This is a genomic window from Sorangium sp. So ce426 (genome assembly GCF_051475585.1).
Classification (GTDB): Bacteria; Myxococcota_A; Polyangia; order Polyangiales; family Polyangiaceae; genus Sorangium; species Sorangium cellulosum_B.
The window spans coordinates 1,900,922-1,958,592 of the sequence record NZ_CP150341.1 but is presented as its reverse complement, the minus strand read 5'-3'; the positions used below and the strand labels follow the sequence as shown (position 1 = coordinate 1,958,592).

Genomic DNA, 57,671 nt, shown 5'->3' with positions numbered 1-57,671 from the left:
GAGCCCTGGAGCGGCAGGTGCATCGCGCTCGGGAGGGTGTCGGTGCCGGCGCCCGCGGCCTTGCCGCGCGCATACGCCCACTCCGCGACCGCCCGCTCCTGCTCACCCGCGACCAGATCCTCGGCCGTGCCCGCCCGGACGGCGAGGCGGCCGTCGGCGCCGGGCAGGAGGACGACGGCGTCGGCCTCGAAGACCTCGCGCACATGGCGCGCGGCAGCCAGGCTGAGCTTGTCGATCCCGCGCAGGACGGCCAGCTCCCGGCTCATCGCGTAGAGCGCCGCGGTGCGCTGCTCGCGCTCGCTGGCGCTCTCGGCCTGGCCGCGGATGCGCGCGGTGAGGCTGGCGATGACGAGGCCCACACCCAGCATGATGGCGAACGTGAGGAGGTAGCGGAGGTCCCCGACCGCGAAGGTCAGGTACGGCCTTACGAAGAAGAAATCGAAGGCCGCGACGCCGAGCACCGACGCGAGCACCGAGGGCCCGGTGCCGAAGCGGCTCGCGACGAAGACGACCCCGAGCAGGTACACCATGATCAGGTTCGCCAGGTCGGAGAACGGGTGCATCAGCCACGAGACCAGCGTGCAGATCACCGCCGCGCACGCGCCCCAGACGTAGGCCAGCGGCCGGAGCCCACGCCGCTCCGGCGGCCCGGGCTCCGGCTTCGCCGCCTCCGCCACCCCCTGGATGACGTGGACGTCAATGTCGCCGCTCTGCCGCACGAGATCGTCGAGCAGCGAGCCGTAGATGAAATCCTTCCAGCGGGGGTGGGTCGGCTTGCCGACGACGATCTTGCTGACGTTGTGCTGCCTGGCGTACCGCAGGACCTCCCCGGCGACCTCCGCGCCGTGGAGCTGGACCGTGGTGGCGCCGAGGCGCTCGGCGAGCGCGAGGTTCCGGTCGACCCGCTCGCGATCGGCCTCGGACAGCCGCGCCTGGGCCGGCGTCTGCACGTAGACCGCGTGCCACTCCGCCTTCAGGCCGCCGGCCATCCGCCGCGTCGCCCGGATGAGCCGCGCCGACATGGGGCTCGGCCCCACGCAGACGACGATCCGCTCGGCGACGGCCCACGTCTTCTGGATCCCGTGGGCGCGCATGTAGCCGCGCATCTGATCGTCGACGCGCTCGGCGGTGCGCCGCAGGGCGAGCTCGCGCAGGGCGATCAGGTTGCCCTTGCGGAAAAAGTTGCTCGCCGCGCGCTCGATCTGCTCCGAGAGGTAGACCTTGCCCTCGCGCAGCCGCTCGAGGAGGTCGTCCGGCGGGAGATCGATGAGCTCGATCTCGTCGGCGCGCTCGATCATCGAGTCGGGCACCGTCTCCCGGACCACGACGCCGGTCACCTGGGCCACCACGTCGTTCAGGCTCTCGATGTGCTGGACGTTGACGGTGGTGTGGACGTCGCTCCCCGCGTCGAGCAGGTCCATGACGTCCTGCCAGCGCTTCGCGTGCCTGAGCCCCGGCGCGTTCGTGTGCGCGAGCTCGTCGACGACGAGGAGCTTCGGCCGGCGCTTCAGCGCGGCCTCGAGGTCGAAATCGCGCAGCGTCCTGCCGCGGTGCTCGACCTCGATCGCCGGCAGGCGCGGCAGCGGCGGGGGCTCGTCGAGGAGCGCCTCCGTCTCGGCGCGGCCGTGCGTCTCGACCCAGCCGACGACGACGTCGACCGCTTCCTCGCGGAGCGATCGCGCCGCCTCCAGCATCGCGTACGTCTTGCCGACGCCGGGCGCGGCGCCGAAGAAGATCTTGAGCTTGCCCTTCTTCCCGCGCTCCTCCTCCTCGCGAGCCGCGGCGAGCAGCGCCTCGGGATCCGGCCGATCGTCGCTTGCGTCCACCACCTCGCGCTCTCCTCAGCGGGCGCCGTCGAGGGCGAGGTTCAGGAGGAGCACGTTCACGTGGGGCTCGCCGAGGAGGCCGAGCAGGCGCCCCTCGGTGTGCCGCGCGACGAGCCGGCGCACCTCGGCCTCGGAGAGGCCGCGCGCTCGCGCCACGCGCCGCACCTGGTACTCCGCCGCCGCGGGGCTGATGTGGGGATCGAGGCCGCTGCCGGAGGCCGTCACGAGGTCGACCGGCACCGGCGCGGCGCCCTCGGGATCCGCGGCGCGGAGCGCGTCGACCCGGGCCTTGACCGCCTCGACCAGGGCGGGGTTCGTGGGCCCGAGGTTGCTCCCGGCAGAGGCCTGCCCCGCGTAGGGGACAGGGCTCGTCGCCGAGGGGCGGCCCCAGAAGTAGCGCGGATCGTGCGAGCGGTGGAACGGCTGGCCGAGCAGGGTCGATCCGACCACGCGGCCGCCCCGGAGCACGAGGCTGCCGTTCGCCTGGTGGGGGAACGCGGCCTGCGCGATGGCGGTCGAGAGCAGCGGGTACGCGAACCCCGTGAGGCCGGTGAGGACGAGGAGGAGGACGAGGGCGGGTCGCAGGTGCGCGAGCATGGTGTTCTTTCCTTGGGACCTCAGGCGAAGCCGAGGGCGGAGAGGAGGAGATCGATCCCTTTGATCCCCACGAACGGCACGATGAGCCCGCCGAGGCCGTAGACGAGCAGGTTCCTGCGAAGCATCCGCTCCGCGCCGACGGACCGGTAGCGGATGCCCCGGAGCGCGAGCGGGATGAGCGCGACGATGACGAGCGCGTTGAAGATCACCGCGGAGAGCACGGCGCTCCGCGGCGTGGCGAGCCCCATCACGTTGAGCCGCCCGAGCGCAGGGTACGTCGAGACGAAGGCGGCCGGGATGATGGCGAAGTACTTCGCGACGTCGTTCGCCAGGCTGAAGGTCGTCAGCGCGCCCCGCGTCATCAGGAGCTGCTTGCCGATCTCGACGATCTCGATGAGCTTGGTGGGGTTCGAGTCGAGGTCCACCATGTTCCCGGCCTCCTTTGCGGCCTGGGTGCCCGTGTTCATGGCGACCGCGACGTCCGCCTGCGCCAGCGCGGGGGCGTCGTTCGTCCCGTCGCCGGTCATGGCGACGAGCCGCCCGCCCGCCTGGTAGTCGCGGATCATCTTCAGCCTCGCCTCGGGCGTGGCCTGCGCGAGGAAGTCGTCGACGCCGGCCTCGGCAGCGATGGCCGCGGCGGTGAGCGGGTTGTCGCCCGTGATCATCACCGTCTTGATCCCCATGCGCCGGAGATCGCCGAAGCGCTCGTGGATGCCGCCCTTCACGATGTCCTTGAGGTGGATGACGCCCAGCACCTCGCCGCCCTCGGCGACCACGAGCGGCGTGCCACCCTTCCGGGCGATGGCCTCCGTCACCGCGCGCACCGCGGCCGGGACCGCTCCGCCCTTCTCCTTGACGTAAGCCTCGATCGCGTCGAAGGCGCCCTTCCGGATCTCGCGCGCGCCGCTGTCGACGCCGCTCATCCGGGTCTGCGCGGTGAAGGGGACGAAGCGGGCGCCGAGGGTCGAGAGATCGCGCTCGCGCAGGCCGTACCTCTCCTTCGCGAGCACGACGACGCTGCGCCCTTCGGGGGTCTCGTCGGCGAGCGACGCGAGCTGCGCGGCGTCGGCGAGCGCCCTGGCCTCGACCCCGTCCGTCGGGATGAGCTCCGTCGCCTGCCGGTTGCCGAGCGTGATCGTGCCGGTCTTGTCGAGCAGCAGCACGTCCACGTCGCCGGCGGCCTCGACGGCGCGGCCCGACATGGCGATGACGTTCGCCTGGATCATGCGGTCCATGCCGGCGATGCCGATCGCCGAGAGGAGCCCGCCGATCGTCGTCGGGATCAGGCACACGAGCAGCGCCGTGAGCACGGTGATGCTGATCGGGGTCCCCTGCCCTGCCGCCCGGACGCCGAAGACGGAGTACGGCAGCAGCGTCACGGTCGCGAGGAGGAAGACGATGGTGAGCGCGGCGAGCAGGATGTCGAGCGCGATCTCGTTCGGCGTCTTCTTCCGCTTCGCGCCCTCCACCATCGAGATCATCCGGTCGAGGAACGCCTCGCCGGGGTTGGCGGAGATGCGGATGATGAGCCAGTCGGACAGGACGCGCGTCCCGCCCGTGACGGCGCTCCGGTCGCCGCCGCTCTCCCGCACCACCGGGGCGCTCTCGCCCGTGACGGCGCTCTCGTCGACCGACGCGACGCCGACGACGATATCGCCGTCACCGGGGATGATCGCGCCCGCCTCGACGAGCACGAGGTCTCCCTTCCGGAGGCTGGACGCGGGCACGGCGACCCGCTCCGCGTCGCGCTCCGGGCGCGCGAGCTTCACGGCCTCGACGTCGCGCCGCGCCTTGCGGAGCGTGTCGGCCTGCGCCTTGCCGCGCCCCTCGGCCACGGCCTCCGCGAAGTTCGCGAAGAGCACGGTGAACCAGAGCCACAGGGAGATGGCGAGGATGAACCCGGCCGGCTCCTCGCCCTCGCGCTCGCTCAAGAGCGCGTGCACGAACAGGGCCGTGGTGAGCGCGCTCCCGGCGAGGACCACGAACATCACCGGATTGCGCACCTGGTGGCGCGGGTCGAGCTTGCGGAACGCCGCGACGATCGCCGGCTTGACGATCGCCGGGTCGAAGAGCGGCCTCGCCGCGGTCTTCTTCCCCTCCACGTCGCGGGATGGGTGGCGCGGCCTCGGCGGCGGCGACAGCTCGGGGGGCGGGGGCGCGGGGGCGCCGGGCTTGGCCCTGGCGATCGCCTGGCCAGCGGCGTGGAGGTTCATGGTCATCGCGTCATCTCCAGGTGCTCGACGACCGGGCCCAGCGCGAGCGCTGGGACGAACGTGAGCGCTCCGACGAGCAGCACGGTGCCCGTCAGGAGCCCGACGAACAGCGGCGTGTGCGTGGGCAGCGTGCCCGGGCCGGCCGGCACGAGCTTCTTCCTCGCGAGCGAGCCCGCGAGCGCGAGCACGGGGACGATCACGGCGTAGCGGCCGACGAGCATCGCGACGCCGATGGCGGTGTTGTAAAAGGGGCTGTTCGCGCCGAGGCCGCCGAAGGCGCTGCCGTTGTTGTTCGCGCCGGACGAGAACGCATAGAGCACCTCGCTGAACCCGTGCGGCCCCGGGTTGAAGACGCCCATCTGCCCTCCCTCGGTCATCACGGCGATCGCGGTGCCGACGAGGACCGTGATCGCCGGAAAGAGCACGACCAGGGACGCCATCTTCATCTCGAACGCCTCGATCTTCTTGCCCAGGTACTCCGGCGTGCGCCCCACCATCAGGCCGGCCACGAAGACGGCGATGACGACGAACATCAGCATGCCGTAGAGGCCGGAGCCGACGCCGCCGAAGACGACCTCGCCGAGCTGCATCAGCCAGAGGGGCACGAGCCCGCCGAGGGGCGTGAAGGAGTCGTGCATCGCGTTGACGGAGCCGTTCGAGGCCGCCGTGGTGGCGGTCGCCCAGAGGGCGGAGCTGGTGATGCCGAAGCGCGCCTCCTTCCCTTCCATGTTGCCGCCGGCCTGGAGCGCGCTCGCCGCCTGATCGACGCCCAGGGCGGAGAGCGCAGGGTTGCCCGCCTGCTCCGAGGCGACGCATACGACGAGGAGGACAGCGAACATGGCCGTCATCACGGCGAGGACGGCCCAGCCCTGGCGCCTGTCGCCGACCACCCGGCCGAACGTGTGGCACAGCGCGGCGGGGATGAGCAGGATCGCGAGCATCTCGAGGAAGTTCGAGACGGCCGTGGGGTTCTCGAACGGGTGCGCCGAGTTCACGTTGAAGACCCCGCCGCCGTTGGTCCCGAGCTGCTTGATCGCGATCTGCGACGCTGCAGGCCCCATCGGGATCACCTGATGAACGACCGCGCTGCCGCCCTGGTCCTTGACGGCCTGGAGCAGCGACGCGCTCTGGTACCCGCCGAAGCCCTGCACGACCCCCTGGGACACGAGGAGGACGGCGAGCAGGAGCGAGAGCGGCAGGAGGATGTAAAGGGTGCTCCGGACGAGATCGACCCAGAAGCTCCCGACGGTATCCGCCGTCTTCCGCGTGATCCCGCGGATCAGCGCGACGAGCACGGCCATTCCGGTCGCGGCGGACACGAAGTTCTGCACGGTGAGCCCGGCCATCTGCGTCAGGTAGCTGAGCGTCGACTCGCCGCCGCCGCGGCGCCCGCGCCGACCGAGCGGGACAGAACGTAGTCCCGCGCGGGTCAAGGGACCGTCAAACTGAGGGGGCCCCTCGTCAAGAAAGTATCAAGACGGCGGGATCGCGCCGCAGGGTGCTCGGCGAGCTCATGGCGGTGCTCCGTCGGTCGCTGTCTCCGTCGACCATGGCGACAAGGTAGAGCTCTCGCCCCGTCAAGATCTCCTCATGCGCGCCCTGCCGGCGTAAAAAACGCGTTGATGAGGTTCTCGGCCGTCGCCAGGGCACAGGCGTCACGCCCGCCCTGGCGCCCGGCGCGAGGCCCACGCGCTCCCTCCGCTCCTGTCTTGACGATCTCTTGACGGTGCCCGACCGCCTCTTGACGGCTTCTTGACGCTGGCGGGCCTAGCTTTGCGCGCGTCATGCAGAACAGGCCACCACTCTTCGGCATCCCCACGTACCGCGATGGCGCTTGCGTGGCGCAATGAGGCTCGGGTGGCGTCGTCGAGCGTGTTACACCATATTTGATAATGTCGTCGTAGCCCACCGCCCGGCACGAGCGGTCGCAGGTGAGAGATGCTTGCGTGGCCACCGCGGCGCACAGCGTGCGGCTGGAGCAACGACACAATCTTCGCGCATCGGCCATTCTGGCAAGTATCGACAGCCTAGAGCCCGTGCACGAACGCAAAAAGAAGGCAGGGGCATGCGACTCGTCACGTTGGCCAATCTCACGAGCACAATTCCTGCAATATGTGCCATGTTTGCCTGCGCGGATGGCGCCGAGCGCGAAGCCAATGGCCTGCGTTCCGAAGGCCAGAGTCCATCGCCCGGCGTGGCGGCGCAGCGGTTGGACGGCAACAGGTGGAAGGCCATCTACCCGGCCGATTTCAACCGCGACGGTATGGCGGACGCGCTCTGGAACAATGCCGGACAGAACCTGATGGCCGTGTGGCTGATGAACGACAGCCAGCTCCTGGCGCCGGGTCCGAACATCCCCGGACCGATCGGCGACGGGTGGGAGGCGATTTCGGCTGGTGATTTCGACTACGACGGCATGGCGGACGTGTTCTGGTACAACAGCCCACAGAACCTGTTGGCTATATGGCTGATGAAAGGCAGCCAGCTCCTTGCACCGGGGCCGATCATCCCCGGACCGCTCGGCGACAGGTGGGTGGCCGTGACGAGCGCTGCCGACTTCAACTTTGACGGGATGAATGACGTGGTTTTGAACAATCCCCGACAGAATCTGGCGACCGTGTGGCTGATGAATGGCACCCAGCTGCTCGCGCCGGGTCCGAACATCCCCGGACCGATCGGAGACGGGTGGATCGCCTCGACAACGGCCGACTTCAACTCCGACGGTATGGCGGACATACTCTGGAACAATGCCGCACAGAACCTGATGGCTGTGTGGCTGATGAACGGCACCGAGCCGCTCGCGCTGGGTCCGAACATCCCCGGACCGATCGGAGACGGATGGGTCACCATCACGGCGCTCGACTTCAACTTCGACGGCATGGCGGACGTGCTGTGGCATAACGCCGCACAGAACCTGATGGCCGTGTGGCTGATGAACGACAGCCAGCTCCTTGCGCCGGGTCGGAACATCCCAGGACCGATCGGCGATGGGTGGGTGCCCGCGTCGGGCGTGGCCGATTTCAACTTCGATGGCATGGCGGACGTGCTATGGGGCAACGCCGAACAGGACCTGATGGCCGTGTGGCAGATGAACGGCAGCCAGCTCCTCGCGCCGGGTCGGAACATCCCCGGACCGCTCGAAGGCGACTAGCGCTGCTGCGGGAAGTCGGGCCAGGAAGCGACCGCCATGACGCCAAGGGCGCCAAGGAACCAGGGGAATAGGAGGGAAATGCAGGAACAGCCCTTCCCCTCGCCTCTTGGCGCCATGGCGTTTTTTCTGCTGATCCGGGGCAACTTCCCACAGTAGCGCTAGGTGCTCTGCGAGGTCACACAAGCAACCGATCATGTTCCGGTAGGGTTCTCAGGGTCAGGCAGTCCGGGCGGTGAACGCATCCACCGTGCTTTGCGCCGGACCTGGGCGCGGCGCCACCTGCGCGCCCACACGGCCAATCCCCGCTTCTTGCATCCATGGTCGTCGGAGATGCATGCGATGCACAACGAGCCGGTCGCGCCCCTGGATCCAGGGTGCTCGCCGCGTTTGCGCGATGGTTCCGGGAGGCCGAGGGAGCGCATCGGCTCCCCGGCGCTCTCCACGCCTGAACGGCTCCGTCTCTTCGCTGCTCTGATCGCAACCCAGGGGAGTGAACATGTTCGTTCCTGACGTGAAGCGCGTGCTCGCCACGGCGATGCTGCTCGTTCCATCCATCACTTGCGTGAGCCCGCGCGAGGCGTCCGAGGTGCCCGAGCGCGCGGACAGCCGCGCGCGAGCCGGGGTCGGCGAGGCCCGGCAGGCCCTGTGTTTTGGTCAGACGATCACGAACGTCCTCCTTCTACCGGAGACGTTCCACTGGGAGGATGCCGCCCACCTGCTCCGCGTGGCGGAGGGGTTCGGCCCGCGGACCCTCAGCGTCTCCGTGTCGGCGAGCGTCTCGCCGGCGGTGCGCGTGCTGAGCACCACCGCGCCCAGGGTGCCCCCGCCCCGGCCTGTGGAGCGCGCGCGGGACAGTCGCGCACCCAACGACCTCTGGCCCTTGCCGGCGCTGTCGGAGGACGCGCCGTTCGGGTTCTTCCAGCCCATCCCGGGCCTGCCGGGCGGCCTGCCGGGCGGCGACGACACCTGGGGCCTTCAGCCATCGACGGGAATGCCGGGCAGCGGCGGCGGCTGGAGCTATCAGCCCGCGCCGGGCATGCCGGGCGGCGGCACCTGGGGTCCTCAGCCTTCCTCGGCCACGTGGGGCGGCGACACGTCCCCGGGCGCCCAGCCCACACCGGGCCCGCTGGACGATTGCGTGCCGTCGGACGACCAGATCACCAGGGCGGTCGGCTTCGACGTGAGCGCGACCGTCGCGCTCGACGCGACCTCGGTCCTGTTCGTGCCCACGGCCGCGCTCGCGCGGGTCTCGGCCTATCCGGTGTACCAGCAATACACCTGGGATATCGTCAGCACCGCCGGCTGGAACCGGGAGACTCATGCAGCAGAGACCGTCGTCGTGGGATCTGGCATCGCCTACAGGCCGATCGGGGTCTATTTCGATACCGACCTCATCTATGATCTGGCCGCGATCGGCGGCGGTCTGATCGACCCGGGCCCGTACGTGGACCCCGGCGGCACCGGCGGCGCGGGCAACGGCTCGACCCCCGGTGAAGACGAGGCCAGCGGCGTCGGGACCACCGGCGTCGCGGCCACCGCCGCGGCCACCGGCACGGGCACGGGAGCCGGCGCTGGCGGCCCCGGCGATGCGGGAGCCGGCACCGGTGGCCGCGACGGCGCGGGCGGCGCTGGCGCCAACGACGGCGCGGGCGGCGCTGGCGCCAACGGCGGCGCGGGCGGCGCGGGTGGTCCTTGGATCATCGATCCGTAGACCGCCGGCAGCGCCGGCGCTTCAGGTGGGGCGGCCGGCACCGGCGGCGGGGGCTCGCAAAGCGGCCGAGCTCGGCGATCCGGCGCGCCGCCCAGCGCGCCGTCCCTACCGCGCCGCCCGCGCGATCTCGTCGGCCGCGCGCGCCCTCTCCTCCGCCGACTTCGACAGCGGCCCCGTGAGGAGCGCCTGCGCCTCGCGGAAGCGCGCCGCCACGTCGGACCAGTAGCTCGCCTCCGCGCCCTGCGGGGCGGCGATCTGCTTGATGAGCGCCGCGTCGTACGCCGCGATGCCCGCGTACGCCGAGGCGGGCTTCGCGCGGGCCACCCAGTCGAGCGCCGCGAGGTCGCCCAGGCCGAGGCCCGCGAGCGGCGCCCGCCGCATCATGAGCGCCGCGTCCTCGGGGCCGTTGCGCAGGCCGAGCGCGACAGCGAGCAGCGCCGTCGCCTCGGCGGGGCGCGGGGTGTCCTTGGGCCACGCCGCGAGCAGCGCGGTCGCCTGATCGAAGTCCACGGCCCGCCAGTACAGCCGGCCGAGCTCGAGCCGCGCCCTCGCATAGAGGAGCCTCGACTCGGGCGAGAGCTGCGCTGTGCGCAGCGCCGCGCGGTGCTGGAGCGGGACGCCCCGGCCGAGCAGGACGCGCAGGAGCTCGGGCCGCGCCGCCGCCTCGGGCGCGATCAGGCGGCCCGCGTAGTACGTCGGCAGCCGGGCAGCGAGCCGCTCGACGGCCGACGAGGGAGGGGCGCCCGCCGCGAGCGGCGGCAGCTCGAGCGCGTCCAGCGCGTCGACGCGCCGGCCGCCGTAGAGGCGGGAGAGCATCTTGCGCGCGCCGTCGACGCGGGCGTCGCGGAGGACGCCGACCGCAGAGAGCTCGCGCAGGCCGACGAGCGCGGCGTCGCGGCCGCGGGCCTTCCAGGGATCGAGCAGCTGATCGAGCTCGCCGTAATAGACGTTCGCGAGCTCGGCGTCCTTCCGCATGGCGTCCGGCAGCGGCGCGGACCGGACCGCCTCGACGAGCCGCATGTCGGCCCGCCCGGACTCCACGGCGACGATGCCCTTCGCGTAGAACGGAAGCTCGACGCCGCGCCGCCCGAGATCCTCGATCGCCCGGGCCTGCTCCGTCACCCACGCGAAGAGCGGCCCCTTGGTGAACGCGAGGACGCGCTGGACATCGTAGGGCGGCCGCAGCGTGGGCGGCTCGGTCGCGGTGCGCGCGAGCCGGGCGGAGAGCGTCAGGCCGAGCAGCACCTGGTAGAGGTCGCCCCGGAGCGCGGCGGGCGGCGCTTCGAGGAGCGGCACGGCGATGGCGTCGCCGCAGGTGATGGGCGCGAGCTCGGCCCGGAGCGCGCGCGCGAGACCCGCCTCGAGGCCCGCGCACGCCTCGACGCCCGCGAGCCGCGCGTCGCGCTTCGCGGCGTCGTCCTCGGCGAGCGCGGCGTCGAGCGCGTCGAGCGCGCCCTGCGCGTCGCCGCAGGGCTGCGCCGGCGCGACGGCGGCGCGCCGCACGAACGCCTCGCAGGCGCGCGGCGCGGCGGGCACGCCGGCAGGCGCCGGCGGGACCAGCGCGGTCTTCGGATCGAAGGGCGCCGGCTTCAGGATCGGGAGCCACTCGTCCTTGAGCGTGCCGTGGACGGCGAAGGCCTCTTCCTCCGGGAGCGGCGCCGGCGGCAGGGTCGCCGGGCGGCCGTCGCCCGGCGAGACCGGCGCGTTCGGCGCGGGCGGAGGCGCCCCGGCGCAGGCCGCGAGGGAGAGCCCGAGCGCGGCGGCGAGGGCGTTGAAGGCGAAATGCGAGCGAAGGTGGGAGGGCATCACGTCTCCTTGGACACGGGCGGTCCGCAAAGGTTTCGCGGAGGAGCGGCGGGCGTCCATCACAATCCGAGCGGGGGCGCAACCCGGGCGCCGCCCACGGAACGACGCCGCGGCCGGCGCCCCACCCGGGGCCCCTCTCTCTCGGTCACGCGCTCACCACGGCCCGACAGCCGCGTTCGACGAACATCGATCGCACAACGCAAACAGCGAACCTTGTGGTGTGCATCGCACCCACGGCCCTTGACAGCTCCGTCCTCAATGCGATGTCATCGTCTCGAAGGACAACCATGTACACTGGGATGCCTACCGTTCGGGACTGCCTCCATCGAGCCGGCGCGTGGCTGGGTGCTCGCGGGCGACGCACGCGCTGTATGGAGACCGGGCTGATTGTGGGACTCGCGTCCCTGCTCTCGGCGTCCTGCTCGTCGACGGCGCCCGATGAGCCCGATGAGCCCGAGAACGCCATCAGAATCGGGGCCCTCCTCCCCTTCTCCGGGAGCGAGTCGGCCATCGGCCGCAACCTCGAGCAAGCCATGTTGCTCGCGGTCGAAGACGTGACCGCGGCGGGGGGGCTCGAAGGGAGGCCGTTCGACATCGTGAGCCGAGACAGCCATTCGAGCCAGGACCGCGGGCTCGACCAGCTGCTCTCGCTGATCTACACGGATGATGTCCGTTACCTGGTAGGACCCGAAGAGAACGAGCTCGCCCGCGACATCGCGATCGAGGTGAAGAAGGAGGACCTCCTCCACATGCTGCCGAGCTATGCCGCGCCCTCCATCGCGCGCCGCGAGGACGACGGCGGCAGGGTGAGGCTCGCCCCTTCCCCGCTCGGCATCGGCTGCGCGCTCGCGAAGACCATCGTCAGCGAGGGTGTCCGCACTGCCAATAGCCTCTCCGCGCGGGACGACTACAACACCGCCGTCAGCACCGAGTTCACGACGCATTTCGCGGCGCTCCAGGGCAGGATCCTCCCCTCGGTGACGTTCAAGCCGGGCGCACAGACGTACAAGGACAAGATCAACGCCGCCTTCAACCCAGAACGGACGGCCGGCCGCACGCTGCTGGCCGCCTATCCGTCCGCCGCCTCGACCATCGTGACCGAATGGACCGTCCACGGGCGCCCGGGCAGGTGGCTCCTCGGCCCTGCGTTGCACACCGAGGTGTTCCTCGCCAACATCCCTCAAGGCACCCTCGACGACAACTCCTATGGGATCTCGCCCTCGCTCAGCCTGCGGAGCGAGTGCAGCCCCAACCCCGACGACCCAGCCGGGGAGGCGCTCAGCTGCACGCGCTGGAACGCCGAAGCCTTCACCTATCACTTCTCCCGCCGGTGGAACCACGAGGTGCCGTTCCCCGCGGCGCACTTCTATTACGACGGCGTCGTCCTCATCGCGATGGGCCTCGTGTACGGGTACGCCACCACCGGGCAGATCATCACGTCCGGGAACGAGCTGCGGCAGAAGATCCTCGAGCTCAACGACCCCAAGAACGAGGTGGCCGTGTGGTGGGATCTGAAGGCCGCGATGGCCAAGCTCCGCGCGGGGACCCCGCTCCGCTACATCGGGGCGGCCGCCGAATACGAGTTCGACACCTACGGGGCGAGCCGGAATCACATCATGCAAAAGTGGACCATCCAAGGCGATAAGTTCGTCGATGGCGACCCCTTTGACGCCAAGTGCATCGTCCAGCAGTGAGCTGGAGCGACAAACGGGTTGAAACCCCAAGAAAGAGCAGGAATTTCACAGGGAGGCGGGGAGGCGGGGAGCGAGAGACGGCAAGAGGGAGAAGTTCATTTTCTTCTTCCTCCCCGCCTCCTCGCCTCCCTGTGAAAATTCTCCGGGCTTCAACGTGATCGGTACTCTAGCGGCTGAGCCCGTATCCCACGAATCTGCTCCCCGCTATAGAGCGGCAGCTCAGTAGCGGTGTCGTAGCTCGAAGAAGATCTCGCGCGGCGCGAGCGGGTACTCGAAGCCCGAGAAGCCCGGATCCGGGCCGAAGGTGCCGAGGATGTTCTTGGCGCGCACGGCCAGGGTCGTCTCGTGCCCCGGGATGATCCACAGGTTGCGCGCGACCAGGCTGGCGTTCCACCTGAGGTACGTGGGCAGCTCGAACGCGCCGCCCTTCTCCAGGGTGCTCGCCTCCGCGGACCGCCGGGGCCCGACGAGGATCCCTTGCGTCGAGAGCTCCAGCGGCACGGAGCTCGGCGACGGCAGCTTCACATAGGCGCCGGCGCGGGCGATCCAGCTCGGGTAGGCGACCATCGACGAGCCGACCAGATCCGCCTGGTACCCCACCTGGCCGGAGTCCCGGGTGGAGTGCACGGTCTCGAACGACCCGTAGCCCCCGAAGGCGTCGCCGCGCCGCAGCTCGGCGCGGGTCGCCCAGATCAAGGACTTCTGGCTGGCGACGTTCAGGGCCGTCTGGTTGATGCCCCGCGGGACGAACTCCGCCTTGTCGTTCAAGAGGCTGTACGACACCCCCGTGCTCGCCGTGGCCCAGACAGCAGGCCTCCACGTCAGCTCCGCGTCCACGGTGTGGATGAGCTGAGGCGACAGCCGCTCGTTCCCGATCACGTCGCCCGGCACGAGGGGCTCGGCGAAGAGCAGATACGGGGAAGGCGCCTTGAAGGCGCTGCCGTACAGCAGCTTGGCCACGACCGTCTTTCCCAGGTGCGAGGTCGCCCCGAACCGACCGGTCAGCTGATTGCCATACTTGCTGTGGTGATCGTAGCGGAGCCCGCCCGTGACCTTCAGCCACGGATCGAGCACCTTGAGGTTGGCGCTAAGGAGCGCACCGACGTCGAAGAGCTCGGCCGATTGCTGCTCCCGCTCCGGCGAGCCGAAGGACTGCCCCGACTCCTTGGTGACCCGGCGGAAGGACGGCAGGTCCTCCTTGTCGTAGACGGACTCCAGATTCAATATCAGGTTGAATCGGTCCCACGGCATCCACCGGGCCTCGACGCTCGCGTCCACGCCGCGATACGCCATGCGCCGCTCGATGTAGTACCAGCCGCCGGCGACGTCGATGCGATCGTCCGGCAGGACGCCCCCCTGGAAGTACATCCCCTGCACCGCGAACGCGAGCTCCCGGTTCAGCTGGTAAAGCCCGTCGACCGCCACGCGACGCTGCTGGAGGCTGATCACCGTGCCGGCACGGTTCCCCTCGTCGTCCGTACCGCCGGTGAGCTGTGCCCATTGCGCAAAATCCCCGCCGCGCCGGAGGCCTGACCAGTACGCGCTGAGCCTGAGGTGGTGCCCACGCTCGGGATGGCGAAACCCGATGCGCGCCCCGACGACCCCCGACATCCGCTCGAGGTTCTGGGCGTCCAGGCGCCCCGCGTTGTAGGGCGGGATGAGGGGAGCCGGGGACTGGGTAGGCATCTCCAGGCCGCTTCGATCATCGAGCTCCCCCGCGGCCGTCAGCATCATCTCGAAGCGATCGGTGAACATGCCGCCCACGACGTCGAAACGGCCGCGCGGGTGGTCCCTCGTCACGCCGACCTGCACCGTGCCGTCGACGAAGGGGATGTCCTCCGGATCGAGGGTGATGATGTTGACGACCCCGAGGAACGCATCGGCGCCATAGAGCGCCGACGCCGGACCACGGACGATCTCGATCTGCTTGATGGCCGACAGCGGGATCAGCTCCGTGCCCAGCCAGTTGCCGCTGGTGGTCCGGAACGCCGCCGATCGGCCGTTGATCATCACCTTGATCCCGCCGCTCTCGGCCCCCAGCCCGCCCGTCATCCCCTGCACGCCGGCGTTCGGCAGGATGTGGTCGTCGATGAGATAGAACCCGACGACGTGCTGCAGCACCTCGCCGACGCTCGTGTATCCCCAGCGCTGGATCTCTTCCGCGGTGATCGCCGTCATGATGGCGGGCGCGTCGTCGAGGGTCTCCAGCGTCTTGGTGGCCGTGGACACCTCGACGTCGAGCAGCCTCAGGAGGTCGACGTCCTCGAGCGCGTCGTTCCGGCGCTCACCCCCCACCGCCTTCGGCGCTCCCGGCGCCGTCGCGGTCGTCGGCTGGGCCCATGCGAGACCGGGGATCGAAGCGATCACCAGCGCGACCATCCACCTGGTTTCGAGTGAGGCAAGCATCATGCGGGTTCAGTGGGCTCCAGACATTCGTCCATCATCGGTTCGGCGCGATCGTCACGTCGCCTTGGCGGTCGCGGCGAGCTCCTCCCTCAGCGCAGCGCTCACGGAGTCGAACTCGTCACGTAGCCGCGCGAGGTCGCCCGCCTGCGGCAGCTCGCCTTGACCCGCGGCGAGCTGCATCTTCTCCGCCAGCTCCGCGACGCGCGTCGCGCCGATCGAGAGCATGCTGCCCTTCAGCTTGTGAGCGTTCGCCTTGATCTCTGCAGCCACGGCGCTCCGGATGACCCCCTCCAGGCCGTCGAGCTGCGCCGGCACGTTCTTGAGGACGAGCTCGATGAGCTTCCGCGAGCGCGGGACCTCCGGGTCGAGCACCGGCGCGCGCGCCGCCTCCAGCTCGGGGGCGGAGGGAGACGGCGACGACCCGGGCTCGTCCCGGCTCAGGACCACGTGCCGCCACAAGGTCTTCTGCAGAGATTGAGGGCGCACCGGCTTGGCAAGATAATCGTCCATCCCCGCCGCGAGCACCCGATCCCGCTCGCCGACGAGCGCGTGCGCCGTCAGCGCGATGATCACCGTGTGGCGGTTCCTCGAGCGCTCCCAGGCGCGGATCTCCTGGGTGGCGGTGTACCCGTCCATCACGGGCATCTGGCAATCCATGAGCACGGCGACATACCGCTTTCGCTTGACGCACTCGAGCGCCTCCTGGCCGTTGCACGCGGTCTCCACGCGCAGGCCCAGCTGCTCGACCTGCTCCATCGCCACGTAGCGGTTGATCTCGTTGTCATCGACGACCAGCACGGGGAGCTTGCTCGCGATCTTACCCGGCTCCGCGCCGGGCTTGCTAGGCGGCGGGGTCGAGGCGCCCGTGAGCGCGCTCTGCAGCGTGTTGTACAGCTCGGAGACGCGGAGCGGCTTGGGGAGCTGCGTGACCATGCTGGAGTCCATCCCGCTGAGCGTCACGCTCGATCCCATGTGATAGAGCGCCACCACGGGCAACGTCTGCAGCGCCGGGACCGACTGGATCGTCCTGAGGAACTCCTCGAGGCCGAGATCGTCCATCTGGACGCCGACGACGGCGGCGCTGAACGGCCGCTTCTCCAGCACCGCGAGCTCGAGCCGGTTGATCGCGTCCCTCCCGGAGGCCGCGGACTCGGCGTCGAAGCCCCAGGCCACCAGGTGCTCCACCACGACGTCGCGCCAGCTCCTGCTGTTCTCCACCACGAGCGCGCGGCGCCCGCTCGCCCACTCGGCGGAGCGGATCTGCTCGCCTCCGGCCGTGACGCCGACCCTGATCGTGAACCAGAACCGGCTGCCCTGCCCCGGCGTGCTGTCGAGGCCGACCTCGCCGCCCATGACCTCGACGAGGCGCTTGCTGATCGCGAGCCCGAGGCCCGTGCCGCCGTGCTTGCGGACCAGCGAGCCGTCCACCTGCGAGAAGGCCGCGAAGAGCTTCTTCTGGTCGTCGGGCGCGATGCCGGGGCCGGTGTCCACCACGGAGAGCTTGATGAGCGCCGTGGCCTTGTCCTGCTGCGAGGTCGAGGCGTCGATCAGCACCTCTCCGCGATCGGTGAACTTGATCGCGTTGCCGACCAGGTTGGTGAGCACCTGGCGGAACCGGTCGGGATCGCCCACGACGCCCGTCGGGACGCGGCGCTCGACGCGGTACACGAGCTCGAGGCCCTTCTCGTGCGCCTGGCTCGCCATCAGCTCCGCGACCTCCTGGATGACGAGGCGCAGATCGTAGGAGACGTGCTGCGCCACGTACTTGCCGGCCTCGAGCTTCGAGAAGTCGAGCACGTCGTTGATGATCGACATCAACGTGTTGGCGGAGGCGTCGACGGTCTCCACGTAACGCCGCATCTTGCCGTCGAGCGACTGGTTCTGCATGAGCCGGATGACCCCGAGGATGCCGTTCATCGGCGTCCGGATCTCGTGGCTCATGTTGGCGAGGAACTCGCTCTTCATCCGGGACGCCTCGAGCGCCTGCTCGGTCTTCACGCGCAGCTCCTCGAACGCCTGCTCGTTCGCCTCGACCATGCTGTTGAAGGCCGCTCCGAGCAGCTCGAGCTCGTCGCCGCTCGTGATCTGCACGCGCTCCCACTTCTTCCGATCCACGATCGGCGATTCGGTCGGCGGCGCGCTCGATCGGAGCCCGGTCGCGATGGCCCCCGCCGCCGTGCGCAGCGCGAGCAGCGGCTCGGTGATGTGGACAGCGACCCGCTTGACGAGGAAATAGCTGGCCGCCCCGCTGCCGAGGATCAGCGCCACGATCAGGCCGAGCGTGGTCACGAGCCGGTTCGCGGCGAGGTCCCGGGCCTGGACCATCCGCTCGACGACGCTCCTCGTGCTGATGCCGTAGATCACGGTCCCGGCGTGGGTCCCCTCCGAGAGGACCGGGGCCGCGACCTCGAGGACGTCATCCCCGCCCAGGGGGTTCTGCCGCCGCCGCAGCACGAGCCGGGACGGGTGCGTGGTGCTGATCCCGAGGGACTCCATGTCCGCCGCGGTGAAGCTCGGCGCCGCCGGGCTGGGCGCGTCCTTCGAGGCGGGCACCCGGGCCAGGCCGCTCGCCGCCCAGACCCGGTTCTCCGCGTCGAAGAACAACCCGTAGGCGATGTCGTTGTTCTCCGAGACGGTCTGGTGAATGAGCGCCTTGACATCCCCGAAGAGGTTGTCCGCCACCAGGCTGCGCAGGGCCAGCGCCTGATTGAAGCCGAGCAGGCGCGCCTTCTCTTCCAGACCGCTCAGGAGCTCCTGCTCACGCTTGGCCTGGACCGCGCGATCCGTCGAATAGATGAGCGCGCCGCTCGCGAGCAGCGTGGTGCCCCCGAGCAGCAGCAGCGCGCCCAGGATCAGGCGCAGCAGCTTGATGCGGAGCGAGCCGTGGGTGTTCGGGGTTGCCATGCACTCTACTTTGGACGCCTCATCGACGGCGGCGGGTTAGAGGAGGACGACGCCGCGGAAGACCCCGCAGACGAAGGCGGCGGCGGGCTGGTCTTCCCGACGCGCGACGCCACCGCGCGCTCGACCGCCGGCGCCAGCGCGACGTGCAGCTTCGCCTTCGAGACGATGCCGTCGGCGCCGACCTTCTCGCCGATCGCGCTCAGCTTGTCGATATCACAGCTGGAGACGAGGACGATACCCAGGTTCGAGAGCTGCGCGTTGTCGCGGAGCAGCTTCGCCAGCTTGTCGCCGTTGATGGTCGGCATGTTGATGTCGAGCGCGACCACGGAGATCTTGTCTCGCTTGATGACCGCCGTCGCGCCGATGGGCGTGGCGAGCTCGACCACATCGAAGCCGGCCTTGACCAGGACGGCGCGCATCGCCTCGCGAGCGATCTCGTCGTCATCGATCACGAGCACCCGGATCATGACGACGCGCTCCAGGGACGGCAGCTACGCGCGCGACGCTCTCCACGCGACGAGCAGATGGCAGGCGAGCCCGGGAGCTCGATGGTTCGAGCTGGCCCGTCGCATCGTGACCATGTGCCCGGTTGGAAAGGTAATCGCACGGCGCCTCCATTCCCCCCGATACGCGCTCACCTACCGATGAGAAAGTCAACCTGGCCGAACTGACTGGAATTCAGGCCGAAGCGCCGCGCGAGCCTCACGTCGACCAGGCGTTTCACGGAGATGGGCAGGCGGACGCCCGACGACCGGAGCCTCCAGTCGGCGTCCGCGAGCTCGTAGAGGACATCCGCCGCTTGCACCGCGAGCGCCTGGGTGTCGGGGATGGCAGCGAACGTCCCGAACTCCGCGTGCTCGTTCACGAGCGAACGCACGGCCACGACCACCGGCGCGCCGAGCCGGTCCACGTAGGGCAGCCAGACGTTGGTCAAGAACCTCGGGCTCAGGAGGCCATTGTCGTTCGGCAGCCAGATCGCGTCGACCTTCGCCCGCTGGAGGTTCACGAGCGCGGCGCGGAGGTCCTGCACGCGTGGCTTGTTCGAGAGCTCCTCCTTGACGAAGGCCAGCTTCTCGACGTGCATGAGCGCCTCCTGTCGCGCGATGTGATCCGCGAAGCCCCGGCGGTAGACGACGCCGACCCGATGAGCGTCGAGGCCCAGCGTCCGCAGGCCCACCATGGCCGTGACCGCCGGCACCTCGTAGGAGATGGCGACCGAGTTGGGGACGGTGCGCTGGAGCTCCTCGGCGAAGGACGCCATCAGGATCAGCGCGACCGGCGGGGTCGGGACGGTGCGCGCCCACTCGCGATACAGGAGCACGGTCGAGTTGTTGACCAGCACCACAGCCTGCGGGCGATCGCGGGCGACGATCTGCGCCACGAGGTCGGGGCTCGACTCCTCGCCGCGCAGCAGCGAGATGATGACACGATGTTCCCCGGACAGCTCGACGCGGAGCGATCTCAGCATGTCGTCGAGCTGCGGATCCGAGGGGGCGATGACGGAGATGACGGGCCTCGCGTCCGGAGGCGGCGGCTTGAGCGTCGGCGCCGGGTCGCTGGCGACGGGCGTCGCCGGGCCGGACGAGCAGCTCAGGGACAGCACGAGCCCCGCGAGGGCGGAGGCCCGCAGCAGCGAGCGCCGAGAGAGGGGACGCGTCGACCTTACTTCCATTCGTCAACCCCCAGATCGGCCAGCACGTGTTTCGGAAGCCTCCGGATCGCGCCCTCCACCGGCTGGCGCTCGCTCAGGAACGTGACCGCCACCAGCCCGACCTTCGCCGTCGAGAGGCTGAGGATCGTGAACGTCATCTTGCTTCTCGACTCGAAGTCAGAGCGAAATCGCTCGGGGAGGAGGACCGCATCAGCCGTCTGGAACTGGAGCAGCTGCAGGAGATCTTCGATCTTCGTGACGCGCTGGACCTCGGGCGCGGCGCTCACACCCAAGAGCCCGGCTACGAACTTAGGGAGCGATTTCCGTTCGACCAGATCGACGATCCCGTATCTGAGACCGGAGAGCATCTCCTTGGTCAGCGCCCTCGTCGAGACCAGGAGGTACTGCTCCGCGTCGCTCCCCGCCATCATGCCCTGGATGTCGGCGGTCCGATTGAGCGAAGCCAGGACCGGCTTTGGCGAGAGGGCCGCGTCGGGCGGGCTCGACTCGAGCGCGGCTTTGAAATCGCTCAATTTTCCGAACACGGTGACATCGACGCCGGGCATCGACTCCTCGATCTTCTGCTCGAGGGCGCGAGCGCGGAGCGGTGTCACCGCATACACATAGAGCGTGGCCACGGGCCCAGCCGTGATAGGCGGGCTGAGCAGCAGAAGACAGCACCCGATGAGCAGAGCCGCCGCCAGCAGGGCCGCCGGCGCGCGCGTCGATCGGAGCCCCCGGCGAAGCGGAACTCCGGTCCTGTCGGGCCAAGCGCGCTCGGCGAGAGTCCTGAGGAGTGAGCGAAATCCCCCGTGCCGAACCGGAGGAGCCGCGCGGTTATTTCGTGGGACCCACGATGATGCCCAGCGGGTTGCGATTCGCGCCCGACACGCGAGGTGCCCCACGGCCCGCTCGACCGCCGATCGCCGTGCCCCCGTGGAGCGCCTGCAGCTCGTTTCCACCAGGCTCATTTCCTCCCGGTCATCATGGGTAGGGAGCGTAGCCGATGGTTAACCCTCTTTGTCAAGCGCCCCCTGGGAGGCGCCCCCGCGGCCCCACCGAGCTTGGCGAAAGGGGGACGCCGGGGAGGGTGGCGACACCCGACGGCCGCTCGCCCGCCAGCAGCCGGCCAGCAGGACCACGCCGGAGCTGCCGAGCAGGACAGATACCGGGGCGAGCGCTTGACACGCTCCTCACGCACCTCGGTCTCAGGGCTCGATCTCGAGTCCCAGGATCGGCATATCCCCCGCGCCGCGCAAGCAAGAGATGGCGCCTCCGAGAAACCAGCAGACGACGCCCCGGATTCGCGCGACACATCATGCCTCGTCGACCTACATGGTGAGCGATGGTGCATCGTGATACCCGGTAATTTTGCCTTGTCACGCACAAACCGCGGAATCCATGGGTGCGCCTTCGCTCCCTGCCACCGAGCTCGAAAGCTCGCGCGTCGCGCTCGATCTACTTACCGCTTGCGTACTGCTGGCGCTCTGCCGCTGGCGCTCTGCTGGTGGCGCTCTGCTGGTGGCGCTCGCCGCTGGCGCAGGACGATCGTGGCGTCCAGCTCTCCGGTGCGGCGTCCCGCCAACAATCGCTCCGACAAACTGATTGTAGTCCATCGGGTCGCCACACAGCAACCCTCGCGAGCCGCGGCCGCAGGGCCGGGGTGTCGCGGATCACAGCGGGTGGCGCGCCCGAGAGGCGCGGGCGCCGAGCGCCGCGCAGACGTGAGGCAGGGCCCCTGCGGCCCGGCGTATTTGCAAGGAACTCTCGTGACCTGGGGAACGAAGGTTCCACTCGTAGGGCGCTCGGCCAGCGGACGGGCAAACCGCTGCCCGCCGCTGCCCGGAGCGCCGGGCGCGCGGAGCGGCTCGCTCGGGGCGAGGCGGCGCGCCGCGCTGCGGCGCGCCGTTCGTCTCAGTACCACTCGCTGCCGAGGCCCAGCGTGAAGGTGAATGTCGGCCCCTCTGGCAGGAACACCGGGTGGAGATCCGCGCTGATGGCGAAGCCGCTCCGCCGCGCGCCGCTCCCGGCCAGGCCGCCGAGGATCAGGGCGCCCCGCGCGTGAGCGCCGAAGTACCAGGCCGCCGTGCTCTCACAGCCGGCGCTCGGGAGCGGGATGCCGCCCTCCGGGACCTCCGCGCCGCAGGTCGCGACGGCCACGTAATCCATGGAGGGTCCCGCGCCGAGATCGAGGAAGTGGAACAGCGTGAAGCCCGCGAGCACCGAGTTGTAGTCGATGAACCCCGCCTCGAATCCAGCGCTGTTCTCGGTGCTCTCGGGGGTGAGCGTCACCATCGGTGTGTTCTGGTAGTATATCCCGAAATAATGGTTGACCTGGACACCGAGCCGGCCCGAGAGCGCAAAGACGGCCCCCGTGCCCGTGGGTGACTCGATGATCCCGCCGCCGAGCGTCGTACCGAAACGAAAGCGCATCCCGTCCTTCTCGTCGTCCTCGGGCTCCTTCGGTTTCTCCTCGGGAGCGGGCGGAACCGGCGCGGGCGGCTCCGGAGCGGGCGTGCGCGCGGCCGGCGCGGCCCGCGGCGCGGGCGGCGGTGCAGGCGCAGGTGTCGACCGCGGCGCGGGTGGCGGCGCAGGCGCAGGTGTCGACCGCGGCGCGGGCGGCGGCGCAGGCGCAGGTGTCGACCGCGGCGCGGGCGCAGGCCGCGGCGCAGGCGGCACCGGCGTGGGAGATGGCGGCGGGAACGGCATGGGAGCGGGCGCAGGCGCAGGCGCCGGCTGCACCGGAATCGGCGCAGGCGCGGGAGCAGGCGCAGGTGCGGGCTGCACGGGTATCGGCGCAGGTGCGGGCTGCACGGGTGTCGGCGCAGGCGCCGGCTGCACCGGTGTCGGCGCAGGTGCCGGCTGCACCGGTGTCGGCGCGGGCGCCGGCTGCACCGGTGTCGGCGCAGGCGCCGGCTGCACCGGTGTCGGCGCGGGCGCTGGCGCGGGGGCCGGCGCTGGCTGCACCGGTGTCGGCGCAGAAGAAGGCGGCGGTGCTGGCTGCGCGGAGGCAGACGGGAGCGGCTCTGGAGGAGGAGGCGGCGGGAGGGGAGCGTCGCCCTGGGTCAAGGCCGTCGCCGAGACCGCCAATGGAACGGTGAGCGCCGCGAGCGCGGCAAGCCAGCGAGGGGGTGTCATCCGGTCTTCCTCGATGCGCTCCTCGCGGCCGTCAAGCGCGCGGAGGTGCGCGCTGTCGGTCGCGGTGCGCCGCAGCGGATGATCCGCCCGCGAGCCGTGGAGCGCCAGCCCATCGACGACCGCCCGATGAACGTCGCCCCCCGTCCCTCCACTTTCCTTCACGGAACGCGGCGGCTCCGGTCACCAGCCCCTCGATCCATGCGCCGAGCTCGCCAAGCCCTCCGCTGCGGTATCCGCCCCCTGCCCGGGATCCTCTTCTCCGCGGCTTGCGTGGAGGAAACGCTCCCCCCGGAGGCGACCGCGGGCGGCGGCACTGGAAATATCCATGGGGCGAGCGGCGCGGGTGAGGGCGCCGCCGGCCCCGTGGACCCCGGCGGCACCGGCGGCGAAGCGGGGCACACCCCCGGTACAGGGGGCGGCGGCGCTGGCGACGGCGGCAGCGCTGACTGGTACGCTTGCGGCCGGCCGGCGCTCGAGGGGTACCTCGGCGAGCTCGAACGCGACGAGCGCCCGATCTGGCCGACCGAGCTCTCGTGCGGCGACGGCGCGGAGCGGTCGCTCGAAGCGCAGGCGGCGACCATGCGAGAAGCGGTGCCACTCCTCGAATCGGACCCCGACGTCTTCCGGTACGCCTGGTTCTCCGGGCGGACCGACGCGATCTCCAACGTCGACCTGCTCGGCGCGAGCGCCGAGCTCACCGCGCTCGGCGAGCTCCACGTCTCGCGGCCCTACGAGGAGGAGCGCAGCCCGTGACGGCCCGCGCGGCGGTCGCTCCGTCGACGCCTCCGCCCGCCGGCGCGGTGGCCGCCGTCCCCGCGGCCGGCGTGCAGGCCGCGCCGCTCGACTTCGCCGAGGTGTACGAGGAGATGTTCCCCTTCGTCTGGCGGACCGTGCGCCGGCTCGGCGTGGACGCCTCGGCGCACGAGGACGTGTGCCAGGAGGTGTTCGTCGTCGTGCACCGGCGGCTCCCGGAGTTCCTGGGCCGCTCGTCGCTGAAGACGTGGGTCTTCGGGATCGTCGTGAACGTCGTGCAGACGCACCGGAGATCGCTGCGCCGCAAGAGCCCCGCCCACCGCGGGACAGGAGAGACCGTGGATCCCGAGCTGCTCGCCGGGCCGAGCAACCTCAGCCCCTACGAGGCCATGACGAGGGCGGAGGCCGCGCGCGTCGCGCACGAGCTGCTCTCGTCGCTCGACGAGGAGAAGCGCGTGGTGCTCCTCCTCGCCGAGCTGGAAGAGATGCCGGCGGCGGAGATCGCGCGGGGCATCGGGGTGAACGTCAACACCGTGTATGCGCGGCTGAGGGCCGCTCGACAGGCGTTTTCCGACGCGGTGCACCGCCACCACGCCAGGATCCGAGGAGGCCGCAATGGATGAGCTGGGGGCCGGGGAGCGAGCGCTCCTGAACGCCCTTCGTGACGAGGACGAGCCGACCGACGACGACAGACGCCGGACGCGCGCGGCCGTGTGGGCGAGGCTCGGCCTCGCAGGGACGGCGGCCACGGCCACGGCCGTGGCCGTGAGCGCCGAGAGCGCCGGAGCCGCCGGCTCCGCGAGCGCCGGCGCGGCCGCGCACGCGGTCGGCCCCGCCGCCGCGAGCATGGCCGCGAGCGCGAGCACCGCGGTCGCACAAGGCGCGGCCATCACGCTGCTCGGCGCCCCGATGAAGATCGGGCTGGCGGCGCTGATCGTGGGCCTCGCGACGGGGGCCGCGCTCTACTTCCCGACGCCGGGCGAGGCGCCCGATGCGCGACGCGCGCAGGAGGAGGCGGCGGGCGCGGCCGAGGCGCCCCGAGCGGCGCGCGCCGCCGCGCCCTCCAGCGCCCCGGTCGACGGGACGCCTGCGCCCGCCGAGGCGAGCGCCTCCAGCGAGGCCGGCGCTCCCGAGGCGTCCAGCGCGCCCGCCGAGCCGAGCGCCGCGCCCCCGGCAACCGCCGCGGCGCGCACGACGGCGTCGCGCGCGCCCCGGGCGGCGGCCGCCGCGAAGCAGGGCTCCGAGGGGCTCGACGCGGAGATCGCGCTGCTCCGCGACGCGCAGCAGGCGCTGCAGGCGGGCCAGTTCGCGCAGGCGCTCTCGAAGCTCGACGAGCACGCCAGCCGGTACCCGAGGGGCGTGCTCTCGACCGAGCGCGAGGCGTCGCGCGCGATCGCGCTCTGCCGCTCCGGCCGCGCGCCGTCCGGCAGGGCGATCGCGGCGAGGCTGCTCGCGAAGAGCCCGGGCTCGCCGCTCGCGACGCGCGTGCGCGCCGCGTGCGGACAGGAGGAACAGGAGGAACAGGAGGAGTAGAGTGCGCGGGTGCACGTCTCGAGGTGGGCGCATGCGCCGTCGATCCTTCCGGCGCTGATCGTCGCGGCAGGGCTCCTGCCCGCGCGCGCGCTCGCGGCGCCCGCCGAGCCGCGCACCATCGATCTCCGCTGGGAAGCGCCGGCGGGGTGCCCGCCGGTCGACGAGGTCCGGAGCGAGATCGCCCGGCTGCTGGGAGCGTCGGAGCAGCGCCAGCCGATCGAGGTCGAGATCGCGATCGCTCGCCAGCGCAACGAGCGCTACCGGCTCGATCTGCGCATCCGCGCGCCGGCGCCGGGCGAGCGGGTGATCCGTGGCGACGACTGCGCGTCCATGTCGCGGGCAGCGGCGCTGATCGTCGCGATGTCGATCGATCCCGACGCGGTCGCGCGGAGCGCCGCCGCGCAGCCCGCGCCGCCCCAGGCGGTCGCCGCCCCTGCCGTCAGCGCGCCGCGCCCGCCGCCTCCCGCGCCGCGCCGCCGACCGCCCGCGGCAGCGCGGCCGTCCACTGCGACCGAGCGCGACGTGGAGGGAGCGCTCTGGGTGAGCGCGCAGATCGAGCAGGCGCTCGTGCCGACGATCGGCGTCGGGCTCGCCGCGGGCGGCGGGATCCGCAGCGGCTGGTTCCGCGCGGACGGCGCGGCCGGCGTGGTGCCGTCGAGCTCGAGCCACATCGCGGGGCTGGCTGCAGGCGCCGAGTTCCGGCTCTGGTTCCTCGAGGTCGACGCGTGCGCGCTCCCGCTCGATCGCCCCATCCGCGTCTACGTCTGCGCGCTCGGCCGCCAGCACTGGCTCCGCTCCAGGGGGCGGGACGTCGATGAGCCCTTCACCCTCACGACGCCGATCTTCGCGGCCGGGCTCGGGACGCTGCTCGAGTGGCGCATCGCCGCTCCCGTGAGCGTCGAGGGCGCGCTGCACGCCGTCGTCCCGCTGAGGCGGCCCCGCTTCGTCGTCGAGAACCTCGACGGCGTCGTCTACCGCCCGCCGGCCGCGGGCCTCAGCGCGCGCCTCGGCCTCGCGCTGGCCTTCTGAGCCTCAGGGCGACTCCGGGCCGGCGCGCCACGCGGCCTCGATCGCGCAGCCGGCCAGCGCCCCGCGGTAGAGGCGCAGCTCGTCGTAACGCCCTCCGAAATACGGATCCTGATCGAACTGGGACCGCCCGAGCCAGTTGTTCGCGTCCTGGATCGCCGAGAGCGGAAAGCCGACCGGCGTGCTGCCGAGGAGCGCACCGTCGAGGTAAAGCGAAAGGGTCCCCGCCCCGCCGTCGAAGACGGCGGCGAGCTGATGGATCTCGGCATTCTCGAGCGTGGGCGCGGTGGTCACCTGCACCTGACCCGCGGCGCCGCTGTCGCTCGCGAGCGCGGCGATACCCGGCGGGTCGAAGCCCGTCGAGGGGGTGATGACGAGGTAGGACCGCCCCACGCTCGAGTCGCCTTCGACGGGATCCTCACCCGTGCTGCCGATGCCGAAGTCGACGACGCGCAGGTACGCCCCTCCGCCGTTGCGGGCGACCCAGACCATGACGGTGACGTCGCGGAGCCCCGCGAGGAGCCCCGCGGGCAGCTCGACGTAGTCGTCCTCTCCGTCGAGGGTGAGCACCCCTCCGCCGTCGAGGCTCGCGCCGCCGAAGATCTCGCCGTCGGCGCCGCCGACCGTATCGGCGACGACCGCCCCCACCCCGTCGAACGAGTACCGATGAGCCAGCGACGGCAGCGCATCGCAGGGGGCCGCGCCGCCGCCCCCTTCCCCGCCGCTTCCCGCCTCACCGCCGCCGCCCGCCTCGCCGCCGCTTCCCGCCTCACCGCCGCTCGGCGCCCCACCACCACGCCCCCCTTCCCCGCTGCCACGACCACCTTCCCCGCCGCCGCCCACAACCGACGTCGGAGTCATACGACCCACCGCAATATCCATATCTGCCCCACATCCGGACAGGCCGAGGAGCAGCACCATCATCGTAGTCTTCCGCGCGCACGACACAGGCTGATCCTAGCGCGGGTGTGCGGTCGATTCGATCACGAAAGGCGCGCGCCCCGGCGACGAGGGGGAGAGTGCTGATTCCACACGCGGGAGCCGACCATGATGTGCCGACTTGACCGAGTGTTCGCAGGTCCCTGGCTCGCCGCCGGGGGATGTCTCTTGAGCATCTCGTGCACTGGCATCCTCGGAGGTGATGACGCTCCGGGACAGGACCCTGGAGACGACGCCGTCGTCGCGCCAGGCGGGATGCCTTTGCACCACATGACAGCATCGGAGTACAATAGCACGGTCGCCCACCTCCTGGGCACGCGCCTGCGGCCGGCGGACGGGTTCCCGGCCTCCGGCGCGAAGGGCTTCGACGCGAACGCCAGCGCGCTCTCGAGCCTCTCGCAGGTGCTCGTCCAGGGGTATTACGACGCCGCCAAGAAGCTTTCGGCCGACGCGTTCTCGAACGAGGCGCAGCGCGCCCAGATCCTCGTGTGCGACCCGGCGGAGGGCGCGGGCGCGGACGACGCGTGCGCGCGCGAGATCATCGAGCGCTTCGGGCTGCGCGCCTTCCGGCGCCCGCTCGAGGCGGCGGAGGTCGACCGGTACGCGGCGCAGTACGACGACGCGCGCACCACCCTCGAAATGTCCCCCGTCGAGGCGGTGCAGCACGTCGTCCGGACCCTGCTGACGTCTCCGAATTTCTTCCTGCGGATCGAGGTCGGCCCCGACTCGAGGCGATCGCCGGGCGCCCTCGGCGGCCATGAGATCGCGTCGCGCCTCTCGTACCTCCTCTGGAGCTCGCTCCCGGACGAGGAGCTCTTCGACGCCGCAGAGGGTGATGCGCTGGCCACCGAGGACGAGCTCCGGGAGCAGGTGGACCGCATGCTGGCCGACCCGAAGAGCGCCGCGTTCTTCCAGAACTTCTTCGGGCAGTGGCTCGGGACCCGCACGCTCCCGAGCCACAGCGTCGACACAGCGCTGTTCCCGGGCTGGAACGACGAGATGAAGGGCGCGATGATCGACCAGGCCAACGCCTATTTCACCGGCTTCACGACCGGCGAGCGGCCGTGGTCCGAGTTCCTCACGGCGCCCCACCCCGAGAGCCCGCTGCTCGCGCCGCTCTACGCGAACGACCCCGAGGCCGGGCGCGCCGGGTTCCTCACGCTCCCCGCGTTCCTCACGCTGTCTTCCCGCGCCGATCGGACCTCCCCCACGTCCCGCGCGAAGACGATCCTGGCGCAGCTCTACTGCGCCGAGCTGGCCCCTCCCCCCGGCGTGGATATCCCGGAGCTCGAGGCCGCGGGAGGCGACACGGGCACCGTCGACAACGTCCGCGAGAAGCTCGAGAAGCACCGCGAGTCGCCCGACTGCGCGGGCTGCCACGATGTCCTCGATCCCATCGGGCTGAGCCTCGAGAACTTCGATGCGATAGGCGCCTACCGGACCGCGTACCCGAACGGCGACGCGGTAGACGCGACAGGCGAGTACGGGGGCGCGGCGTTCCAGGACATCTCGGGGCTCATCCCGGAGCTCCAGAAGGACCCCCAGCTGGGGATCTGCCCCTCCGAGCAGCTCTTCACCTATGCGTTGCGCCGGCGCCCGGTCGGCGGCGACAGGGACGCGCTCAAGGAGATCGCCGCGCGCTGGGAGAAGGGGACGATCGCGGATCTGGTGAAGCAGGTGGTGACCAGCGAGGCGTTCCGCCTCCGTCCAGCAAAGGTCGGGGCGAAGTGAGGCCGCGGGGCGAAGTGAGGCCGCAGGCGCTGTTTCCGCACGGAACCAGGCACGAAGGAGCGATGCGCACATGAAACGCGGAATGACACGCAGGAACCTGTTGCGCGGCGCGGGCGTCTGCCTGGCGCTGCCGTTTCTCGAGAGCCTCGCGCCGCGCAGGGCGCGGGCGGGGGAGCCCGGCACGCCGAAGCGCTTCTTGCTCTGCACCTTCCCGAACGGGGCGCCCCACCACTGGTGGGAGACGGCGCCCGCGTTCGGCAAGACGCTGAAGGGCGCCGATTTCAAGCTGCCGAGGGTGCTCGAGCACTTCGCGCCGGTGAAGTCGAAGATGCTCATGATAAGCCGCCTCGGTAACCACACGTGGAGCAAGGAGCAGAGCGCGTTCATCGAGCCGTCCCACTCGCGCTGCATGGCCGCGCTGTCGACCTGCGTGGACGCCGATGAGCTCGGGAGGGCCGCGGGGCAGGACCTCGGAGAGTGGGTGGGCAACGGCGTCTCGGTCGACCAGCTCATCGTGCAGAAGGCAGGCCCGGAGCAGGCGACCCGCATCCCGTCGCTGCAGACGGGGCTCGGGGTGAAGCCCGGATTCTTCGACGGGCGCAGCTACGCCTACAATCAGGCCGTCTCCTGGAAGAGCCCGCGCGAGCCGCTGAAGCGCTCGGTCAACCCGAAGGCGGTGTTCGACGCGCTCATCAACGCGGGCGCCGCGAGCGCGCCCCCCGTGCCAGGGCAGACCGACGAGCAGGCCAGGATCGAGGCGGAGCGCCGCGCGGCGACCGAGAAGAGCGTCATCGACGCGGTGCTCGCGGACGCGAACTCGCTCATGGGCAAGGTAGGCTCGGACGATCGCAAGATCGTCCAGCAGTACCTGGACGCCCTGCGAGAGACCGAGAAGAACGTGACCCGCGTCCAGTCGACGATGACGCCGTCGAGCCTCGGCTGCAGCCCGATCGGCGAGCCCGGCGTGGTCCCCGAGCCGCCGGGGCAGCAGGAGGGGCTCAACGAGAACGACAGCACGGATGCCGGCGAGTACAAACACGACGATCACGCGAACGTCATGATCGATCTCATCGTCATGGCCATTCAATGCGACGTGACGCGCGTGATCACCCACATGCTCGACGACGCGCGCTCCGAGTTCGAGTACCGGTGCATCCCGGCCGACGTCCGCGCGAAGGTGGGCCTCGAGTACAGGGAGGGCAGCAGCCTCCATTATCACTCCTGCCAGCACGGCCCCGGCAACCTGGGCGCAACGGACGAGGGCGGCCGCTACGCGGTCGTCGAGCAGAGCAACCTCGATTTCGCGGCGATCAACTGCTGGCTCGGCCAGAAGACGGCGCAGCTCGCGCAGCGGCTCGACGCGATCCCCGAGGGGGATGGAACGGTGCTCGATCACTCGGTGATGGTCTACATGAGCGAGATGCGTACGCACGACCACGACGCGTACGATCTGCCCATCGTCCTCCTGGGCGGCGACGGCGTTTTCCTGAACGACGCGCACGTCGCGTATGGCCCCCTCGGCCAGGATCGCCAGCTCCGCGATCTGTGGTTCACCATCATGAACCAGTACTACGACCTCGGCGTCGCCTCGTTCGGCGAGGATCGCCGCGGCGTGCCGAACGCGCTCCTCGAGGAGATCCTGCGGTAGCTCTGCGGTTCACGGTCTCGATGGATGGGCTCACACCGGAGGTCGAAACGCGATGTTCGAAAGCCGCTCACGTCGGTTGGTGTCCGGGGGTCTCCATGTCGCGCTCGGGCTGCTCGTGACCTGCACCGCAGAGCTCGGGTGCTCGAGCGACCCGTCGCCCGCGTCTCCCTCACAGGGGTCGCCTTCGCCGGAGTCGCCCTCGCCGGGCGGCGGGGGTGGTCCGGAAGGCGCGCCGCCGTGCGAGGAGACGAGCGACGGGCCAGCGCTGCCGCAGGCGTTCGCGCTGAACTGCGGCGGCTGCCATAGCGCCCACGGCAAGCCGACCGGCGGGTTCCCCGATCTGTTCGCCTTCGACGGCCCCCTGGAGGAGTTCACGGCGCAGGTGCGCGCGGGGCGCACGGGGGACGTGCCCATGCCGGCCTTCGGCGAGCAGCAGATCGCGACGGCCGACATCGAGGCGATCTTCGCTTATTTCTCTGCGGGCGCGCCGCCCGCGCCGGCCTGCGACGGCGGCGAGGTCGATCCCGGCGAGTGCTCCGGCGTGGACGGCGAGATCTCCCCGCTGTTCCCCTCGGCCACGGCGGGAAAGCCGATCACCACGACGGCCGCCGATGGGACGATCACGCTCGAGGCCGCAGGGCGCGTGCGCGGGCGCCACGAGAAAGAGGAAGAGTTCAGCCCGTACCAGCCGCGCTATTTCGAGAACCGAAGCTACAAGTTCATCGTCGAGGACACGATCCCGGCGGGCGAAAGCACCGTCAAGTTCACCTGGCTCCCCAACGCAAACGCATCGCTCAACCAGACCATCAATTTCCGCTGCTGGTACTCGGGCGAGGGCAACGTGTTCGACTCGAACAACGGCATGGAGCGCATCACGAACACCCACTGGGAGTTCGTCGTCGATCGCAACGCCAGGGACAGCAGGGAGATCCGCGCGGGAGATCTGCTGGAGTTCGAGTTCGGGGTGTTCCTTGACGCGGGCACCGTCGAGGGGAGGACGAGCTACTACAGCGACACGTTCCGCTACCGCGTCGGCAGCGGCGAGCTGACGCCGTTCAACGAGCCGAACGAGGCGGCCCTGTCGGGCGGCGACGGGACGATACCGTACATCTACGAGGAGCCTCATCTCTATTACGAGCAGATGGCGCTCAACATCCAGGAGAGCTCGATCCAGCCCTTCCTCGAGGGGCGCCGCCTGTTCCATACGGATTTTGCCACCGGCGAGCACAGCGAGGGCGGTAACCCCGTCTTCGACGAGCACGCCGGCAAGGCGGGGCCGCTCTCGAACCAGGCGGCGTGCGTGAGCTGCCATATCAACAACGGTCGCGGCGCCCCGCCCGAGCCCGGCGAGGTGATGGAGACCGCCGTCGTGAAGCTGTTCGGCGCGGGCGCGAACGCGGACGGCGGACCCATCGCCGACCCGAGCTATGGCCGGCAGCTGCAGGACAAGGTGCAGGGCGGGGGCGAAAGCGAGGGCACGGCCACCGTGGCCTACATCGAGCAGCCCGGGCAGTTCCCCGATGGCACGCCGTACGTCCTGCGAAAGCCCGCGTTCCGCTTCGACGGGCTCTCCGCAGGGCCGATCGCGCGCTACTCGGTCCGCGTCGCGCGCCCGATCGTGGGCATGGGCCTCCTCGAGGCGATCGCAGAGGACGCGGTGCTCGAGCGCGCCGACGGGATGGACTGCAATCAGGACGGTATCTCGGGCCGTCCGAACCTGATCCCGGATCCGGTCTCGGGGGTGACGCGGATAGGGCGCTTCGGCTGGAAGGCGAGCAAGGTGAGCGTGCCCCACCAGGTCGCCGACGCGCTGGTGGCGGACATGGGCGTGACGACGAGCCTGTTCCCTGTCGAGGAGTGCGGCGAAGCGCAGACGGGTTGCCAGGCCGGCACGCGCGGAGATCCCGAGCTCTCCGACGAGGATCTCGACAGGCTCGCCGTCTACATGCGCATGCTGGGCGTGCCGCCGCGCCGCGACACGGCGGACCCGGCCGTCCAGCGCGGAGAGGCGCTGTTCAGCCAGGCAGGGTGCGCGAGCTGCCATGTCCCCTCGATGAAGACGGGGAGCCGCCACCCGCTCGTCGAGCTGCGGGATCAGCGCATCCAGCCCTTCAGCGATCTGCTCCTGCACGACATGGGAGAAGAGCTCGCGGACACGTCCACGAGCGACCACCTCGCGGGGCCGCGCGAGTGGCGGACGCCGCCGCTGTGGGGCATCGGGCTGCTCGAGGCCGTGAACGGCCACACCCAGCTGCTGCACGACGGCCGCGCGCGGAACGTCGTCGAGGCGATCCTGTGGCACGGCGGCGAGGCGGACGCCGCGAAGCAGCGCTTCATGGCGCTCCCCGCGGGAGATCGCGACGCGGTGGTCGCCTTCCTGCGCTCGCTCTGAGGGCGCGCTCCGCTCAGAACCCCGACCGGCGCGCCATCCGCCGCGAGAGCCAGCGCATGGGGCCAGGCGCCACGCGGGCGGCGAGGCTCGCGGTCTTCACGAACAGGCTCGTCTCCAGGACGTCGCGGCCCGCATCGACGGCGCGCACGATCATCTCGGCGACCTCGTCCGGGCTCTGCTTCTTGTGGCCGGGCGGGCGGTAGCCGACGTTGTCGTCGGTCACGACGGCGTTCGCGTGGAACGGGGTCTCGACCGGCCCCGGCCGCACCACGAGCACGCGCACGCCGCGCGACGAGAGCTCCGCGCGGAGCGACATCGCGAGCGCCTCCAGCGCGAACTTCGACGAGGCGTACGGGCCCATCCGCGGCGCCGCGACGAGCCCCGCGATCGAGGAGACCATGACGAGGGTGCCCTTCGTGGCCGCGAGGGGCTCGATCGCGAGCTGCGCGAGGCGCACGGGGGCGACGACGTTCAGCCGGTAGAGCGCCTCGAGCTCGGCGGGATCGATCTCGATCGACGGCGTGTAATAGCCGCGCCCGGCGTTGTTCACCAGCACGTCCAGCCGGCCGTACGCGCCGAGCGCCCGCTCGCAGAGCGCCTTGCGGTCCTCCTCGACGGTCACGTCGCCGGCCACCGCGAGGGCGTCGCCGCCCGCCGCGCGCACCTCCGAGGCGACCGCCTCGAGCGCGTCTCGCCCGCGCGCGCTCAGCACCACGCGCGCGCCGCGCTTCGCCCAGGAGAACGCGAGCGATCGACCGATTCCGCTGGATGCACCGGTGATGACGACGACGGGGGCCATGTCGGCGAGAGTACACGACCTCCGGATGCCGACGAGAAACTTGCTGCCGCCGGCCGCCCGCCGCGGGGCCAGAGGCCGGCAGCCGGCGGCCGCGCGCCCTGGCCTCCCCGTCTCGGGCGCAGCTGCCTGAAGGCGCGACCCCTGCTCTCGCAGGAGCGGCAGTATCGGGTGCTGGCGTTCTACCGTTCCGGCACAGGACCGTCGCACAGCTGACGTCCGAATCGTTCTCGAATGCATCCGCTCGTCGATCGAGGACAACAGGATCACGCCATCACAGGACACACGTCGGTAATACGTAACACAAACTTCGCGCATTTCGTCATCGCACCTACTATAGTCCGGCCCACACGAAGCCGCCGGGGGGCAAGGCGACCGTCCCCCCGCATAGCGAGCTATGACGTGTGGGTCTCGATTGCATCGACGCGCCCAAATCGCGCAAATGCGCGAGCGTTCGAGCGCGTCACCATTGCATTCTGACGCTGGGTGACCAGCAGAGACACGAGCGCTGCTCGTCCTCGCTCCGCCGTCCGGCAGCGCCGCGGCGGCATCTCGCGACCGTGCGGTGACCCGAATGGGTCCGGCCATCGTCTCCATGCAGCCATGGCCGTTCAATCAACCTGTTTGGCGTGTCCGGCCGGCGCGCGGTCCCGGCGTTGCGTTCTCATCGCGCGCGCCTGGCGCCGACACTCCATATACGCGCGGAACGTAATTTCCTCCGTGGCCATGTGGCTCGTTCTACGAGCAAACAGGTGCGAATCGATACAGGACGGAATCCGGTTCCGGGGAGGGAATGGGGGAAGCACCGTGTGTGCACGCAGTTTGCCGACGCAGTTCAGAACGGGGCGCCGAGCGGGATCGTGACGGACCGCTGACGAGCGTGAGCGCGAAGAGGCAGCGGTCGAGAGCGCGCGTAGCGCCGCTCTCGACGAGCAACGCCGGCGCGCGGCGCAGCCGCGGCATCCACAGATTCGTAACAGGAGATCTCGCGAGACGCTCTCAACCTCAAACCCTGATAGATAATAAAATGAAGAAGAAGTCGATTGTTGCCTTGTCGATGATGGTCGGCGCCGCCCTCATGGCGCAGGCGGAGCACGCGAGCGCCGGGCATTGCCCGGCGGCGTCCGCGGGAGACATCACAGAGTACGCCATTCCTTCGGGCGCCACGCCGGGGGCCATGACCTTCGGCCCTGACGGACGCGTCTGGTTCACCGAGCCCACCGCCAAGAAGATTGCAGCCGCGGATTACAGCGGCAACGTGACCGAGTACCCGCTCGCGGCCAACGCGAACCCGCTCGCCATCACCCTCGGTCCGGATGGCCGGATCTGGTTCACCGATTCAGCGAGAAACCAGATCGGGGCGATCACGAAGCGCGGCGTCGTGACCGAGTACGCTATCCCGACGAGCAACTCGCTCCCGTCCGCGATAACGCTGGGGTTCGACGGGAACGTGTGGTTCACCGAGACCCTCCGCAACAAGGTCGGACGCATCACGCCGGCCGGGGAGATCACCGAGTTCGCGCTCCCGACCGTCAACAGCCAACCGCGCGGGATCGCGGCTGGAGTCGATGGCAATCTCTGGGTCGCGGAGTCGTTCGCGAACAAGATCGCGCGGATCAGCACGTCCGGGACCGTGACCGAGTACCCGCTGCCGCCCTCGTCCGTGACCCCCAACGCGATGACGCTCGGGCCCGACCTCCAAATCTGGTTCACCATGACGGGCAAGATCGCGAAGATCGATACCAGCGGGACCGTGACGGAGTTCGCGCTTCCTGCGCCGAACCGCTCCCCCTCGAACATCACCCTCGGGCTGGACGGCAATCTCTGGTACACGGATCAGTTCGCGAACAAGATCGGACGCGTCACCACGAGCGGCGTCGTCACCGAGTTCGATCTCCCGCTCGCCAACTCTCGCCCGTTCGGAATCACGCTGCTCCCGTCGCTCCGGGGGTGCAGCCTCCTCGACATCTGGTTCACGGAGCGGCAGGGGAGTCGCCTCGGCAAGATCCGCACGGTGACCACTCACTGAGCGGCACGCGTCGCGAGAGATAGAGACTTGACCGCCTGCCGGCGAGCGCTTCGGCGGCCAGGCGGCCTTCGCTGCGTTGTTGGCTTGATAGATGGGCGCCGTGCACCGAGATGATCGAGGTGCACGAGAGCACCGTCACTCTGAACGATGGAGATGAACATGAACAAGATGGGCAAGCTGGTTCTTTCGGCGCTCTCGGTCCTCGGCCTCGCGGCGTGCGCCGTGAGCAGCACGGACGAGGCCGTGGTCCTTGGCGAGTCGGAGCAGGCGCTGAACAACGGTCCGACCTTCTCCAATGGCATCTTCGGATCGGACACGCTGCACAACGTGATGACGCAGGCGATCACCGAGTCGGGGGTGCCCCTCACCTACCTCGGCACCGGGTCGGGCAATGGCGAGAAGTGCATGCGCGGCCAACCGGTGGTTTATGGCGGCAATACGTATTGCAACGGGAGCAAGGATCAGACGATCGCCCCGATGTCCCGGGCCCTGAACAGTCCCCAGTCCGGCGAGGCAAGCCATTGCGTCGCGAAGGACGGCGTCGCTCTCTGGGTGGATTACCCCGAGACCGCTTCCAACGTGGCCCTCGCCAACGTGAAGGGCGGGTTCTGCGGCAACGGCGCCGGCGACGCCACCACCTGCGGCAATTTCGACACGTGGGGCGAGTTCACCACGGGCGCGTCGAACTCCGGGAACACCATCAATTTCTATCGCCGCGACGACGTTTCGGGCACGACCGAAGTGTTCAAGGCCCTCGTTGGCTGCACCACCTTCTGCTCCGGCGTCAAGGCCGTCACCGACGACGCGCTCGCCGGGCCGCGGCTCACGACCGATCCGGCGGGAACGGTGGGGACCCCGCACTCGTCGTCGCTCGTGGCGTACGGGGGCACGCGGTCCTCGTCCACGCCCTGCCTGATCGCCGACACGGCCACCGAGTGCCTGGGCTGGATCGCCGCGCTCAAGGCCGATGTGGTCGCGTACGCCGGCCTCGCGGCGCACATTTCGGGCGAGAACCATTCGCTCAATGTCAACACCGTGGCACCGACCGAGAGCAATATCCGCTCGGGGTCGTACCCGTTGTCGCGCTTCCTGTATGTCAATGAGGGCAACGGAAGCCGCGACAGCCTCGAGGATGCCTTCCTGGACTGGGCCTTCAACACCGATGCCTTGAGGTTCGAGGAGATTCTGGAGGAGAACGACTTCATCGCGTGCACGGATCCGGACCTCGGGGGCCACCAGCCGCTCGACTGCTCCTGCCCCTGATTCATCTCCTCCTGTTGTCCTGGCAGCTCGCCGGTCGCGGCGTGCTCGCGGAGCACCGCGCCGTGCGCCGGATTTCATGAGTTGAACGCGTCGTCCTTGCCGCCGGCTGGGGATCGCCGTGTGCCAGTAGCATCCCTGGTCGGCGAGCAGCGTTGCTCGGCTCGCCTTTGACGTCGTACAGCCGCTCAATCACCTCACTCTCAGCCTGACCGGAGATGACAAGCTCTCGGCGCACCGTCGCTTTGAACGATGGAGATGACATGAACGAGATGGGCCGGCTGGTTCTTTCGGCGGCGCGTAAGTCAATGAAGGCGCAATCATCTACGTCGGTGGGACCGCAATGGCGTCACGGGCCCGTGACAACCGGCATTCACGGTTGTTCCAGGAGCTCACCGGTGGCATTTCGGCCGCCGCGACTGTAGGGGGTTCGCCGCTGCGAGCCCGGGGAGTTGGCAGCGATGGGTCAAGGTCGGTGTTGGATGACGATGAGGTCGGTGGTGCTGCTGCTCGGGGTCGTGTCCCTGGCCGGGTACGGCTGCGGAGGTGACGACACCGGTGAGCCCCCGGAGGGCACGAGCGGCGGCGGCGCTACCAGCGGCGGTACCGGCGGCAGCGGCGGGGTCGCGGGCGGCCGAGGCGGCGGGGCCGGCGGTAGCGGCGGGGTCGCGGGCGGCGATAACAGCGGAGGCGGCGGCAGCGGCGGTGACGGGGGGGGCCCGCAACCGCGCCCGTGCACCCCGGTCCGATCGCACGAACCGATCCCTCAGCGCCACTCGGCGACGGTCGAAGATGCCCTCGATACCTTCAGCAACCTCTCGGGGGAGATCGAGATTCAATGTGGCAACTGCCACAAGGCCCCGGCAGAGCAAGGAGATTTCTCCTACACGGGCACCCCGGAAAACCTGTGCGACGCGCGCGGCAAGAGCGGCAAGACGCCCGTTGACGTCATGCTCAGCGGGGAAATGCCCTACAAGATCGGCGGGCAAGAGGCGCTCGGCCGGCGGGTGCAGGCGTGGATCGAGCAGGGGTGCCCCGCCGGCACGTACGTCCTCCCGAAGGGCGATATACACGTCGATCCCGACGTAGATTTCGTGACCCCGCGCGAGATCGGCGATGCGCTGACGGAGCTCGGGAGCTGCATCCCCGACGCCGACATCGTCGGCCGAGACGAGGAGGCGGACGAGCGCTTCGCCGCGACGCGATCGTTCGAGGACCTCCCGGTCAAGCTGTCGGAGACCGATTTCGTCTCGCTGGACGCCGAGGTGCTCGCGCGCAGGGGGACGCTCGCCTACGCGCCGACCTACCCTCTCTGGTCGGACGACGCGGCGAAGCTGCGCTTCGTGCACCTCCCGGCGGGACAGGCCATCACGTACGACCCGGACGCGAAGCGCCTCCGCGTCCCCCCGAACACCCGCCTCTACAAGACCTTCTTCAGGGCCGTGGTCGAGCCCGACGGCGTCACGCGATACCGCAAGATGGAGACGCGCATCATCGTGACGCGCGAGCAGCCCGAGGACGCGATCTTCGGCACGTACGTGTGGAACGCGGAGGAGACGAGCGCGAAGCTCCTCGGAACCGGGCTCGATCCGGCATCACCGGACAGCAGGGAGCTCTACCTGAACGGCGAGCCGTTCCCCGACTACGTCCGCCCTTACACGGCCGACGAGACCACCGGCGCACTGCAGAGCTACGCCGTGCCCGGCGCGACGCGATGCGTGGCGTGCCACTCGGGCTCGGAGAGCGAAAGCTTCGTCCTCGGCATCACGCCCTTCCAGCTCCACAAGCGACCCAAAGGGGAAGGCGGCGTCTACACGCCGGACGTGCTCGCCGATGAGCTCAATCAGCTCGAGCGTCTCCTCGCGTACGGCGTCGTGCGCGGCACGTCGGCGACCCTCACGCCCGACGCCTTCCCCAAGCTGGAGGAGTCTGCGCTGCCCCGCCGGCCGCGCAACGCCGACGAGCTGAACATGCAGGCCTACATGGCGGGCAACTGCGCCCATTGCCATAACCCGCGCGGCTATGCGGTGGCGAGCAAGGCGACGCTGCGAGGCCTGGACATGTCGCCTGGCGGAAGCGTCTTCGGGTTTCACATGGATACCATGGGCTCGGACGGGCTGTCCTACTTTCCTTCGATGCCCACACCCTTCGATGAGCTCGCCATCCAGAACTCCGTGCCCGGCGGGGGGATCTACCGTCGGGTCGTCCTGCCCACGGGAGCGTGGACTCTCCGTGAATTCGGCCTGCCCGTGCCCAACGAGGAGTTGGGCTCATTCTTCAATCTCCACATGCCGATGCATACGGCGTCTGTGGACTGCCGCCTGCCGGTCCTCGTGGCGCGCTGGTGGGCGTCGGTGCCGCGCGATTACGAGCGCGGGGGACAGGAGGCGCCGGAGGATCCGGAGGCGATCGAGCTCGCCGTTCGCGCGGCGGACGCCGCGGAGGCGCGCGCCCTTCACGACTGCGAGCAACATCGCGCCATCGGGTGGGTGCTCGAGGACACGACCGAGCGCTATCCCTATGTCCCGCGCAACATCGACTGGAAGACGAAGCTCGACGACTGGATCCGCGCGGAGGAGGTGACGAGCGAGCACGAGGCGCTGGCGAAGAAGGTCTACGCTCAGGGGTTCTTCGTCCCACGCTGCGCGTTCCCGGGGGATGCGCCAGAGCCCGAGACAGTGGAGCAGTGGATGATCAATCCGGGGACCGGGAGGCCGCGCCAGCCGTGGAGCGCGATCTACTGGGCCAACCCGGGGGAGCATATCTACGCCGGTGTCTGCGCGAACTGCCATGGGATCTATGGTGACGCCCAGACCGGCGCGGCCAGGGCGCTCCGCGCGACCTCGGGGGCGAGGGTGGCGAGCTTCGTGGACGGGCTCTTCGGCCCGCGCTGGGCGCCCAACGAGAACCTCGCCACGTTCCATGGCCCCGACGCCGGGGAGGACGACCTCGGCCCCGACGGGGCGGCGAAGTACCTCGTCTGGATGGCGACCGGGGGGACCACCATCTCGTTCGGCCGTACCCCGGAGGAGGAAAGGACCTTCTTCAATGTCTTCGTGAACAATCGGATAGTGACCGCGGTGCCGATCCCGCTCGATCTGGAGACCGCGAAGGCCACCTTCAAGCGATCGAGGGCGAACATGCTCGGCGTCGCGCGCGCCGCCTGCGATGAGCTCCGCACCGATGCTCATCGATACGGAGCCCGCTATGACGCCGCGGCGGCGAGCGGAAACTGGAATAGCATCCTGAGCAATGCGGTGGCGCCGGAGTTCGGCGTGCCCATGTGGAGGGACGTGTGCACGCTCAGGAATCCTCTCACGGATGGGCTCCGCGCCGCGGACGCGAGCTCGCCGGAGGTCGATGCATGGCTCCGGAGAGCTGTCTTCAACGCCGGCGTGATGGCCTACATCTACATGCGTGACGAGCTGACAAAGGGAGTCATCGCGGTTCCGCGTGACGCCTGCGAGCTGAAGTTCCCGAGGTAGTGAATCGTTCTGGCGCGTGCGACGCGCTGCACGGAGATGTGTTACGATGAAGATGCGTCAACGATGGCTGATCATGGTGGGTGCGCTGGCCCGGCTCTCGATCTTCACGAGCGCTTGCGGGGACGACGGTACCTCATCACAGTCGGGGCAAGGCGGAGGTGGAACCACGAGCGCCAGCGCCAGCACGTCGTCGGGCGGTAGCTCTGGCGGCGCCGGCGGTACGGGCGGTGCTGGCGGCGCCGGCGGTACGGGCGGTGCTGGCGGCGCCGGCGGCGGCGACGCGGGTGGCACGGGCGGCACGGGCGGCGGCGGTGACACGGGCGGCGGCGAGGCGGGCGGCGCCGGCGGCACGGGCGGCAGCGGCGGCGCAGGTAGCGCCGGCACCACGGGCGGCAGCGGCGACGCGGGCGGCGCCGGCGGCACGGGCGGCGGCGATCCGGAGGAGTGTGGCCTGCCGCCGGACACCGACCCTGAACCCAAGGTCCGGTTCATCAACGCCCTTTTGCCAAATCGCGTGAACACCCCGGTAGGGGCCGGCGATCCGCCTGCGCTCCGCCTCTACGTGAACGGGGCGTCGGTACCCGACATCGAGGCAGTGTCGCCCAGCAGGGTCGCCGCGTCGGTCACGAAGTACGCCAAAGTGACGGCGGGCGCGATCACCTTCTCGGCACGGAGCGATGATGGAACCGGTGGCGCAGGCGATGCGCTCACGATCTCGGCGGATCCGCTGACGGTCGCCCCTGGGGCGCGCTACACGATCGTGGCCATCGGGATCCTGGGCACGACGTCCACCACCAGCAAGCCGCGGCTTCTCATCGAAGAAGAGAAGTTCACGACGCCTTCATGCAGCGAGGTCGCGTTGCGCTTCGTGAACGCCGACTCCAACTTGTGGAATCCGAAATCGTTCTACATCGACCGGAGCGCCACGGCCGCCGCGGCCCTCGACTGGTTCACCGCCAGCGCTCCAGAAGGCCTGCTCGTGCCCCTGTCGACCCGGTCGATCACGGTCACCGCGTCGAGGTCCTTCGGTCCGACGGGTCAGGCGCCGTTCTCGCTCGCCGCGGCATCGCTCATCGGCGGGCGATCGTACTTCGTCGTCGAGACCGGGGAGCCGACCCGCGTCGCCAACGACGCGCGCGCACACGGCCTGCTCGTCGTCCCGGCGGGGGACGACTCGCCTGCCGTCTTCGTCAGGCGGGATCCGCTCGTCTACCTCTTCCATGCGTCGCCGCCGCCCACGCCATCGTCCCTCGCGGTGTATTCGGGCACGGAGAGGATCGCCATCAACCTGAAGTATGCGCAGGTGCCGACGTACACCGATCTGCTGCCGGGGGAGTCGACGCTCTCGCTCGTCGCGCCCGGTACCGGCGAGGGAGGCGCGGGTGACACCGTGGTGGTCGACGGTCAGCGGACGGGCCCACTGGACCCCGGCACGATCTACCTGGGAGGCCTGCTCGGCACCACCGGAGGGACGGGCGATAAGGCGCTGCAGCTCAAGCTGTGGAGGGTTCAGCCGGACCTGACCGGGACGTTCACCACCCCTCGCGTCCTGTTGATCAACGCCTCGGCCACAGCGCCCTCGGTGGATCTCGGCTACTGGTCGGTCAACGCAGACGGGACCCGAGGCGACACCTTCACGCCCGTGCACACCGACGTCGCGTACGCGTCAGCGAGCGCCACTACCGGCGTCGATTTCGTGCCGCCGCGCGCCGCCGACCAGCAATGGTTAGGAGTTCGACCGGCCGGATCCGCCGACGCCATCCGGAGCGTTGCGAGAACCCTGCCAACGAACTGGTATGCCGCTGTCCTCCTGGGAGACTGGAGCTCATCCGACCCAGCGAGCGCCGCGCAGCTCATGTTCGTGAGAGGCTTCGGCATCGCCCCCGCGTCCATTCCGGTGACGTTACCGAGCCCCTGACCGGTCGAAATCCTGCGCCCCCCGCTCGACCGTACGATTTCTCCCCGCGCGCCCCCTTACGATACGCAGCTTGCCTGACGGCCTGCCGGAGCGGCACACGCCTTCCGGCCCGCGCGGCTCGTCTGCTACTGCTGACCAGGGTGCACATGAAGAACGTCGTCGAAGCGCTGTTGATGGGGTCATGGCTCCTGGCGGCCGCCGCATGCGGCGATGACGGGCCGACCGAGCCGCCCTCGAGCGCGGCAGGCGGCGGCGGTGCGTCCGGGAGCGTCCGTTGCCCCGGCTCGGACATCGTGTGTCCCGGGGGCGCGCGGTGTCAGATCGACGCCGAGGGCAGGCCGTCGGGCTGCGCCGCCGCGTGCGACGGGGCGCGCGCCTGCGGCGACGCGGCGTGCTGCAGCCCCGGCGCCGCGTGCGTGCGCGGCGGCTGCGAGGCGGCGGACCTCGTGCTCGGGCCCCCGGAGCGAGGAGAGCCCGTCACGTTCGCCACGGTCCGCGTGGACGAGGACGCGTGCGAGCTGCTGCATGGGTGCTTCGGCGCGAGCGGCCGGCGGGCGCTCATGCGCTTCCACGTCTCGCTCGAGAACGCCGGCGACGTTCCGCTCGACCTCGGCGTGCCCTCGGAGAGCGACGTCTTCGCGCCGAACTTCTGCGAGGGCAGCTACGTCGTCCCGCGCTTCTTCCGCGCGCGCCTCAGCCAGGGCGGCGCGGTGGTCGCCGAGGCCGAGCTCGACGCGCGCTGCGTCGCGATGCCAGGCGGCCAGTACGGCTGCGACGCGCAGGGCCTCGGCCCGGGAGAGCACGTGGAGCAGCCCGGCACCGTGGCGTGCAACGCCCTCGACGTGACCGGCGTCCCGGCCGGGCTCTACGAGCTCGAGATCACCGTGAACCCGAACAGGACCGTCGCCGAGGCGCGCTTCGACAACAACACGATCGTCCTCCCGGTCGATTACCCCGCCTGCGACGGCGCGATCTGCGGCGGCGCGTGCTGCCCCAGCGGCCACGCGTGCGAGGCCGGCGTCTGCATCGTGCCCGACCTGCGCCCGGACAGGCAGCGCATCGTCGACACGATCCGGTTCTCGTACCAGACGTTCCCCAGAGACGCCTGCGAGCTCATGGAAAGGTGCATCGGCGGCCCGGGCCGGCGGCATCTCCTCGAGTTCGAGGGGCGCGTCGAGAACGCAGGGCCCGGCCACCTCGACCCCGGCCCCGAGGTGAGCAGCCCGCTCTTCGAGTATGCGCAGTGCCACCAGCACTTCCATTTCCTGGACTTCGCCGATTACCGGCTGGTCGACGCGGAGGGCGAGGTCGTCTCGCTGGGGCACAAGCAGGCGTTTTGCCTCGTCGACATGGAGCCCCTCGACCCTTCGTCCCCCGCGCCGCGCGGCTACCCGACCTCCGGAGGCATGGGGTGCAACTTCCTGAGCGCGGGGTGGGCCGACACCTACGACGTCGGCACGCCGTGCCAGTGGGTCGACGTGACGGACGTGCCCGAGGGGGACTACACCCTCCGCGTCACCGTCAACCCCATCGGCGCGATCGCCGAGCAAGCGATCGAGAACAACGTGGTCGAGGTGCCCGTCCACGTCCCGGCGTTCGCGCCCTGCGAGCCCGAGCCCGAGATCTGCGGAGACGCGGTGGACCAGGACTGCGATGGGCTCCCCGACGACGGCTGCGAGGGCGAGGGGTGCGCCTCCCCGGTGCCCGAGGTGTGCGGCAACGCGGTCGACGAGAACTGCAACGGCGTCCCGGACGACGGCTGCGCGCCGATCCCGGGCGCCGACAGCTGCGAGACGCCGGGGGAGCTGGCGGGCTCGATGGATTACGCGGCGGAGATCACGGCCGGGAACACCTCCGACGTCGCGCTGCCGTGCGGCGGCGGCGGCGGCGGCGGCGAGGTGTTCTTCCGGTTCACGCTCCCGTCCGACGAGGTCGTGTACCTCGGCACCCTGGCGTCGGACGTCGACACGGCGCTCGCGGTGCTCGAGGGCGACGGGTGCGGCGGCCCCCCCGTCGGCTGCGCGGCCAGCAGCTGCGGCGACGCCGCGCCGGGCGCGCACTTCGCGGCCAGGCTCCGGGCCGGGACCTACACGGTCGTGGTCAAGGCCGCGCACCCCGAGGCGCGCGGCACGGTCCGCCTCAGGTTCCAGCGCGCGTCGTGCCTCGGCGAGAGGGCCGGGGTCATCCCGGGCAGCGGGCTCATCAGCGGCGACACCACCGGGGCGCCGATCCCTCCCAGCTCCCTGTGCGGCGCGAGCAGCCCTGAGCAGACGTTCTATGTCCCGGTCTGCCCGGGGATGTCCACCGTTGTGTCCTCATGCGGCCTGACCGACTTCCCGATGACGATCAAGACCGCGGACGACGCATGCAATCCCATCAACATCGAGTGCTTCGGCCCGCTCAGCGCATGCGCGGGCGAGAGGGAGGGCGTGAACTCCCGGATTTACGGGGCACGACCTGGAGGGAGCCTCGGCGCCATCACCGTGAAGGGGCGTACTCCGGTGGATTTCGGGCCGTACCAGCTCTTCATCGCGCCATTCCAGTGACAGGGGCGCGGCGCCGGGCGTGAACGTACAGCGCCGCGCCCCCATTCCACGAGCGAAGTTTGCGCTCGACGTCGGGCAATCTGCGCTAAAACCGCGCCCATGCGAGCCCACCATCGGTCCGAACGGACGCGCCTCCGGGCGCTCTCGTCCCTGTCCAGCGCGCTCGTCGCCGCGCTCGGCCTGACGTTGCCCGCCTACGCCGCGCCCCCGGCCGCAGCGCCGGCGCAGCCTGCGGCGGCTCAACCTGCGGCGGCTCAACCTGCGGCCAAGCCCGCGCCGCAGCCCGCGGCGGCGGCGCAGGTCGCGCCGGCGGCTCCGCCCGCGGCGGCGGCGAGCAGCGTGAGCGTCGCGATCCCGGTCGAGAAGTACACGCTGGAGAACGGGCTCGAGGTGGTCCTGCACGAGGATCACCGCACGCCCGTCGTGGCCGTCAACGTCTGGTACCACGTCGGCTCCAAGGACGAGCCGCGGGGGAAGAACGGCTTCGCGCACCTGTTCGAGCACGTCATGTTCCAGGGCTCGAAGCACGTGGGCGAGGACATGTTCTTCAAGTACCTGGAGCGGGCCGGCGCGAGCGATCGCAACGGGACGACGAACACCGACCGCACCAACTACTTCGAGACCGTCCCCGCCAACGAGCTCGCGCTGGTGCTCTGGCTGGAGAGCGACCGGATGGGGTGGCTGCTCGACCACGCGAACGACGCGACCTTCACGAGCCAGCGCAATGTCGTGAAGAACGAGCGCCGCCAGAACTACGAGAACGCGCCCTACGGCCTCGTGCCTCAGTTCCTCCGCGCGGCCCTGTTCCCGGAGAGCCACCCCTACCACCTGCTGACCATCGGCACGCCCGAGGATCTCGACGCGGCGCAGATGGACGACGTGAAGGCCTTCTTCCGGACGTTCTACGTGCCCAACAACGCGACCCTCGTCGTGGCGGGCGACATCGACCGGAGCAAGGCGAAGGAGCTCATCCAGAAGTACTTCGGCCCCATCGCGAAGGGCGCCCCGCCGCCCGTGGCGACGAAGCCCGACCCCGGCGACCTCGCGACCGAGAAGCGCCTCGACATCGAGGCGGACGTCGAGCTGCCCCGCGTGACGATCAGCTGGGTGACGCCGCCGAGCTTCGCGCCCGGCGACGCCGAGCTCGACCTCGTCGCCAACGTCCTCGCCTCGGGCAAGACGAGCCGCCTCTACAAGAAGCTCGTGTACGATCTCCAGATCGCGCAGGACGTCTTCGCGTTCCAGCAATCGAGCCAGCTCGCCAGCACCTTCCAGATCACGGCGACGCTGAAGAAGGGCAAGTCGCCCGAGCAGGCCCTGAAGCTCATCGACGCCGAGCTCGATCGGCTGCGCAAGGCGCCGCCGACGAAGGACGAGCACGACCGGGCCCAGGCCAAGCTGCTCTCGGAGCTGGTCTTCAGCATGGAGCAGGTGACGGCCCGCGCGAACGCCATCAACAACTACAACCAGCTCACCGGCGATCCGGGGTACTTCCCGAAGGACGTGGCCAGGTACGAGAAGGCCACCGCCGCCGACCTGCAGAAGGCGACCGCGGATCTCCTGCCCCAGGGCAGGCGCGTAGTCGCCCTCGTCACACCGAAGCCGGGCGCCCCGAAGGCCGGGCGCCTCGTGAAGCAGAGCGGGGCGGCGACGCCCGCGGCGGCGGGCGCGAAGCCCACCACCGCGGCGCCGTCGGCAGCGGCGAGCGTGAAGCCCGCGGTCGCGGCGCCCGCGGCCGCGCCGGCAGGCGCGAAGCCCGCGGCCGCGCCGGCGACCGACAAGCCGGCGGCCGCGCCGGCCATCATGAAGCCCGCTGGCGACAAGCCCGCGGTCGACAAGCCTGCGGCCGGGCCGGCCGCGCCGAAGGGGGGTTGAGCCCATGCGCATGAAACGAACCGTCTCCGCCTCGCTCGCAGCCGTGGCGCTCGCCGCCTGCGCTCCGGTCACGTCGACGCCGCCCCCCGCGCCCCCTGGCGCGCCGCCCCCCGCCGCGGCGCCGCCCGCCGCCGCCCCGGCGGACGACTTCCGCAAATCGCCGCCTCCCCCCGGGCCGGAGGTGGTCTTCCAGCCGCCGCGGATCGAGGAGGCGAAGCTCGCGAACGGGATCCGCGTCCTCGTCGTGGAGCGGCACGAGCTGCCGATCGTGGCCGTGGACGTGACGACCGTCCGCGGCGCCGACCAGGCCGAGCCTGGCGTCGGCGCGTTCGCGGGCGCGATGCTCATGCAGGGCACCAGGACCCGCAGCGCGCTTTCGCTCAGCGACGCGCTCGGCAAGCTCGGCGCGAGCTTCTCGTCCGCGGTCGGCTTCGACGGCGGCGGCGTGCAGGGCCAGAGCGTGACGCCGCGGTTCGGGGAGATGCTCACGCTGCTCGGCGACGCGTACATGAACCCGGCCTTCGCGCCGGCGGAGATCGAGCGCGAGCGGTCGCGCCGCATCACCCAGCTCGCCGAGATGAACGACCGCCCCGCGTCGCTCCTCTCCATCGCCCAGGCCCAGGTCCTCTACCCCGAGGGCCACCCGTACAGCGCGCCGCTGATCGGCACCGAGGCGGCGCTGAAGAAGATCACGGTGGGCGCCCTGGCGAAGTTCCACGCCGCGCAGTTCCGGCCGGAGCTGACGACCGTCGCCATCGCCGGGGACATCACCAAGGCCGACGCGGTGAAGGAGGTGGAGCGGGTCTTCGGCGCCTGGAAGGGCCCGGCCTCTGCGCCGCCCGCCCCCGCGAAGGCGGCGATCCCCGCCGATCCGCCGGCGATCGCCGCGGGCGCGCCGCGCGTCGTCGTCGTCGACAGGCCAGGGCTCACGCAGTCGACCGTGACGGTGGCGCTTCCGGGCGTGCCGCGCGCGACGGCGGACTACGACGCGCTGCTCGTGATGAACACCCTCCTCGGCGGGCAGTTCTCGAGCCGGCTCAACCTGAACCTGCGCGAGAAGCACGCCTACACCTACGGCGCGCGCTCCGGCTTCGACATGCGCCACGGAGCGGGCCCGTTCTCCGCGGGCGGCGCCATCGTGCGGGAGAACACGGGCCCCGCCGTGCGGGAGATCTTCGCGGAGATCGACCGGATGCGGAGGGAGCCCGTCACGAACGAGGAGCTCGCGGACGCCAAGGCGAACCTCATCCGCCAGCTGCCGGCGCGCTTCGAGACGGCGGACGCGACAGCGTCGACGATGGCGGGCCTCGCGGTCTACGAGCTGCCGCTCGACGAGTACGCGACGCGACCGGCGAGGCTCCAGCGGATCACGCCCGCGGACGTGCAGCGGGTCGCGCAGAAGTACCTCGTGCCCGAGCAGCTCCGGGTCGTCCTGGTGGGGGACGCCGGCGCTGTCGGAGAGCAGCTCTCGGCGTTGCAGCTCGGTGAGGTCATCGTGCAGAAGGCGAAAGGCGTGGCGGCCGGACCGGCGGCCAGCAAGCCGGCGGCGCCCGGCAAGCCGGCGGCGCCCGCCGCGCCCCAGGCTGCGAAGCCCGCCGCGCCCGCCGCAGCGAAGAAGCCGTGAGGTACGCCGGGCCGCTCGCCTGCGCGTGCGCGCTGGCGTGGAGCGCGCCCGCCGCCGCGCAGGCGGGGCCGGCGGCCCCGGACTGGGCGTTCGGCGCGCCGGGCGGCGAGGCGGCCCTCGCCGCGGCCTGCACGGCGTCGCTCGCGACGTACCTGCTCCCCCAGCGGCGCTCCGGGTGGGGCGCCGCCTCGAGCGAGGAGCGCAACGACGCGATCGGCCTCGCCAGCGACATCACCGGCGCCGCGGCGGGCACGCTGCTCCTCCTCGGCGGCGGGTACGCCCTCGAGGGCAGCTACCTCGCGGGCGCCGGCATCCGCCGCCCCTACGCGCGGGCGCTCAGGACATCGCTCATCGAGGTCGAGGCTGTAGCGCTGTCGACCGGCCTATCGAACGTGATCAAGCGCCTGTCGGGCCGGTGCCGGCCGCGCTCGTGGCGGACCGATCGGTGCGGCGAGACCGACCTCGATTTCGACGCCTTCCCCTCGGGTCACACGACCCCGGTGGCCGCCATCGCGGGCGCGCGCCTGAACCTCGCGCTGCGCACGACCGGCGACGCCGCGCCGCGCCTCGGCGCGCTCGCCCTCGCCGAGGCGGCCACGGTGGTGACGATGGCGCTGCGGATCGGCGCCGGCGCGCACTCGTGGCAGGACGTCGGCGCCGGCATGATCCTGGGCCACGTGACGGGCTTCGCGATCGCGGCCGTCCACCCGATCCGGCCGAGCGAGGCCAGGTACGCGGCCGGCGTGATGCCCGGCCCGCCCCCCGAGCCCGCCGCGATCACCTGGTCGTGGGCGTTCTGATGCCACGTCCATAGGCCGCCAGGAGCGGCGGTGATGCGCGTGCGCTCCTCGAAGAGCGGCGTGACGCGATCCATGCTCGCGCATGCCCACCTTCGAGAAGCGCACGCGCATCGCCGCGCCCCCCGAGCGGGTCTTCGCCTTCCACGAGGAGCCTGACGCCCTCGAGCGCCTCACGCCCCCCTGGGAGCACGCGCGCGTGCTGGAGAAGACGGGCGGCATCCTCGTCGGCGCGCGCGTGGTCGTGGAGACGCGCGTCGGCCCCGTCCCGCTGCGCTGGGTCGCGGAGCACACGCAGTACGAGCGGGGCCGGATGTTCCAGGACACGCAGCGCAGCGGGCCGTTCAAGCGCTGGGTGCACACGCACCGCATGGACCCCGACGGCTCGGGCGGCTGCCACCTCACGGACCGCGTGGAGTACGAGCTCCCGCTCGGCGCGATCGGCCGGCTCGGCGGCGGCCTCTTCGTCCGGCGCAAGCTGGAGCGGATGTTCGACTACCGCCACGAGGTGACGCGACGGGCCTGCGAAGCACCGCCGCGGTAGCCCGCTCGCCGACCGCCGCGCGGCCGACACGCCCCCTGGTTGCCAAGGCGTACGCCGGACCCAAGTAAGCGTTGCGCGTCCGGCGAGGCAGGCGTGGCGTTGATGAATTGACTCATTCCGCGTCGGTCGACGCGGCCATTTGGATTTCTGCGTGCCTCCGATGCGCTGGAGTAAGGTGGGCGCGGGAGACGAGCAGAACTTGGCCGCTCACCACCCTTTCGGCGTAGTCACGCGCCGTGCCGAGCACACCGCACGAGGTTTTGATCGTCGCATTGCGTGAGCAGCCGGGGTTGCTCGGCGCGCTCGTCTCCAAGCTCACCGGCGTGCGGCTGCCGCGACGCCTCAAGCCCGCCGACGCCACGCTCCGCTTCGTGAAGCCGGCGGAGCTGCGGCTCGATCTCGTCCTTCATGGCGGCCGGCGCCGCTGGGTCCTGGTCGAGCTGCAGCGCAGCGTCGATCCGGCCAAGCGCCGCCGGTGGCCCCTCGCGGCCAGCCTGCTCTTCAGTCAGACCGGCGCGCTCGGCGACGTGATCGTCATCACCGCGCGCCGCGCCGTCGCCCGCTGGGCCGAGCGCGTGGCGTGCGTGCGGACGCGCCTCGGGACCGTGCTCCAGCTCAAGCCGGTCGTGCTCCACCTCGGCCACGCCGAGGGCAAGGCGTTGCTCGACGAGCGCCACCCGGAGCTCGCGCTCTTCGCGGCCTGGGCCATGCAGCACCGCCATGGGCCTGCGGCGCGCGCCGTCGTCGAGCGCGCGTTCGAGCTGACCGAGCGATTGCCACGCGCGTTGCGACGGGCCCAGCAGCGTGCGATCCTCTCCGTGCTCAGCGAGCGGATGCTGGAGCTCCTCAGAGAGGCATCGATGAATCCCGACAAGATCCCGGAGACACCCGCTGCCCGGAAGCTCCGCCTCTTCCTCGAAGCACAGGGACGGAAGAAGGGCCGAGCCGAGGGCGAGGCCAAGGGCCGAGCCGAAGGCGAGGCCAAGGGCCGTCAAGACGCGCTGCTCACGCTGTTGCGGGCGCGCGGGCTCTCCCCCTCGCAGGACGACGAGGCGCGCATCCGGGCCTGCGCGGACGCGGCGAAGCTCGATCGGTGGATCGCGCAGGCGGCCACGGCCACGACGGTGCGAGAGGCCCTCGGGATGAAGGCCCCGGGCGCGAGGGCTCGCCCCCGCACGCCGGGTCGCCCCCGGCCGGCCTCCCCCTCGCGCTCCTGAGGCGCCCCCGCCGGCCTCGCTCGCCTCACCGAGCCCACGTGCCCCGCACAGCCGAGCTGACGCGCGCGCAGCGTTCGCTCAGGTCGTCCCCGGGGCGCGCGGCGCGGGGCTCGCCTCCCCTCGCCCGAACGCGGCGGCCGCCGCCCCGCCGCGCGACGCCCGGTAGCGCGCCAGCTCCCCGAACTGCGCGAGCCGCGCGCGCACGATGTTCCTGCTGATGCCGAGCAGCCTCGCCGTCTGGAGCTGGTTGCGATCGCAGTAGCGGTACGCCGTCCGGATGATCGTCTCCTCGATCTGCTCGTGCAGGTTCGGCAGGTTCTGCTCGAACAGCGCGAGCAGCGCGCCCTCCAGCGCCGTCGCCTGCGGCGTCGGCCTGACCTGCGACACGGCGTCCGTCGCCCCCTGCTCCGGCGGAGGAATGCTGGCCCCCGCTTTCGGCAGGAGCGCCGTGAGGCGCAGATCCGCCGGGGTGACCTCCTGGCCTTTGCAGACCAGGAGCGCGTGGTGCATCGCGTTCTCGATCTCCCGGATGTTCCCGGGCCACGGGTGCCCGAGGAGCCGCGCCGTCGCCTCCGCCGTGAGCACGGCGGGCTCCGAGCCGAGCCGGTGCGCGTAGAGATCGAGGAAGTAGCGCGCCAGCGGGAGGATGTCGCCCGGCCGCTCGCGCAGCGGCGGGAGCGCCAGCGTCGCCACGTTGAGCCGGTAGAAGAGATCCTCGCGGAACTTCCGCGCGATCACCGCCTCCTCCAGGTTCACGTTGGTCGCCGCGATGAGCCGCACGTCGATCGGGATCGGCTGGCGCGAGCCGAGCCGCACCACCTCGCGCTCCTGCAGCACGCGGAGCAGCTTGACCTGGAGCGGCAGCGACAGATCCCCGATCTCGTCGAGGAACAGCGTCCCGCCGTCCGCGGCCTCGAACCACCCGGCCTTCGAGTTCGTCGCCCCCGTGAAGGCGCCCTTCTCGTGGCCGAACAGCTCGCTCTCGACGAGGGACTCCGACCAGGCGCCGCAATTGACCGCCACGAAGGGCCGCCCCCGCCGGTGGCTCAACGCGTGGATGTGACGGGCCACGATCTCCTTGCCCGTGCCGGTCTCCCCCGTCACGAGCAACGTCGCGTCGCTCGGCGAGAGCTGCCGGATCCGCTCGAGGATCGCCTGCGAGCGTGGATCCTCGAAGACAAGGGCCTTGGCGCGCACAGAAAGGGCCGGCGAGCTCGTGTTGGGAAGCGTGAGCAAGGGCATCGTCATCGGGCTTTACTCACCATGATAGCGGATGGTTCGTCCATTATAACGGATGGTCCTGTCATGCGCCAGAGATCTTTCTCTGGCGCGGCCTCACCGGCTGTCCCGGATGGCTTCGGGCCTTCCGTCACGCTGCGCCTCGATCCGTCGCGCTAGGCCTCGAGGAGGTAGCCGCGCACCTCGTCGACGAGGGCCTTGATCTCGTGATCGGTGCGGGACCTCGGGCGCGGCGCGCTGACGGGGACGACGCGCTTGATCCTCCCGGGCCGCGGCTCGAGCACGACGACGCGATCACCGAGGAACACCGCCTCCTCGACGTCGTGCGTGACGAGGATCATGGTGATCTTCTCCTCCTGCCAGATGCGCTGGAGCTCCTGCTGCAGCTTCGCGCGGGTCAGCGCGTCGAGCGCGCCGAACGGCTCGTCGAGCAGCAGGATGCCCGGCCGGTTGACCAGCCCCCGCGCGATCGCCGCCCGCTGGGCCATCCCGCCGGAGAGCTGGTGCGGGTACGCCCGCTTGAACCCGGACAGGCCCACGAGCTCGAGGTGCTCGTCGACCGCGCGCGTCTTCTCGGCGTGCGTCCACGCCGAGCTCTCCAGCCCGAGCGCGACGTTCTGCTCGATGGTGAGCCAGGGGAAGAGCCGGTGCTCCTGGAAGACGATGCCCCGATCGAGGCTCGTCCCCTCGACGCGCGCGCCGCCGACGAGGATGTCGCCCTCGTAGTCGGCGTCCAGCCCGACGAGGAGCCGCAGGAGCGTCGATTTACCGCAACCGCTCGTGCCCACGACGCTGATGAACTCGCCGGGGTGAATGGTCAGGCCGATCCCCCGGAGGACCTCCAGGGGCTTGTCCTTGACCACGTATTTCTTGCTGACATCGCGAATGTTGATGACTCCAGGCGAGCCCATGAGTTCCTCCTCGAAGCAGACGAAGCAGACGAAGCAGACGAAGCAGACGAAGCAGACGAAGCAGACGAAGCAGACGGAATCAGACGTTGACGACGTTGACGGCGTTCACACGCCGCGGACGCGCCATCGCAACAGGCGGTCTTCCGCGGCCTTGGCCAGCGCGTTCAGGCCGAAGCCCACGAGGCCGGACACGATCAGCCCGACCAGCACGACATCCATGGCGAAGCGCTCGCGCCCGTCCACCATCAGGCTGCCGATCCCGGGGGCGGGCTCGAGCAGGTACTCGGCCCCGAGCGTGCCGAGCCACGCGTAGATGAGCCCCTGGTGCACGCCCGCGAAGAGCGACGGCGCGGCGGACGGCAGGATGACCTTGCGGAGGATCTGCCACCGCGAGAAGCGGAGCACCCGCGCCACCTCGATGTGCTCGACACCGACGCTGCGCACGCCTTCATAGGTGTTCACGACGACCGGGTAGAAGGCGGAGAGCGCGATGAAGGCGATCTTCGCCTGCTCGCCCACGCCGAGCCACACCGACATGAGCGGGATCCACGCGAACAGCGCGACCTGCTTCGCCGCGTGGAAGCTCGGTGAGAACAGCTTGTCGGCGGTGCGCGAGACGGCGAGCAGGCCGCCGACGGCGCCGCCCGCGACGATCCCGAGCGCGAGCCCAAGGAGATCCCGGGCGAGGCTGGCGCGCAGGTGCGCCCAGAGATCGCCGCTCTCGTGCAGCGCCCTCGCGGCCTTCCAGACCGCGAGCGGCGGGACCAGGATGCGGGTGTTGGCGAGCTCGTAGCGGCAGACCACGAGCCACGCGACGAACAGCAGGACGGGCAGGACCAGGCCGCGCCGCAGCCGCGGCTGGATCAGAGCATGGGTGATGGCGCTCATCGTGTGTGTTCTTCGGCGAGGTGTACCAGGGCGTCTTCGGTGAGGTGTTACAGGGCGGCGCGCCGCCAGCGGAGGAGGCGGGCCTCGATCGCCTCGAGCCCCTTGTCGAGCGCGAGCCCGACGATCCCCACGACGAGGATCGCCGCGAGCACCACGTCGAGCTGGAACAGCTGGCGGCCCCAGACGATCAGGAACCCGACGCCCTCGGACGAGGCCAGGAGCTCGACGGTGACGAGCGACAGCCACGCTTGCGTCAGGCCGTAACGGACGCCGACGGCGATGGACGGCACCGCGGCGGGGAGCACGACCTTCCGGAGCAGCTGAGCATGGCTGAAGCGGAAGACCCGGGCCACCTCGATGTACGATCTCGGCACGTTCTTGATGCCCTCGAACGTGTTGATCGCCACGGGGATGAGGCTCGCCTGCGCGATGAGGATCAGCTTGAGCGACTCGCCGATCCCCGCCACCATCATGACGAGCGGCAGCCACGCGAGCGCGGGGACCTGCGCGAGCGCCTTGAAGAGCGGGTGGACGTGCTCCTCGATCCGCCGCGAGAGCCCCATCGCGATGCCGAGCGCGAGGCCCGCCGCGCCGCCCGCGGCGAAGCCGCCGAGGACGCGACCGAAGCTGATGGCGATGTTCGTGTGCAGATCGCCCGAGCTCGCGAGCTCGGTCAGCGTCTGCACGACGAGCCCTGGCGCCGGCAGGATCTGCGCCGGGATCAGCTCGCGCTGCGAGGCGTAGCTCCACGCGAGGAGGAGCGCCGCCGGGAAGACGAGCCCCACGGCGACGTTGCCCACCTTCCGCGACAGGAGCCGGGAGGCGCCGCCCGCGGGCAGCGCCACGTCGGGCGCCGCGAGCTTGTAGCCGGCCTGGGTCTGGCTTTCTTGAATTCCCTGCTGCGTCATCTTGGTTGCCTTTCTCTCGTGGCGTTCCGCCCCTGCGCTAGGCCCCTTCGCCGCGCGCTCTCCTCTCATGACCTCCCGGGGTGCTTGACCTTCCCGTTCACGTCGAACTCTGGCCAGTAGCCCTCGAGGTTCAGCTCCTTCAGCGCCGCGTTCAGGAACCGCAGATCGATCCAGGAGTCGACGTCGAACGTGTTCCTGATCAGGCCGAACCGCTTCGCGTCGGCGGCGGCCGCCTTGTAGCGGGAGATCAGGTAGTCATCGAACAGCGGGCTCGCGCGCACCTTGAGCGAGTCGCCCGTCTGGTCCGCCTTGAAGTTCGAGTACGGCACCCCCGACTTGGACCAGAGCTGGTAGATCGGCGCCGGGTTGGCCTCGTTCTGCGCGATCCAGTGGGCGGCCTGCACGACGACCTTGACGACGCGCCTCGTGATGTCGGGATATTTGTTCGCGAAGTCCTCGGTGACGATCAGGTGGGCGTGCCGCAGGTAGGCCGGCGAGTCGTTCTTCGTCGAGTAGACGATCTTGGCGACCCCCTGATCCTGGAGCGTGAGCAGGTCGTACCCGCCGAAGGCAGCGTCGATGTCCCTCGTCGCCAGCGCCGCCTTCGCGGTCGCGCTGTCCATGTTGAGGATCCGGAGATCGCGCTCCGACAGCCCGCTCCCCGCGAGGATCTTGTTGACGGCGAGCTGCAGGTTCGTGCCCTTGAAGAGGGCGACCTTCTTCCCCTTGAGGTCCGCGAGCGACGCGATCGACGAGTCCGCCGGGACGGCGAGGTACGTATGCTGCCTCGTCGACACCCCCGCGAGGAGCTTGGTCTTGAGCCCCCCTGCCCTGCCGATGCTCGACGGCAGGTCTCCCTGGAGCGCGAAGTCGAGCAGCCGGTTCGCGTACGCCTCGTTGACCGCGGGCCCGGCCCCCTTGAAGAAGGACCACTCGATCTTGATATTGTCCTTCTTGAACTCCTCCTCCAGGAGCCCCCGCGCGTGCACCACGCTCAAGCTGCTACCGCCGACGAACGGCCGGTTCCCGATCCCCACCCCCGCAAATGCCACCCGGATGACGCTAGGCGCCTCCGCCCGCGCCACATGCGCCGACAACGTCAAAATCACCGCGACCAGTATCTGCACAAAAATCAAAGCTCGTCTCATAAATCTCTTCTCCCAATTCGCTGCATACCGTCGTCCCACCGCCGCCAGAGCGATGCTCGCCCGCACAGGAGACGGGCCCAGATCGGCGTTTTCGGCGCGCAGGCGTACTCACGTACGCCGAGCACCGAAAACGTCGAGGTGGGCCCGTATCCGAAGCGGGCGAGCATCGCTCAAAAGGCGCCTTGGAGTTGGGCTAGGACCTCGTGCTTGGCCCCCTCGGTGCTCGTGCGGTCGTCTCGACGGTTGACGTTGAGCTGGAACTTCGTCGTCTCCGCGAAGAAGACGTTGAAGCCGAGCGTGTACACGTCGACCCGGTTCTCTTGCACCTCGGTGCTGGGGTCGAAGAGGTCGATGCGGAGGAACGGCTGGTAGGTCTTCGGCCACCAGTCGTCGTAGCGGCCCTGGTTGCGGTAGCCCTTCAGGAACTGCTCGCCCCAGTTGTAGAAGAAGGTCGCCACGTGCGACAGGCTGGTTTGCCTCGTCTTCCGCGGGTCCTCCGCCGTCGTCCCGAGCGTCACGTCGTCCTGGCCGTAGATGAACTCGTAGGTGACGCCGATCGGATAGTGGTTGTAGTAGACGTCGCCGCCGAAGCGGCGCTTGACGCCCTTGCCGGACCGCGTCTTCTTCTCGTCCTTGAGGAACGTGTTCTGCCAGCCGATGTACGCGCTCCCGCCGAGCGTGATCTGGCGGAGGATGGAGTTGTAGTCGGACGGCACGGTGAACGCGAGGCGGCCGATGATGTCCTTCTCGCTGTTGTCGTCGGGCGTGTTCGGCCCGCTCCCGTTGATGATGCCGATCGCGTAGGCGAGGAGGGGCGCCCGGTAGTTGTAGCCGTAGTCCACCTGCGGCAGCACGTCGCCGCGGACGATGAGCCCGAGGTCGCGCCGGTTCAGCCCGAGCTTCGTCGTGAACTGCGCGTTGGTGATCACCGGCTTCAGCTCCTCGCTCGCGGGGACCTCCAGCCCGAAGGGCAGGAGCTGCTGGCCCAGGGTGACCTGCAGGACCCAGTCCTCCGGGGCGAGGGTGGGGAGCACCGAGTACGCCAGCTGGGCGTCCAGCAGGTTGAGGAAGCTGTTGTTGCTCGCCTGCTGGGGCGAGGCGCCGAAGCGCACCGAGTAGGTCAGGTTGCGGCCTTCCTCGTAGTCCTTGTAGAGGATGCCATTGAACGTGAGGGTCGCGGCGCCCGTGTCGAACGTCACCTTGCGATCGTTCGAGGTCGCCGTGGTCACCGGCTGCTCCGTCCATCCGACGCGCGCCTGGATGACGCCGCCGACGAGGAGGGAGCGGGTCGAGAGGGCGGTGTGGAGATCGCGCTCTCGCTGCCACTGGAACTTGAAGTTCTCGAGGTCGGTGACGAGCCCTTGCAG

38 protein-coding genes and 2 pseudogenes (2 of these 40 running past the window's edge) are annotated in these 57,671 nt (G+C 70.4%); 21 read left to right on the top strand and 19 right to left on the bottom strand.

Annotation, left to right across the window (positions count from 1 at the left end; translation table 11 throughout):
• The 4 genes and pseudogenes from WMF44_RS07365 to kdpA all read right to left on the bottom strand — a co-directional run.
• Window positions 1-1,829, bottom strand: a pseudogene (locus WMF44_RS07365) (DUF4118 domain-containing protein) (it extends 897 nt beyond the left edge of the window).
• A 12-nt stretch (window positions 1,830-1,841) separates the two neighbouring features.
• Window positions 1,842-2,423: a potassium-transporting ATPase subunit KdpC gene (gene kdpC / locus WMF44_RS07360; RefSeq protein ID WP_437298415.1), complete on the bottom strand. Its 582-nt coding sequence runs from the start codon at window positions 2,421-2,423 to the stop codon at window positions 1,842-1,844.
• Window positions 2,424-2,443: 20 nt separating this feature from the next.
• Complete coding sequence (gene kdpB / locus WMF44_RS07355) at window positions 2,444-4,642, bottom strand: potassium-transporting ATPase subunit KdpB (protein ID WP_437298414.1); 2,199 nt, start codon at window positions 4,640-4,642, stop codon at window positions 2,444-2,446.
• Window positions 4,639-6,015 (bottom strand): annotated as a pseudogene (gene kdpA, locus WMF44_RS07350) (potassium-transporting ATPase subunit KdpA); the annotation flags it as partial. The gene kdpB and the pseudogene kdpA, both read right to left, overlap by 4 nt.
• Window positions 6,016-6,701: 686 nt before the next feature.
• Here kdpA and WMF44_RS07345 point away from each other — a divergent pair.
• Both WMF44_RS07345 and WMF44_RS07340 read left to right on the top strand, forming a co-directional pair.
• Window positions 6,702-7,787 carry an FG-GAP repeat domain-containing protein gene (locus tag WMF44_RS07345; RefSeq protein WP_437298413.1) on the top strand — a complete coding sequence of 362 codons (1,086 nt, stop codon included), beginning with the start codon at window positions 6,702-6,704 and terminating at the stop codon, window positions 7,785-7,787.
• Between the two features lie 496 nt (window positions 7,788-8,283).
• The gene (locus tag WMF44_RS07340; protein ID WP_437298412.1) at window positions 8,284-9,498 is read left to right on the top strand and encodes a hypothetical protein; all 1,215 of its coding nucleotides are present in this window, start codon (window positions 8,284-8,286) and stop codon (window positions 9,496-9,498) included.
• Window positions 9,499-9,603: 105 nt separating this feature from the next.
• On the opposite strand, the gene WMF44_RS07335 is transcribed toward WMF44_RS07340, so the two are convergent.
• Window positions 9,604-11,304 (bottom strand): hypothetical protein, encoded by a 1,701-nt coding sequence (locus WMF44_RS07335; protein WP_437298411.1) that lies wholly within the window; start codon window positions 11,302-11,304, stop codon window positions 9,604-9,606.
• A 389-nt stretch (window positions 11,305-11,693) separates the two neighbouring features.
• Here WMF44_RS07335 and WMF44_RS07330 point away from each other — a divergent pair, with 389 nt between their 5' ends.
• Entirely contained in the window at window positions 11,694-12,998 is a 1,305-nt protein-coding gene (locus WMF44_RS07330) for an ABC transporter substrate-binding protein (RefSeq protein WP_437298410.1), read from the top strand.
• A gap of 219 nt (window positions 12,999-13,217) precedes the next feature.
• Here WMF44_RS07330 and WMF44_RS07325 read toward each other — a convergent pair whose 3' ends face one another.
• The 6 genes from WMF44_RS07325 to WMF44_RS07300 all read right to left on the bottom strand — a co-directional run bounded on the left by WMF44_RS07325 (window position 13,218) and on the right by WMF44_RS07300 (window position 22,392).
• Window positions 13,218-15,365 carry a TonB-dependent receptor plug domain-containing protein gene (locus WMF44_RS07325; protein ID WP_437298409.1) on the bottom strand — a complete coding sequence of 716 codons (2,148 nt, stop codon included), beginning with the start codon at window positions 15,363-15,365 and terminating at the stop codon, window positions 13,218-13,220.
• A gap of 93 nt (window positions 15,366-15,458) precedes the next feature.
• Window positions 15,459-18,308 (bottom strand): response regulator, encoded by a 2,850-nt coding sequence (locus WMF44_RS07320; RefSeq protein ID WP_437298408.1) that lies wholly within the window; start codon window positions 18,306-18,308, stop codon window positions 15,459-15,461.
• 5 nt (window positions 18,309-18,313) lie between these two features.
• On the bottom strand, window positions 18,314-18,775 hold the full coding sequence (locus WMF44_RS07315; protein ID WP_437298407.1) for a response regulator: 462 nt from the start codon (window positions 18,773-18,775) through the stop codon (window positions 18,314-18,316).
• 167 nt (window positions 18,776-18,942) lie between these two features.
• A complete protein-coding gene (locus WMF44_RS07310; RefSeq protein WP_437298406.1) occupies window positions 18,943-19,980 on the bottom strand; it encodes a hypothetical protein in 1,038 nt (345 codons plus the stop codon).
• Window positions 19,971-20,525, bottom strand: coding sequence for a hypothetical protein (locus WMF44_RS07305; protein WP_437298405.1), 555 nt, complete (start codon window positions 20,523-20,525; stop codon window positions 19,971-19,973). The genes WMF44_RS07310 and WMF44_RS07305 overlap by 10 nt, the downstream gene beginning before the upstream one ends.
• A gap of 1,348 nt (window positions 20,526-21,873) precedes the next feature.
• On the bottom strand, window positions 21,874-22,392 hold the full coding sequence (locus WMF44_RS07300; RefSeq protein ID WP_437298404.1) for a hypothetical protein: 519 nt from the start codon (window positions 22,390-22,392) through the stop codon (window positions 21,874-21,876).
• 131 nt (window positions 22,393-22,523) lie between these two features.
• Between WMF44_RS07300 and WMF44_RS07295 the strand changes: the two genes are divergently transcribed.
• The 5 genes from WMF44_RS07295 (at window position 22,524) to WMF44_RS07275 (ending at window position 26,412) form a co-directional block, all read left to right on the top strand.
• The gene (locus tag WMF44_RS07295; RefSeq protein ID WP_437298403.1) at window positions 22,524-23,060 is read left to right on the top strand and encodes a hypothetical protein; all 537 of its coding nucleotides are present in this window, start codon (window positions 22,524-22,526) and stop codon (window positions 23,058-23,060) included.
• Window positions 23,061-23,295: 235 nt separating this feature from the next.
• Window positions 23,296-23,850, top strand: coding sequence for a glycosyl hydrolase (locus tag WMF44_RS07290; RefSeq protein WP_437298402.1), 555 nt, complete (start codon window positions 23,296-23,298; stop codon window positions 23,848-23,850).
• On the top strand, window positions 23,847-24,473 hold the full coding sequence (locus tag WMF44_RS07285) for an RNA polymerase sigma factor (RefSeq protein ID WP_437298401.1): 627 nt from the start codon (window positions 23,847-23,849) through the stop codon (window positions 24,471-24,473). The genes WMF44_RS07290 and WMF44_RS07285 overlap by 4 nt, the downstream gene beginning before the upstream one ends.
• Window positions 24,466-25,383, top strand: a complete 918-nt coding sequence (locus tag WMF44_RS07280; protein WP_437298400.1) for a hypothetical protein — start codon at window positions 24,466-24,468, stop codon at window positions 25,381-25,383. The genes WMF44_RS07285 and WMF44_RS07280 overlap by 8 nt, the downstream gene beginning before the upstream one ends.
• Before the next feature lie 9 nt (window positions 25,384-25,392).
• A complete protein-coding gene (locus WMF44_RS07275; protein WP_437298399.1) occupies window positions 25,393-26,412 on the top strand; it encodes a hypothetical protein in 1,020 nt (339 codons plus the stop codon).
• A gap of 3 nt (window positions 26,413-26,415) precedes the next feature.
• Here the strand turns inward: WMF44_RS07275 and WMF44_RS07270 are convergent, their stop codons facing one another.
• Window positions 26,416-27,270 (bottom strand): LamG domain-containing protein, encoded by an 855-nt coding sequence (locus WMF44_RS07270; protein ID WP_437298398.1) that lies wholly within the window; start codon window positions 27,268-27,270, stop codon window positions 26,416-26,418.
• A 348-nt stretch (window positions 27,271-27,618) separates the two neighbouring features.
• Between WMF44_RS07270 and WMF44_RS07265 the strand changes: the two genes are divergently transcribed.
• From WMF44_RS07265 to WMF44_RS07255, 3 genes are all read left to right on the top strand, one after another.
• Window positions 27,619-29,079, top strand: coding sequence for a DUF1592 domain-containing protein (locus WMF44_RS07265; protein ID WP_437298397.1), 1,461 nt, complete (start codon window positions 27,619-27,621; stop codon window positions 29,077-29,079).
• Between the two features lie 70 nt (window positions 29,080-29,149).
• Entirely contained in the window at window positions 29,150-30,727 is a 1,578-nt protein-coding gene (locus WMF44_RS07260; protein WP_437298396.1) for a DUF1552 domain-containing protein, read from the top strand.
• Window positions 30,728-30,806: 79 nt separating this feature from the next.
• Window positions 30,807-33,119: a di-heme oxidoredictase family protein gene (locus WMF44_RS07255; protein WP_437298395.1), complete on the top strand. Its 2,313-nt coding sequence runs from the start codon at window positions 30,807-30,809 to the stop codon at window positions 33,117-33,119.
• Window positions 33,120-33,132: 13 nt separating this feature from the next.
• Here WMF44_RS07255 and WMF44_RS07250 read toward each other — a convergent pair whose 3' ends face one another.
• Entirely contained in the window at window positions 33,133-33,918 is a 786-nt protein-coding gene (locus tag WMF44_RS07250; RefSeq protein WP_437298394.1) for an SDR family NAD(P)-dependent oxidoreductase, read from the bottom strand.
• Window positions 33,919-34,942: 1,024 nt separating this feature from the next.
• Here WMF44_RS07250 and WMF44_RS07245 point away from each other — a divergent pair.
• From WMF44_RS07245 to WMF44_RS07200, 10 genes are all read left to right on the top strand, one after another.
• Window positions 34,943-35,944, top strand: a complete 1,002-nt coding sequence (locus WMF44_RS07245; protein ID WP_437298393.1) for a Vgb family protein — start codon at window positions 34,943-34,945, stop codon at window positions 35,942-35,944.
• Between the two features lie 159 nt (window positions 35,945-36,103).
• Window positions 36,104-37,207 carry a PstS family phosphate ABC transporter substrate-binding protein gene (locus WMF44_RS07240; RefSeq protein ID WP_437298392.1) on the top strand — a complete coding sequence of 368 codons (1,104 nt, stop codon included), beginning with the start codon at window positions 36,104-36,106 and terminating at the stop codon, window positions 37,205-37,207.
• 479 nt (window positions 37,208-37,686) lie between these two features.
• The gene (locus tag WMF44_RS07235; protein ID WP_437298391.1) at window positions 37,687-40,689 is read left to right on the top strand and encodes a hypothetical protein; all 3,003 of its coding nucleotides are present in this window, start codon (window positions 37,687-37,689) and stop codon (window positions 40,687-40,689) included.
• Window positions 40,690-40,735: 46 nt separating this feature from the next.
• Complete coding sequence (locus WMF44_RS07230; protein WP_437298390.1) at window positions 40,736-42,607, top strand: DUF4397 domain-containing protein; 1,872 nt, start codon at window positions 40,736-40,738, stop codon at window positions 42,605-42,607.
• Between the two features lie 146 nt (window positions 42,608-42,753).
• The gene (locus tag WMF44_RS07225) at window positions 42,754-45,153 is read left to right on the top strand and encodes a lysyl oxidase family protein (RefSeq protein ID WP_437298389.1); all 2,400 of its coding nucleotides are present in this window, start codon (window positions 42,754-42,756) and stop codon (window positions 45,151-45,153) included.
• Window positions 45,154-45,252: 99 nt separating this feature from the next.
• Entirely contained in the window at window positions 45,253-47,028 is a 1,776-nt protein-coding gene (locus WMF44_RS07220) for a M16 family metallopeptidase (protein ID WP_437298388.1), read from the top strand.
• 4 nt (window positions 47,029-47,032) lie between these two features.
• Window positions 47,033-48,652, top strand: a complete 1,620-nt coding sequence (locus WMF44_RS07215) for a M16 family metallopeptidase (RefSeq protein ID WP_437298387.1) — start codon at window positions 47,033-47,035, stop codon at window positions 48,650-48,652.
• Window positions 48,649-49,452 carry a phosphatase PAP2 family protein gene (locus WMF44_RS07210; RefSeq protein WP_437298386.1) on the top strand — a complete coding sequence of 268 codons (804 nt, stop codon included), beginning with the start codon at window positions 48,649-48,651 and terminating at the stop codon, window positions 49,450-49,452. The genes WMF44_RS07215 and WMF44_RS07210 overlap by 4 nt, the downstream gene beginning before the upstream one ends.
• An 82-nt stretch (window positions 49,453-49,534) precedes the next feature.
• A complete protein-coding gene (locus WMF44_RS07205) occupies window positions 49,535-49,993 on the top strand; it encodes an SRPBCC family protein (protein WP_437298385.1) in 459 nt (152 codons plus the stop codon).
• Between the two features lie 236 nt (window positions 49,994-50,229).
• On the top strand, window positions 50,230-51,210 hold the full coding sequence (locus WMF44_RS07200; RefSeq protein WP_437298384.1) for a hypothetical protein: 981 nt from the start codon (window positions 50,230-50,232) through the stop codon (window positions 51,208-51,210).
• 78 nt (window positions 51,211-51,288) lie between these two features.
• On the opposite strand, the gene WMF44_RS07195 is transcribed toward WMF44_RS07200, so the two are convergent.
• The 6 genes from WMF44_RS07195 to WMF44_RS07170 all read right to left on the bottom strand — a co-directional run.
• Window positions 51,289-52,452, bottom strand: a complete 1,164-nt coding sequence (locus WMF44_RS07195) for a sigma-54 interaction domain-containing protein (protein ID WP_437301538.1) — start codon at window positions 52,450-52,452, stop codon at window positions 51,289-51,291.
• Between the two features lie 152 nt (window positions 52,453-52,604).
• On the bottom strand, window positions 52,605-53,360 hold the full coding sequence (locus tag WMF44_RS07190) for an ABC transporter ATP-binding protein (protein WP_437298383.1): 756 nt from the start codon (window positions 53,358-53,360) through the stop codon (window positions 52,605-52,607).
• A 105-nt stretch (window positions 53,361-53,465) separates the two neighbouring features.
• The gene (locus WMF44_RS07185) at window positions 53,466-54,248 is read right to left on the bottom strand and encodes an ABC transporter permease (RefSeq protein ID WP_437298382.1); all 783 of its coding nucleotides are present in this window, start codon (window positions 54,246-54,248) and stop codon (window positions 53,466-53,468) included.
• A gap of 47 nt (window positions 54,249-54,295) precedes the next feature.
• On the bottom strand, window positions 54,296-55,156 hold the full coding sequence (locus WMF44_RS07180) for an ABC transporter permease (protein ID WP_437298381.1): 861 nt from the start codon (window positions 55,154-55,156) through the stop codon (window positions 54,296-54,298).
• 65 nt (window positions 55,157-55,221) lie between these two features.
• On the bottom strand, window positions 55,222-56,304 hold the full coding sequence (locus tag WMF44_RS07175) for an ABC transporter substrate-binding protein (protein ID WP_437298380.1): 1,083 nt from the start codon (window positions 56,302-56,304) through the stop codon (window positions 55,222-55,224).
• 170 nt (window positions 56,305-56,474) lie between these two features.
• Window positions 56,475-57,671: the 3' portion of a hypothetical protein gene (locus tag WMF44_RS07170; RefSeq protein WP_437298379.1), read on the bottom strand. The gene runs 294 nt beyond the window's last position; 1,197 of the gene's 1,491 nt are visible here — the last part of the coding sequence; its start codon lies off the right edge, out of view; the stop codon is at window positions 56,475-56,477.

What these genes read in the sequence shown, in the direction of transcription:
- WMF44_RS07320 (WP_437298408.1), bottom strand. Translation starts at nt 18,308, where the DNA reads ATGGCAACCCCGAACACCCACGGCTCGCTCCGCATCAAGCTGCTGCGC.
- WMF44_RS07220 (WP_437298388.1), top strand. Translation starts at nt 45,253, where the DNA reads ATGCGAGCCCACCATCGGTCCGAACGGACGCGCCTCCGGGCGCTCTCG.
- WMF44_RS07315 (WP_437298407.1), bottom strand. Translation starts at nt 18,775, where the DNA reads ATGATCCGGGTGCTCGTGATCGATGACGACGAGATCGCTCGCGAGGCG.
- WMF44_RS07310 (WP_437298406.1), bottom strand. Translation starts at nt 19,980, where the DNA reads ATGGAAGTAAGGTCGACGCGTCCCCTCTCTCGGCGCTCGCTGCTGCGG.
- WMF44_RS07265 (WP_437298397.1), top strand. Translation starts at nt 27,619, where the DNA reads ATGACAGCATCGGAGTACAATAGCACGGTCGCCCACCTCCTGGGCACG.
- WMF44_RS07250 (WP_437298394.1), bottom strand. Translation starts at nt 33,918, where the DNA reads ATGGCCCCCGTCGTCGTCATCACCGGTGCATCCAGCGGAATCGGTCGA.
- WMF44_RS07205 (WP_437298385.1), top strand. Translation starts at nt 49,535, where the DNA reads ATGCCCACCTTCGAGAAGCGCACGCGCATCGCCGCGCCCCCCGAGCGG.
- WMF44_RS07175 (WP_437298380.1), bottom strand. Translation starts at nt 56,304, where the DNA reads ATGAGACGAGCTTTGATTTTTGTGCAGATACTGGTCGCGGTGATTTTG.
- WMF44_RS07300 (WP_437298404.1), bottom strand. Translation starts at nt 22,392, where the DNA reads ATGCGCTTTCGTTTCGGTACGACGCTCGGCGGCGGGATCATCGAGTCA.
- WMF44_RS07240 (WP_437298392.1), top strand. Translation starts at nt 36,104, where the DNA reads ATGAACAAGATGGGCAAGCTGGTTCTTTCGGCGCTCTCGGTCCTCGGC.
- WMF44_RS07230 (WP_437298390.1), top strand. Translation starts at nt 40,736, where the DNA reads ATGAAGATGCGTCAACGATGGCTGATCATGGTGGGTGCGCTGGCCCGG.
- WMF44_RS07260 (WP_437298396.1), top strand. Translation starts at nt 29,150, where the DNA reads ATGAAACGCGGAATGACACGCAGGAACCTGTTGCGCGGCGCGGGCGTC.
- kdpB (WP_437298414.1), bottom strand. Translation starts at nt 4,642, where the DNA reads ATGACCATGAACCTCCACGCCGCTGGCCAGGCGATCGCCAGGGCCAAG.
- WMF44_RS07215 (WP_437298387.1), top strand. Translation starts at nt 47,033, where the DNA reads ATGCGCATGAAACGAACCGTCTCCGCCTCGCTCGCAGCCGTGGCGCTC.
- WMF44_RS07345 (WP_437298413.1), top strand. Translation starts at nt 6,702, where the DNA reads ATGCGACTCGTCACGTTGGCCAATCTCACGAGCACAATTCCTGCAATA.
- WMF44_RS07245 (WP_437298393.1), top strand. Translation starts at nt 34,943, where the DNA reads ATGAAGAAGAAGTCGATTGTTGCCTTGTCGATGATGGTCGGCGCCGCC.
- WMF44_RS07180 (WP_437298381.1), bottom strand. Translation starts at nt 55,156, where the DNA reads ATGACGCAGCAGGGAATTCAAGAAAGCCAGACCCAGGCCGGCTACAAG.
- WMF44_RS07270 (WP_437298398.1), bottom strand. Translation starts at nt 27,270, where the DNA reads ATGACTCCGACGTCGGTTGTGGGCGGCGGCGGGGAAGGTGGTCGTGGC.
- WMF44_RS07280 (WP_437298400.1), top strand. Translation starts at nt 24,466, where the DNA reads ATGGATGAGCTGGGGGCCGGGGAGCGAGCGCTCCTGAACGCCCTTCGT.
- WMF44_RS07305 (WP_437298405.1), bottom strand. Translation starts at nt 20,525, where the DNA reads ATGCCCGGCGTCGATGTCACCGTGTTCGGAAAATTGAGCGATTTCAAA.
- WMF44_RS07195 (WP_437301538.1), bottom strand. Translation starts at nt 52,452, where the DNA reads ATGCCCTTGCTCACGCTTCCCAACACGAGCTCGCCGGCCCTTTCTGTG.
- kdpC (WP_437298415.1), bottom strand. Translation starts at nt 2,423, where the DNA reads ATGCTCGCGCACCTGCGACCCGCCCTCGTCCTCCTCCTCGTCCTCACC.
- WMF44_RS07235 (WP_437298391.1), top strand. Translation starts at nt 37,687, where the DNA reads ATGACGATGAGGTCGGTGGTGCTGCTGCTCGGGGTCGTGTCCCTGGCC.
- WMF44_RS07190 (WP_437298383.1), bottom strand. Translation starts at nt 53,360, where the DNA reads ATGGGCTCGCCTGGAGTCATCAACATTCGCGATGTCAGCAAGAAATAC.
- WMF44_RS07290 (WP_437298402.1), top strand. Translation starts at nt 23,296, where the DNA reads ATGCGCCGAGCTCGCCAAGCCCTCCGCTGCGGTATCCGCCCCCTGCCC.
- WMF44_RS07185 (WP_437298382.1), bottom strand. Translation starts at nt 54,248, where the DNA reads ATGAGCGCCATCACCCATGCTCTGATCCAGCCGCGGCTGCGGCGCGGC.
- WMF44_RS07225 (WP_437298389.1), top strand. Translation starts at nt 42,754, where the DNA reads ATGAAGAACGTCGTCGAAGCGCTGTTGATGGGGTCATGGCTCCTGGCG.
- WMF44_RS07335 (WP_437298411.1), bottom strand. Translation starts at nt 11,304, where the DNA reads ATGCCCTCCCACCTTCGCTCGCATTTCGCCTTCAACGCCCTCGCCGCC.
- WMF44_RS07340 (WP_437298412.1), top strand. Translation starts at nt 8,284, where the DNA reads ATGTTCGTTCCTGACGTGAAGCGCGTGCTCGCCACGGCGATGCTGCTC.